We start from the raw sequence: 55,788 nt of genomic DNA, 5'->3' as shown, positions 1-55,788 counted from the left end.
CACACCCCCCACACGCTCGCCCTCCGGCAGCAACAGGTGGTATTTGACGTCGAGCAATCGCGCCGTGTTGTCGGCACGCTCAACGGTTTGCCCCAAGCGAATGAACCAGACGGTTTCGTTGCGGAGCATACGGGCGATCGCTCCCTCAAAGCCGCGGGTCTCGTTCTTCACCCCGTCGATCAGGGCCAGCATCTGCGTAGTGTCGCAGGGCTGGCTGTGCGGCTGCCCGAACAGGAGCCACGCGCGATTGATCGCCGCCCAGGCCTCCCGAGTGAGCGCGGTGCGGGTCGCGCGCGCGTTCAGCCTCGCTGCTTCAACGCAGCGCTTGATGGAGCCCGGGTGGCTCATGTCGATCGTCAGGAAACCTCCGACGGACTCCGACGACACAGCCTCACCGCGCGTCCCGAACGCGGCCTCCGTATCCGTCACGGCCAGGGCCGACGCCCAGGCCGCCTCGCCAGCCGGGCGCGACGACAGCATGTCCAGCCGCACCGTCGCCTCCACCAGCCTGGCGATGAAGTCCGCTCGCTCAAAATAGCGGCCGAGCCAATAGAGCGAGCTGGCAGTACGGCTCAGCATCAGTTCTGCTCCTGGCGCATACCGCCCATTGTCTGCGTCATTCCGCTGGGCCCCATGTTCTGGACCGGGCCGTCGGGGACGAGGACGAAGCTGTCCTTGGTACCCCCGCCCTGGCTGGAGTTCACCACCAGCGATCCTTCTTTCAGGGCAACGCGGGTCAGCCCGCCCGGCACCACCTGCACCCCGTTGGCGCCGGTCAGAACAAAGGGGCGAAAATCCACGTGGCGGGGGCTGACGCCAGTGTCAGTCAGCGTCGGCACCGTCGACAAGGCAAGGGTGGGCTGGGCAATGTAGCGATGAGGCTCCGCAATCAGCGCCGCGCGAAAGCGTTCGACCTCGTCACGGCTGGCTGTCGGGCCGACAAGCATCCCGTAGCCACCGGACCCGTCCACCAGCTTGACCACCAGTTCGCCCAGGTGATCGAGCGTGTAGCGCAGCGCTTCGGGCTCGCGGCACCGCCACGTTTCGACATTGGGCAGCTTGACCTCGCCACCTGAGTAAAAGCGCACTATCTCCGGCATGTAAGAGTAGATCGCCTTATCATCCGCGATGCCATTCCCGGGCGCATTGATGATCGCGACATTACCCGCGGCATATGCGGCAATCAGTCCCGGTACACCGAGCATCGAATCCGGCCTGAACACAAGCGGGTCGAGGTAATCGTCATCGACGCGGCGATAAATCACATCGACCCTGACGCGCCCGGCAACCGTGCGCATCCAGACGATGTCATCGTCCACCTCCAGGTCGGCCGCTTCCACCAGCTCGACCCCCATGGAATCTGCCAGGAAGCTGTGTTCGTAATAAGCGGAGTTGTAGTGCCCGGGCGTCAGCACCACGCAGACCGGGGTTCCCGTGCCCCTGGGCGCAACCGATTTCATGGTTTCGAGCAGCCGGTCGGGGTAGCTGTCGACCGCCTCAACCCGATAACTTCGGAACAGTTCGGGACACAGCCGCAGCATCGCCTCTCGGTTTTCCAGCATGTAACTGACGCCCGAGGGCGTGCGGGCATTGTCCTCCAGGACGAAGAAGTCGTCCGGACCGGTTCGCACCAGGTCGATGCCGCAAATGTGCGCCCAAACGCCGTGAGGCGGGCGCATGCCGGCGATTTCCGGCCGGAACTGCGGGTTGGTGAGCACCAGATCGGCTGGCAACACGCCCTCGCTCAGGATGCGCTGCTCGCCGTAAATGTCATCGAGAAAGGCGTTGATCGCCTCGACCCGCTGGACCAGTCCTTCGGACAGGCGAGTCCATTCCTCGTGCAGGAAGACGCGAGGCACGATGTCGAACGGAATGATGCGCTCAGCGGCTTCCGTCTCGCCATAAACGGCGAAGGTGATCCCGAGTTGGCGGAACGCGGCTTCCGCGCTCTCCTGGCGCCGGCGCAATTCATCGCCACTGGTGTTTTCGAGCCAACGGCCAAGCGCGGCGAGTTCGGGTCGGGGCGGCTTGTCGCCGGAAAGGCCCATGATCTCGTCGAACGCCGGTCTTGTCTCCATTCAGTCGCAATCCCTTTAAGGCGCGCCGGTTCCCCGATGCGACGGTGCTTTGCTCTCCGTTGATGCTTCTGGCCCGCTTTCGCTGGCTCTGTCTGGATCAATGCCCCGATGGAAGCGAGGCGAGGATGCCGGGAGTCAGTACCTGCGGCAAGACCCTGGCGTCTGTCCCCGGTGAATACCAAAGGTACAGCGGCACGCCGGCGCGGTTATGTTTCTCGATAAAGCGGCCGAGCGCAGGGTCGCCATCGGTCCAGTTGCCGACCAGAACGGCGACATTGCCCCGACGGAAAGCATCGGCTGCGGTGGTGGTCTCGATTGCGACCTTCTCGTTCACCTTGCACGTCAGACACCAGTCGGCAGTGAAATAGGCGAACACCGGCCGCCCACTCGCGCGCAACTGCGCCAGCCGAGCCTCACTGAAGCGCTCGGCGCCGAGCGGCACGGTCGCTCCGGCCGCCGCGACGGGCACGCTATGGGCAAAGGTGGCCGTTGCCACGGCTACCAAAGCTAATCCGACCATCGCCGATGTCCCGAACGCCTGCCCCTGCGCCTGCCGCCGGCCGCCCCACCACAGCACGGCGGCGGTGGCGCCAGCTGCCAGAAGTGCCAGCGGCCAGCCACTCGACCCCAGCTGCCGCGCCAGCAACCAGCCGAGCGCCGCGGCGGTCAGCCACATCGGTAAGGCGAGAAGCCGGCGCAGCGTCGTCATCCACGCCCCCGGCCGCGGCAGTCGCGCCCGCAGGGCGGGCACGAACCCGACCAGCAGGAACGGCAGGGCCAGCCCCAGGCCCAGTCCGCCAAACACCGCCAGCGCCGCCGGCCAGGGCAGCACCAGTGCCGCCCCCAGCGCCGCCGCCATGAACGGCCCGGTGCACGGCGTCGCCACAAAGGCCGCCAGCGCGCCCGTCGCGAACGCTCCGCCAGCACCGCTCTCGCCCGCGAAACGCGGCGTCGCGAACTCAAACGCGCCCGACAGGTTCAGCGCGATTGCGACGCACAGGATCAGCAGCACAGCGACGACCACGGGATCCTGCAACTGAAACGCCCACCCGACGGCCGATCCTCCCGCCCGGAGCGCCAGGATCGCCCCGCCCAGGCCCAGGCACACGACGACCACGCCCGCGGTATAGGCGAGCGCCTCTCCCCTTGCTTCGCGCGCCCCAACACCGCCCCGGGCGAGGCTCAAGGCCTTGAGGCTCAGGATGGGAAACACGCACGGCATCACGTTGAGCAGCAGCCCGCCCAGCACAGCGCCTGCGAACGCGATCAGCGCCGCACCCATCCAACCGCCACCGGATCCGCCACGCGCCGGGGACACCACGCCACGCGTCGCCGAGATGAGGAACCCCTGGCCGTCGCCAGTGGCAAGCACACCCACGACCTGACCGTTCTTCGGCTTGGGCGACGCCTGTGTATCGATGACGAGGCGGTCACCGTCCCGAACTACGCTTTGCGGCGCTGCATAGGCGATGGCACCTTCGGCAAGAGGATAGAACCAACCCTCCCCCAGTGCCGCGGCCTGGGGATACGGCACGGAAAGGCGGAAGCGGCCATTGTCGATCTGATAGGTGGCGGGTGAGCCGAGCGGCTTGGGCAAAGCGCGACGCCAATGGTCGAACGCAGCGCGCGTGCCCGCGTCGGGAACTGCCGTGCCGGTGGTGATCGTGGTTGAGACGTCCTGGTTCTCCGGCACGCATAGTTCACGCGTGCACACCAGGTAATCAAGGTGCACCCGAACCGCGACCGTTTGCCCGGCCGTCGCGCTTGCCGGCACCGACAGGTCGGCCAGCAAGGTGAAGGGCCGCTCATAAACGAAATTCATCAACCCGGCGACGACCAGCCGCTCTGGGACCGGGTAGCGGAGCGGCCCTGCCGACCATCCGGACGGAATCGCCCACTTCGCGGTCGTTTCGATGCCGGCATCGCCCGGGTTCTGCCAATAACCGTGCCAGCCCGGCGCCGGTCGCGCGTCGATCGCGAGCGTCACCGTGGCTCCGGGTCGTGCGCTCCCCTCTGCGACCAGTCGCATCGCGACGTGCTTTTCCTGCGCTGAGACCGGGGCCGCAGCGAGCATCAGCAACGTCATCAGGATGTAAGCCAACTGGCGCATCGCGCTCCTTGCCGGTGTCGTTCGGCGCATCCATAGCTCCGACGGACCGCTTCCCCAAGGACTCGCCATCGATGCCTCGCTCCGCTCGCCTGCTCGCCGCTGCTGCCCTGGCGCTGACTTCTCTGCCCGTGACCGCGCAGCAGGCGCCACCCCGGGCGGTCGTCAAGCCAAAGCTCATCGTAGCGATTTCCGTTGATCAATTCTCCGCCGACCTGTTCGCGCAATATCGCGGCCGCTTCACGGGCGGGCTCGCAAGGTTGCAAACGGGCGTGGTGTTTCCGTCGGGCTACCAGAGCCACGCCGCGACGGAGACTTGCCCCGGCCATTCGACCATCCTGACGGGCATGAGGCCGGCGCACACTGGCATCGTCGCCAACAACTGGACCGACCTGCACTCCGCGCGAGCGGACAAGGTGATCTACTGTGCCGAGGACGAGAGCGTGCCTGGCAGCACCTCTTCCAGCTACACCGTTTCCGACAAGCACCTGAAGGTGCCGACGCTTGGCGAGATGATGAAGGTTGCCGACCCGCGCACACGCGTCGTATCGGTCGCGGGCAAGGATCGCGCTGCGGTCATGATGGGCGGCCACAAGGTCGACGAGCTTTGGTGGTGGGACGGCAAGGCTTTCACCAGCTATGCCGGCCGCACGACACCTGCCGCCGTGACCCGCGCCAATACGGCGGTCGCCGCCCTGATCGCTCAGCCACAGGCAGCGCTGGAATTGCCCAGCTATTGCAAGCCGCTGGCGCTGCCCGTCGCTGCGGGTGGAATGACCATCGGCGCAGGGCGTCTTGAGCGCGCGGCGGGTGATGCCAAAGCGTTCCGCGCTTCACCCGCTTCCGACGCTGCCGTAGCCGCGTTGGCGATGGGGCTGATCCAGGACATGCAGCTTGGCCAGGGTCCCGCGACGGACCTGATCGCGATCGGCGAGTCAGCAACCGACTATGTCGGTCACACTTATGGCACCGAAGGCACGGAGATGTGCCTGCAGCTAACTCATCTCGATCGCACGCTCGGCAGCCTGTTCGAGCAGTTGGATGCGACCGGCATCGATTACGAAGTGGTGCTGACCGCGGACCACGGCGGCAACGATGCCCCGGAGCGGGAGCGCGAACACGCTGTTCCGGCTGCGTCTCGGGTCGACGCGAGCCTTGCGGCAAAAGCTGTCGGCTCCGCCGTTGCGGCGCAGTTGGGCCTGCCGGGCCAGCTCCTTTATGGTGAGGGCGGCAACGGAGACGTCTGGATCGATCCTGCGCTGCCCGCCGCCACCCGGGCACGCGTCGCTGCCGCGGCCACCGCGATCTATCAGCGCAATCCCCAGGTCGCAGCGGTTCTGTCCCGCGCCACCATTGCGGCAACGCCGATGCCGTCCGGCCCGCCCGAAACCTGGACGCTGGCCGAGAGAGCCCGCGCGTCCTTTGATCCGGCGCGGTCTGGCGATCTCCTGGTGCTGCTAAAGCCGCGGATCACCGCGATACCGCAATATGCGCGCGGCTATGCCGCAACCCATGGTAGCCCGTGGGACTACGATCGCCGCGTACCCATCCTGTTCTGGCGCCGCGGTATGACGGGCTTCGAGCAGCCTTTGTCGGTCGAAACAGTGGACATCGCGCCGACTCTTGCTGCCACAATCGGATTGCGGGTTGCGGGGCTGGACGGCCGCTGCCTGGATCTGGATGCAGGCCCGGCGAGCAGCTGTCCCAATTAAGCTACTTGCTGGCGAACGGCGTGATCCCGTCGGCCAGCTTGTTCGTCCCAAGCGTAAGCTGTTCCTTGCTCCAGTCCACCACGAAGCTGGGCTTGATCCGCTGCCCGGGTGCCAGGCTGGCGACGTTGTTCTCGATCCGCAGCCCTGCCGACGGGTAGGTTTCGAACTCTGCCCGAACGGCAATCATCTCCCAGGCGTTGTCCTTGTGCGCGCCTTGAACAAAGGTGTTGCCGGCAATCACGCCGGCCGCACCCTCGGGCAGGTCGATCATGCGGCTGGTGCTGGTGCCGCCGGTATCGTCGAAGCTGTTGTCGGTGATCGACACCGTTGGGGTTCGCAGCTTGATGTAATGGCCGCCACGCCCGTTCTCGAGCCGCGATCGCGTGATCGTCGCGGCACCCGTCCATAGATAGATGCTGTGCGAGCAATTGTCGGGCCGGCAGTGTCCCAATCCCGAAAAGGTCGAGTCCTGGATCGTGATGCGCTGGCTGACACGGCGTGGGCCGTCGGGCTGGCGTGCGCCGCCGATAATGCCCTGCTCGCTGTCGAGGAACATGGAATTCGTGACCAGCAGGTCCCCCTGCTCCGCCCGGATACCCGCGCCGTTGTGATCCTCCACGGCGTAATCGCGAAAGGTCAGCCCCTCGACACGGGCAGCGCGGCCCCGCAGCACCAGTCCGGCTTTGTCCTCGCACGCCCGCTTTTCGAAGATCACGGTTCCGGGCTGTGCCGACTTATAAGTGATCCGGCCGCGCTCCTGCACCGCGCACTGCCGGTACACGCCCGGCGCGATCTGGATCACGCCCTCTCCATCTCCGATCGCGTTCACGGCGTCCTGCAGCGATCCATACCCCCGCTCGCCTACCGTGAACGGCGACGATCCCGCCACTGCGGGACCGGCGACCAGGGCGAGCAGGATAGTGGTGTATCGCATGGCTCGACCTGGGTCGCCCCGGCGAGGTGGAGCAATCCAGAATGGTGGTTAAGGCTGCCCGATCGCCTCACGACCAGTTAGCCGCCGGCCCGCTCGTCCCAATTTGGCACGGCTAATCAGTCGAGATTGGGCCGCAGCCACCGGGTCGCCTGTTCCAGGTCGACGCCGCGACGTTCCGCGTAATCGCTGACCTGATCCTCCCCGATCCGAGCGACGCCGAAATACTCGGCCTGTGCATGTCCGAAGTAGAAGCCGGATACGGCAGCCGTCGGCAGCATCGCGAAACTGTCCGTCAGCGTCAGCCCAACACGCTCTTCAGCGCCCAGCAGATCGAACAGCGTGCGCTTCAGCGAGTGCTCGGGGCAGGCCGGATATCCCGGCGCCGGACGGATCCCGCGATATTGTTCGCGGATCAGTGCCTCGTTGGTCAGTTGCTCATCGGGTGAATAGCCCCACAAGACGGTGCGGACATGGTGGTGAAGCGCTTCGGCAAAGGCTTCAGCCAGACGATCAGCCAGCGCCTTCAGCAGGATATCGTTATAATCGTCATGCGCCGCCTTATAGGCCGCGATATGGGCGTCGATGCCGTGGATACCGACTGCGAAGCCGCCGATCCAGTCGCCCGCCGGATCGACGAAGTCGGCCAGGCACATATTCGCTCGACCTTCTCGCTTGGCGATCTGCTGGCGCAGGAACGGGAAGCGGACGCTCTTTTCGTCGCGACGATCGAGGTCGGGAATGCTGAAGCCTTCGGGTACGCTGCCGCCGTCAGCAGTGCGATAATGATGATGGTGCTCCGTCTGGACCCACACATCATCGCCGCTGCGATGGCACGGCCAGAGTGCGGCAACGCCCTTCGCGGTCAGCCACTTCTCCGACACGATGCGATCGAGCATTTCCTGCGCGTCGGCATACAGCCCCGATGCGCTTTCCCCCACGACCTCATCAGTAAGGATGGCCGGGAAGTTGCCTGCGAGCTCCCAGGCCCGGAAAAACGGCGTCCAATCGATGTACCGGCGCAGATCGGCCAGGTCCCAATCGTCGAACACGTGGATGCCGGGCTTGGCGGCCGGGGGCGCCTTCAGCACCATGTCCGCTGGAAAGGCACGCGCCCGTGCTTCGGCCAGCGGCAACAGCGCATTTTGCCCCTTTCCGCTCCGCGCGTCCCGGACCGCCTGATAATCAGCGGCAACGGTCGCAACATAGTTGTCGCGGATGGTGTCGCTGACCAGCGTCGTCGCGACGCCGACCGCGCGGCTGGCGTCGAGCACATGCACGACCGGGCCGTCATAGGCGGGCGAGATACGAAGGGCCGTGTGCACCTTTGACGTCGTCGCACCACCGATCAGCAGCGGCATCGTCATGCGCGCGCGCTTCATCTCTTCGGCGACAGTCACCATCTCGTCCAGGCTTGGGGTGATCAGACCAGACAGGCCGATCATGTCGGCATCATTCTCGTTCGCCGCTTCCAGGATGCGCGACCAGGGCACCATGACGCCGAGGTCCACCACTTCGAACCCGTTGCACTGCAGCACCACGCCGACGATGTTCTTGCCGATGTCGTGAACATCGCCCTTCACCGTCGCCATGATGATCTTGCCCTTGCCCTTGGCGCCGGGCTCCTTGGCTGCTTCGATAAAGGGCAGCAGATGGGCCACCGCCTTCTTCATCACACGGGCCGACTTGACCACTTGCGGCAGGAACATCTTGCCCAAACCGAACAGGTCGCCGACGACGTTCATGCCATCCATCAACGGCCCCTCGATCACCTCGATCGGACGGGCAAAGGCCTGCCGGCACTCTTCCGTGTCGTCGACGACATGCGCGTCGATCCCCTTCACCAGGGCATATTCCAGCCGCTTGGTGACCTCCAGCGAACGCCACTCGGCTGCCTGCTTCTCGGCAACCGCATCGGTGCCGCGGTACTTCTCTGCCAAGGCGACCAGTCGATCGCCCGCTTCCGGATCGCGATTGAGGATCACATCCTCGCAAGCAGTGCGCAGTTCGGCGTCGATCGTATCGTAGACGTCGAGCTGCCCCGCGTTGACGATCGCCATATCCATGCCCGCCGGGATCGCATGGTACAGGAAGACCGAGTGCATGGCCCGACGCACGGGTTCGTTGCCGCGGAACGAGAAAGACAGGTTTGACAGGCCGCCAGAGATATGGACGTGAGGGCAGCGCGCCTTGATCGCGCGCGTCGCCTCGATAAAATCGACGCCATAGTTGTTGTGCTCCTCGATCCCTGTCGCGACCGCGAACACGTTGGGATCAAAGATGATGTCCTCGGGCGGAAAGCCGATGCCCATCAGCAGGTCATAGGCGCGGGCGCAGATCTCGACCTTGCGCTCCTGCGTGTCGGCCTGCCCAACCTCGTCGAACGCCATCACGACCACCGCTGCGCCATAGTTCATGCATTTGCGGGCGGCAGCCAGGAACGGCTCCTCGCCTTCCTTCATGCTGATCGAGTTCACGATCGGCTTGCCGGAAACGCACTTCAGTCCGGCCTCGATCACGCTCCATCTGGAACTGTCGATCATCACGGGCACGCGCGCGATGTCCGGCTCGGCCGCGATCAGTTTCAGGAACGTCGTCATGGCGTGCTCGGCGTCGAGCAAGCCCTCGTCCATGTTGACGTCGACGACCTGCGCGCCGTTCTCCACCTGTTGGCGCGCAACCTCGACAGCGCGGGTGTAGTCCCCGGCCATGATCAGCTTCTTGAACGCGGCGGATCCGGTCACGTTGGTCCGCTCGCCGACATTGACGAAATTGGTGGATGAGGGGGTCGAGGTCATATGATCTTCTTCTTGTTCCCCGGCGGAGGCCGAGGCCCAGTCCTGTGGTAAAAGGCCGCGCGGCAGCGCGGGTCGACGCTAGGCGCCGAGTCTGGACCCCGGCCTTTGCCGGGGAACGACTATGCCGCCATCGAGAATGGCTCGAGCCCAGCAAGTCGAGTGCGGACCGGCGGGGTCGGGAGCTTGCGCGGCGCGAGATCCTTCACAGCCTCCGCGATTGCTGCGATGTGCGCCGGGGTCGATCCGCAGCAGCCGCCCAGCACGTTGACCTGCCCCGCCTGTGCCCACTCACCGACCAGCCCCGCCGTCGTCGAGGGAGCCTCATCATAGGCACCAAGCTCATTGGGGAGCCCAGCGTTGGGGTAGACCATGATGAACGTGTCGCAGATGTCCGACAGCGTTCGCACATGCGGCCGAAGCTGCTCCGCCCCGAACGAGCAATTGAGCCCGATGGTCAGTGGCCGTGCATGGCGGACCGCGTGCCAGAACGCTTCCACCGTGTGCCCTGACAGGTTGCGACCAGACAGGTCGGTCAGCGTCATCGACAGCATGATCGGCAGGTCACGACCCAGCGCCTCGCCAGCCTCGACCGCGGCCATGATGCCGGCCTTCGCATTCAGCGTATCGAACACCGTTTCAATCAGGATGAAGTCCGCACCGCCCTCGACCAGCGCATCGGTCTGCTCGCGATACACGCTCTTCAGGTAATCGAAATCGATCTCGCGGAAACCGGGGTCGTTGACGTCCGGAGACAGCGACAAAGTCTTGTTGGTCGGCCCGATAGCACCTGCAACGAACCGGGGCCGCCCGTCGCGCGCGGTGAACTCGTCCGCGACCCGCCGCGCCATGGCCGCGCTCTGTACGTTGATCTCGCGCACCAGGTGTTCGGCACCATAATCGGCCTGGCTGATCCGATTGGCGGAGAAGGTGTTCGTCTCCGCGATATCCGCGCCCGCTTCGAAATAAGCGCGGTGGATCGCCTCGGGCACCTCGGGCTTGGTCAGCGCCAGGATGTCGTTGTTGCCCTTCTGGTCATGCGACAGGCCTAGCGTGCCGGCATAGTCGGACTCCGACAGCTTCCAATTCTGAATCTCGGTACCGAACGCGCCATCGGTGATCAGGATACGTTCCGCGGCTTGCGCCATGAAGCTTTCACGCACGCTCATGCCGCCGCCTCCTGGCTGATCGACCGCGCCCTCACGCCCAGCAGATGACAGATGGCATAGGCCAGTTCGGCACGATTGAGCGTGTAGAAGTGAAACTGCCTGACCCCGCCCGCATAAAGCTTCCGGCACAACTCTGCGGTCACCGTGGCAGCGACCAACTGGCGCGCGCCGGGCAGATCGTCCAGCCCGTCAAACAGGCGCGCAAGCCATGCCGGCACGGCCGTCCCGCACATCGCCGCCATGCGCTGCACACTGGCGAAGTTGGTCACGGGCATGATGCCGGGCACGATGTCAGCCGTGATCCCCGCCGCCGCGGCTGCATCGCGGTACCGGAAAAAGGTCTCCGGCTCGAAGAAGAATTGGGTGATGGCGCGGGTTCCGCCCGCGTCGATCTTACGCTTCAGATTATCGAGGTCTGCCATGGCATCCGACGAATCCGGATGGCACTCGGGATACGCCGCCACCGAGATCTCGAACGGATGCAGCCGCTTCAGCCCCGCCACCAGCGCAGCCGCATTCTCATATCCGCCGGGATGCTGCGCATAGGGCACGCCCGGCGTCGGAGAGTCACCGCGCAGCGCCACGATGTGCCGAACGCCCGCTGCCCAATACTCGTCGGCGACCGCGTCGATCTCCTCGCGCGTCGCCTCGACACAGGTGAGATGTGCCGCCGCGGCAAGGCTCGTCTCGCGCTGGATGCGGGCTACGGTCGCGTGGGTCCGCTCACGCGTCGACCCGCCCGCGCCGTAGGTTACCGAGACAAAGCTCGGCCCGAGCGGCTCCAGCGTGCGGATGGCGCTCCATAATTGCTCGTCCATCTTCTCCGTCTTGGGCGGGAAGAACTCGAAGCTGACCTCCATGTCGCCTGCAACATCGGCATAAAGCGGAGCGTCGAGCGCCACGCGCGCCTCCGACAGCTGCGAAACTGAAATCGTCATGCCGCTACTCCCACCGCACGCAACCGCCTGCCTTGCTGACCCTGGCCGGAAGCCGCCTTGCGACCCATCCAGAGTTTCACCGTCAACTCGCCGCCCTTGAGCGTCTGATTGCCCGCGGGCACCAATCCCGCACCGGCGAACCATCCCTCGATCTGATCATCGGCAAAGCCCAAACGAACATGGGCGTCCTTTGTCCGCAGGTCCTCTCGGTCATGCGGCGCAAAGTCGGCGATCAGCAGCCGCCCGCCCCGGCCCAGCACCCGCCCCGCCTCCGCCAGCGCCAGTGCTGGCGCCTCGGCGAAGTGCAGCACGTGATGCAGGATCGCGACATCGGCAGCCCCGTCCGCCAGCGGCAGCGCATACAGGTCCGCCTGGCGCAACTCCGCGCGACCACCCAGCTTCGCACGCGCCAGCCGCAACATTTCGGAAGACCGGTCAATGCCGAACGCAGCGTCCGCGTGCCCACCGAACAGCTCCAGCATCCGCCCGGTCCCGGTACCGATATCGATCAAGGTTCCGACCGGGGCGTCACCGAGCATATCGGCCATCGCGGCCTCGACCTCACTTTCCGCAACATGAAGCGAGCGGATAGCATCCCAATTCTCGGCCCGCGCCTCGAACCATGCCGCAGCGTTGGCTTCCCGATCAGCGCGCACCGCGGCTAGCCGGGCAGCGTCCGCCACCGTCCAGTGGTCGCCACCCCATGCGTCCAGGCTGTCGGTTATCGGGCCAATCACGTGACGCGCGCCAAGAGCCACGAACACCCAACTGCCCTCACGCCGCCGCTGTACCAGGCCGGCGTCCTCGAGGATCTTCACGTGACGGCTGACCCTCGGCTGGCTTTGGCCCAGAACCTGAGCCAACTCACCGACCGAAAGCTCCATGGACCGAACCAGAGTCACGATCCGCAACCGCGTCGCGTCCGCCAACGCACGGAAGATGTCGAGAGCAGATGCCATGGCGGGGAGATATAAAGATATCTTTATATGAGGTCAACGTGAACCGAAGCGGATGAATTGCGTTTAGGCCCGGATCGGCTGTTCGATACGGCCGCGTAATTAAGGGAGAGACGCTGATGAAGAAGTTCCTTGCCCCCGCCCTGGCCCTGGTTGCCGCGACCGGTCTCGCTGCGTGCAGCCAGAAGACCCAGGATCAGGCTGCCGCCACTGCGGACAATGCCGCCGCCGACACCGCCGCGACCACGGACAATGCCACCGATGACGTCGGTGCCGCAACCGACAACGCGCTCGACTCGGCTGAGCAGTCCACGGATGAAGCAGGCCGTTCCGTTTCCAATGGCGTGAACAACGCGGGCCGTTCGATCGAGAACGGCGCCGACAAGGCCGGTGCGGCTATCGGCAACGCCGCGGACAAGGCTGCGGACGCAACGGGCGGCGCGCTCGAGAAGGCAGGCAAGGCACTGAAGGATTGAGGTTGATCGGCGCAGCGGCCGGCGTCAGGCTGGCCGCATGCGCCGCATTGCTTCCTTTCTGATCCTGCTTGTTGTTGCAGGTTGTTCGGCCGGATCTGATGATCCGGCCGCTGTCACATCGGACCAGAATCGCCAACTGAACCAGGCCGCGGCGGAACTCGACACCAACGCCGCCGCGCCCTGGTCCGCTGAAAGCCCCACGCCATGACGATCAAGCCTCGCACCATCGGCAGCACCGATCTGCGGATCGCGCCGCTCGTACTCGGCGGCAACGTATTCGGCTGGACGGCGGACAAGGCGACCAGCTTCGCGGTCCTGGACGCGTTTGTGGAGCGGGCCTCGGCGGACGGGGGCGCGGTTATGATCGACACGGCCGACGTGTACTCCGCCTGGGTGCCCGGCCACCGCGGCGGCGAGTCCGAGAGCGTGATTGGTGAGTGGCTCCGCATGTCGGGACAGCGCGATCGGGTGTTGATTGCCACCAAGGTCGGCATGCTGCCGGGCGATGGCGGCGAAAAGCTCGCCCCGGCCCGTATCGCTTCTGCCTGCGATGCTTCGCTTGTGCGGCTGGGAGTCGACCGGATCGACCTGTACTACGCTCATCAGGATGACGATGCGGTGCCGCAGGAGGACTATCTTTCCGCGTTCGGCCAGTTGGTTCAGGCCGGCAAGGTAGGTGTGGTTGGTGCCTCGAACTTCAACGCGGCCCGGCTCGCCACCGCAGTCGAACTGGCCCGCAGCAACGGTGCCCTGCCGCGTTTCCAGGTTCTCCAGCCCGAGTACAATCTGGTAAGTCGCGGCGCGTTTGAGGGCGAGTTGCAGGACCTGTGCGTTCGCGAGAACATCGGGGTCCTGCCCTATTACGGTCTCGCTTCGGGGTTCCTGACCGGAAAGTATCGATCTTCGGACGACTTGGGCAAGAGCGTGCGCGGCGGACGCATGCAGGCGCTGCTCGACGGCAAGGGACCTGCGGTTCTGGGTGCAATGGATCGCGTATCGGCAGGAACAGGCGCCACCCTGGCCCAGATTGCCCTCGCCTGGCTCATGGCGCAGGATGGCGTCACCGCTCCCATCGCAAGCGCGACGTCCGTCGCCCAATTGCAGGACTTGTTGCCCGCGTTGACGCTGGAACTTAGCCCCGATCAGCTGGGTCAACTCACCCGAGCCGGTGCCTGATGGTGGCGTGAGAAGGTTGCGCGGCAGGAACGGGAGCGACACTGACTCGTTCTCACACCGCAACGAGACGAAGCCGAACGGAAAAGGGGACCCATGAAGCTTACCATCTTCGGCCTGACGGTAAGCTCGTCCTGGGGGAATGGTCACGCAACACTGTGGCGCGGACTGATACGCGCTCTTCACGCTCAGGGGCACGAGGTGGTGTTCGTCGAGCGAGACGTGCCCTGGTACGCCGAACATCGCGACCTGCACGACCTGCCGGGTGGCCGCCTGCTGCTTTACCGTGACTGGCAGGACGTTCTCGACCAGCGCGACCAACTGCTCGACGCAGACGCCGTCATGGTCACCTCCTATTGCCCTGACGCGATCGCAGCTACCCAACTGATCGAGGCGGTTGCAGGCGGCACCCGCGTATTCTACGACCTCGACACGCCCGTGACCCTAGCCGCTTTGGCCGCTCAAGGCAGTGTCGACTATTACCCGTCCGAAGGTCTGGGCGGTTTCGACCTTGTGCTCAGCTATACGGGCGGACCGGCACTCGACCAATTGACCGCGTTGGGCGCCCGGCAGGTTGCGCCGCTTTACGGTCATGTCGATCCGGACGCTCACCGGCCGGTAGCGCCGGTCGATGTGTATCGCGGGGACCTTTCCTACCTCGGCACCTATGCGGCGGATCGACAGCCGACGCTCGACCGGCTGTTCCTGCAACCGGCTGCTCGCGCCCCCGATCGCCGCTTCGTGCTGGGCGGGTCCAGTTATCCCGCCGATTTCGGCTGGCAGCCGAACATCTGGTACATGAACCACGTTGCACCGCCCGATCATCCGGGGTTCTTCTGCTCCTCACGGCTGACACTCAACGTCACCCGCGCCGACATGGCGGCAATGGGATGGTGCCCGTCGGGGCGCTTGTTTGAGGCGGCGGCGTGCGGCGTGCCGATCGTATCTGACGAATGGCCGGGGCTCGACAGCTTCTTCGCACCCGAAGAGGAAATCCTGATCGCTCGCACGGCGGAGGACACGCTGGCCGCGCTGGAACGGTCGGACGAAGAGCTTTCCCGCATTGCCCGCCACGCGCGCGAACGCGTACTGGCCGAGCACAGCAGCGCCTCAAGGGCCCGTGATCTGGTCCGCCTGATCGAAAAGCCCGTCTCGCGTGCGAGCACCCCTATGACGGCTGCCGCTGCCTGATGTGGGGGATCATTCCGGCGGCGGGTAACGGTACCCGGATCCAGCCGCTCGCGTTTTCCAAAGAACTGCTTCCGGTCGGCAGCCGCATCGACGCTGACGGCTGCGAACGTCCCAAGGCAGTCAGCGAATATCTTGTCGAGCGCATGGTTGCAGGGGGCGCCACCCGGATCTGCTTCGTGATCAGTCCCACCAAGTCGGACATGCTGCGCTACTATGGCGGCGGTGTTGGCGGCGTGTGCACCGCGTTTGTCGTGCAGCCGGCGGCGGGCGGCCTGTGCGATGCCATCTTCCGCGCAGCACCGTTGATCGCGCCAGATGAGCCGGTGCTGGTAGGCCTTCCCGACACGGTCTGGTTTCCGGCCGACGGGCTTGCCCAATTGCCTGACGACGAACTCGGCTTTCTCCTGTTCCCGGTCGACAAGCCCGAGTTGTTCGACGCGGTCGTGCTGGACGGAGACGACCGGGTTCAGGAGATCCAGGTCAAGCAGGCAGGGGCCCGGTCAAATTGGGTCTGGGGCGCCTTCAAGATGCCCGGGCGTGTCTTTCACGAGCTTCATCAGCTGTGGCAAAAGCCTGATCGGCGGGACGAATATATCGGAACGCTGGTCAACGCATGGCTGGACCTCGGCAACAGCGCGCGCGGGGTGCGGGCCGGCACCAGCTATGTCGACGTCGGAACGCTTGGCGGATACCGATCCGCCATCGGCCTGCTCGCGTCCGACTGACGATGGCGTCGCCCACCGACGAGCAACTGCGCGAGTCGGCCAAGCACCGCGGCCTGAAGCTACTGAAGTCCCGCCGTCGAAAGCCCGGCGGCGACTTCGGCCTTTATGGCCTTGCCGATAGCCAGGGCACGCCTGTGTTCGGCTCCAGCGACGACGGCCTTACTGCCACAGCCGAAGACATCGCCGCCTGTCTGCGCCGAGGGGATGCCGCCACATGGGCGAGCTCGGTGGAAACGACGACCGACAGCATACGCCCGGCGAAGCGGCCCGCGACCGAGCCTGAAGATGACGTCGAGCCAGCGATAGGGCCGCGACCCCGGCGCCGACCCACAGGCGGTCCCGCGCCGGTTGCGAAGAGTCGACCCAAGGAGCGGCAAGAACCTGGACCGAAGCCGAGAGCACCCTCGTCTCCCGCCCGCGCCGATCCCGCTCCGTCACCTCCGCCGGCGCCGCCGCCCGCTCGCGCCCGACCGCCACTGGTGGTTCGTCCCGCCACTCGCGCAGATGCGGACGCGCTCTCTCGCCTTGTGCCCGGCACCGATGCCGCGGCGATCGCAGAACGTATCGCGACCGCGACGACGCTGGGCGAGCCCGTGTTCGTGGCCGACGAGGGCGGAGTGATCGGCTGCCTCGCCTGGCACGTCATGCCAACGCTCCAGCATGGCCCGATCGCCCGCGTCACGTTTCTCGCCGTCGCCAGCGATCAGCAGCGGCGCGGGATCGGACGCCGTCTGATCGATCACGTCGCTGATGTCGCGCAAACCCGCGACCTCGCAGCGATCGAAGTGATGAGTGACATAACCATCAGCAGCGCTCACGGCTTCTTCCGTCGCCTCGGCTTTGCGCAGACCAGCTATCGTTTCGCCCGGGCACCGCAAGCGGACCGATCAGTGACGCCGGACGTATAGGCAGGCACATGGCCGACATCATCAAGAACGTCCGCGAAAACATCGTCCTCTACGGCGCCCTCGCTGCCAATCTCGGCATCGGTGTCGCCAAGTTCGTGGCGGCCGGCATCACTGGGTCCTCGTCCATGCTGACCGAGGGCGTGCACAGCTGCGTCGACAGCGGCAACCAGATCCTGCTGCTCTATGGGCAAAAGCGCGCCAAGCGCCCGCCGGATGCCGCCCACCCCTTCGGTTACGGGCGCGAGTTGTACTTCTGGGCCTTTGTGGTCGCGATCCTCATCTTCGCAGTAGGTGCCGGCGTGTCGGTGTATGAAGGCATCGCCCACATCAACCAACCCGAGGAACTGAAAAGCGCCACGGTGAACTACGTCGTGCTGGGCATTTCCGCGCTTCTGGAGGGTTCAAGCTGGACAATAGCCGTGAGGGAGTTTGGCAAGAGCAAGGGCGACAGGGGCTGGTGGCAGTCGATCCATCGTTCGAAGGACCCGGCGGGGTTCATCGTGCTGTTCGAGGACTCGGCTGCCCTGGCGGGGCTGGCGATTGCGGCAGTCGGTGTCTGGGCCAGCCACCACTTCAACGACCCACGGATCGACGGTTATGCCTCCATCGCGATCGGAGCGGTGCTGGCGGCGGTGGCCGTGCTCCTCGCGCGAGAGGCGAAGGGCTTGCTGATCGGGGAGCGTGCCGATCCACAGGTCATCGAAACCGTCAGGGATCGGATCGCGGCCCATCCGGCAGTGACGGCCGTAAATCACGTTCGCACGATACACACCGCCCCCGACAGCATCTTCGTGGCCGTCAGCGCCGACTTCCGGGATGCCCTGACGATGGGTGAAGGCGAGGCGCTGATCGAGGAAATAGAGACGTCGCTGAAGGCGGAACTGCCGCAGCTAAGCTCGATCTACATCCGTCCTGAGAAGCGCGAGAACGCGACCAAGGTTGCTCCGTATGCCGCGCCTGCATGAACCGCGGGCGGGCGCTCCTCGGCCCTTCAAGGAAATCACGGCTTGCAGTATGAAACAGGCAATGCGTTCCCTCCTTCGTCTGGCTCTTGCCGCCCTGCTTTGCCTGGGCGTTGCTCTTCCGGCTCAGGCAGCGGTGACGATCACCTTCTGGAGCCATGAGCTCGGCAACAGCTTCCCGCACACTTTCTTCACGCTCCGTGGGACGCCCGACGCGGGTGGAGCGCCGGTTGACGTGAACTACGGGTTCACCGCAAAGTCGGTCAGTCCGGCATTGCTGTTCGGCACCGTGCCCGGCCGACTAGATATTGCCAAGCCGGGCTATATGCGAGGAAGCGATGCGCAGTTCTCGGTGACCCTGACGGATGCGCAGTACACGCAGATGCAGGCACTGATCGCGGCTTGGGACGACAAGACCGGGGACGGCCGTTACAACCTCAACAATCGCAACTGCATCCACTTCATCAAGGAAGCGGCACGGATCGCGGGGCTGACCGGACTCGACCAGCCAAAGCTGATGAAGAAGCCGCGTTCGTACCTTCAGGCAGTTGCAGAGGCGAACAAGGGCCGCGTTTTTCCGGTGAACCTGCACGGCGACAAGTATCTTCAGTCGCTGACGCCCGTTTCGGTGGCGCCGCAGGTCCAGACCGTAACGACAATCGCATCGGCACCGGGTCAGCCGGTCGAGGCCGCGTCGTCGCCAACGATCTCCACCACGTCCAGCACGGCGCCAAAGCCCGAATAGGGCAGCACCATTCGCCAACGGGCGGGCCCGATCCGCTCGACCAGCCCTGGCACATCGCGCCGCGCGTCCCGGCCATAGATCATCGGGCGCCGCTCGCCCGGGTAGGTCCAGGTTCCAAGAAACACTGCACGGGCGTCGGTGTCCGGGTAGATTGTCCCGTCCGGCCGCTGCCCTTCACCCGCGACGCTCAGGACCCCTCCCCCCCGCTCCGCGGGCGCGATCCGGCACCTTAGCCAAGCCTGCGCGACGGGCTCGCCGCGGTCGAACCGCCACCGTCGACACCGGAACAGCCCTGCCGGCGGAGTGGCGCCAGCAAGCGCCACGTCGGGGTTGAACAAGGGATCACTCCCGGGGCCGGGACTGACCATGGCCGCTGTCCAGGCCGCCCTCCATTGTCGCAAGCGGTCTCGATCCGTACGCGTCGCAACACGCCGCCAGTCTATCGCCTGTGAAACGGCCGGAGCCGCGGCGGCGAGCAGCAGCGCCAGCGCCGCTGTGCGGTCAGGCCGCAGTCCAGCCTCCATCCATCGACAGGTTGGCGCCGGTAATGGCCGCGGCCTCATCCCTGCACAGGAACAACGCCAGTGCGGCGACCTGCTCCGGCGTGACGAATGCCTTGGTGGGCTGCGCGGCGAGCAGCACATCGTTCATCACCTGCTCGCGAGTCAGGCCACGCGCACGCATCGTGTCAGGGATCTGGTTCTCGACCAGCTGCGTCCAGACATAGCCTGGGGAGATCAGATTGGCGGTGATGCCGTTCTGCGCCACCTCCAGCGCCACCGCCTTGGTCAGGCCCGCCAGGCCGTGCTTGGCCGCGACGTACGCGGACTTGTTCGGGCTCGCGACCAGCGAGTGCGCCGATCCAGTCGAGATAATACGTCCCCAGCCGCGCCGCTTCATCCCCGGTATGGCCGCGCGCATGACGTGAAAGGCGGAGCTCAGGTTGATCGCGATGATCGCGTCCCACTTGTCGGTCGGGAAGTCAGCCACCGGAGCGACATGCTGGATCCCCGCATTGTTGATCACGATGTCGACGCTGCCCAGCTCACGCTCCGCCCGATCGACCATCGCCGAAACCTCATCCGGGCGAGTCATGTCGGCCGGGTCGTACAGGGCGGAGGCGCCGCTCACGTCGGCAATCTCCGTGCGGATCCGCTCGATCGCGGCAGGATCGCCAAAGCCGTTCAGCACCACGGCAGCGCCCTCTCCGGCGAGCGCGCGGGCGTAGGCGAGGCCGATTCCGGACGTGGAGCCGGTGATCACCGCGGTGCGGCCCTTCAGTAACATGGCCTTCTCCTTTACCGATCCATGGCGTTGCGACCGAGCCGGTGCAACCGTCCTAGGTCGCCAAGCATTTCGCTTCCGTTCCTTTTCTGTAACGGGAGTGCCCGCCGATGCGGCTCGACGATTTTGATCCGAACATCGACGTTGGCGACCAGGGTAACCGCGGCGGTGGCGGCGGCTTTGGTTTCGGCGGCGGAGGTGGCGGCGGCGGGCTGTTGTTCAGCCTGTTGCCGCTGATCGGCAGCCGATTTGGCTGCGGCGGCATCGTGGTCGTCCTGCTCCTGCTCGCCGTTTTTGGCGGGTTGGGGAATCTGGGCGGCATGATCGGTGGCGGGGGCAGCGGCGTGCCCGTCACCCAATCGGCGCCACAGGATCGCGGCAGTGCCACCACGGTCTGCCGTGAAAACGCGGAACAGCTTGCCGCCTGCAACGCCTTCAGCTCGGCGCAAAAAACGTGGGCCGCGGTGTTCGCCAATCAGGGCCAGCGATTCCAGGCGCCTGGATTGCGGTTCTTCGACCAGAACGGCCAATCGGGATGTGGCGCTGCGCAGGCGGCGATGGGCCCATTCTATTGCCCTACAGACCAGCGCATCTACCTCGACACCAGCTTCTTCAACGAACTCGCCACCCGCTTTAGGGCCTCGGGCGATTTCGCGCAGGATTACGTGATCGCGCATGAGTTCGGGCACCACATCCAGAACCTGCTCGGCACGTCCGATCAGGTTCAGCGCATCCAGCGCTCCTCGTCGGAGCGTGAGGGCAACGCTGCCTCCGTGCGGCTGGAGCTTCAGGCGGACTGCTATGCTGGCGTTTGGGCGGCGCAAAACCGTGATCGACTCGACCCGGGCGACGTGCAGGAAGGCATGACCGCAGCCCAGGCAATCGGTGATGACACACTCCAGAAGCAGTCGAGCGGTCGCGTGATGCCCGACAGCTTCACACACGGTACCTCTGCTCAGCGACAGCACTGGCTGCAAGTGGGGCTCGAGACCGGCGACCCTGCCCGCTGCGACACGTTCAACAATCCGATCTGATCGAACACAGGAAGTGCGATAAAGGACTCGAGCGGCGACGTTCGGGCCCTTTCTAACTCTGTGCGCGAGCCGCCGCCTGATCGTGCTGACGCGAAGAAAATGGGGCCGAGCATCTCTGCCCGGCCCCGCCTTCCACATATCGAGTCAGAAGGTGCCGGAGAAGCTCCGGTTCAGGTCGGTGCGGCCCTCACCAGCCGTGCTCGACGCACTGGTCTGGCCCGATGGCTCACCCTGACCGGAATCCCTACCCTGACCGGATGAACTCGCCTGACTGGCAGATGCGGCCCGGCCGGCGCTATAGCCACCCTGCTGGTGACGGTCGCCGAGGATCGCACTGCTGTTCTCCTCGTCGCGCCAATGGTTCTTGGCCTCCTGCGCCGTCTTGGTCAGCGTGACCTTGTCATCGACGGAGGCGATCCAGCGCGACGGGACCGAATGGTGTCGACCACCTGCGTCCGCGTCGCTCTTGGTCAAAATCAAGCGGTCGTCGCGGTTCTTGTCCACCGTGCCGACATGCTCGCCGTCACTGCCGACCACCTCCATGTGCTCGGTTACCTTGCTCAGCAGGTCGCGTTGCCCCTGACGTGCGGTGCGCCACGCTGCGAACTCCGATTGAAAGCGCTGCCGGTTTTCCTCGCGATATTCCTGGTAATCGCGGTCGAACGCGTCAATCTGGCCGCGGCGCCACTCGTGATAATGGCTGTCCCCATCATCATTGAAGCGCTGTGACTGGCGTTGCTCATCCATGCGCGCATCGCGCTCACGCCGGCGCTCCGCTTCGTCGTCACCGAACCAGGAGCGAACCTCGTCACCGGCCCGGTTCAGGAACCCGCGCTCTTCATAATCATAGCCCTGCGGCTGGCGCCCATAGTCGTTACGCCCGCTCGTCTGACCGAGCCGGTGGTCGTCATCGTCGCGGTCACGATGCCGGCCGGCACTCTCGAACCGCCTGCCGTCGCCGGCATAGCTGCCGTAGTATTCGTTACCAGAGCGATCCTGCTGGTAGCCGCGGTCGCGACCATAGTCGGACCCGCCGCCGCCGCGCTGGCCGAAGCCTGCCTGGCCATAATTGCCCTGACCGCTATGGTCCTGGCGATAGCGGCCCTGCGTTGAACCGCGCTGGCCATAACGGTCGCCGCCCGCGTCGCGGTTGCGATCCGCATCCCGGCCGAGCTGGCCCGCAGCCTGATAGCTGCGCGCGCTGGAGTAGCTGTCGTGGCGCCCCGAGCCGTAATCGCGGGCATAGTCGCCGGCGTCATCACGGCCATGATAATCGTCCTGCGGACTGGTGCTTCGGGGGTAACGGTCGTCGCTCATAAGAACCTCCGTTGGTTGCTCCTGCGGGGCCCCGGCTCGTCACATGCAAGCTGGTTGCCTCAGATCAAAAAAGGTCTGGCATGGGCGATGGTTCCTGCCGCGCACTGGCCCGCAAGCAGCCTGTCGCAGCGCTGCTCCTTCTGGACTGAGAGCCAGGTATTTCGGTTGTTGCCAGTGCATGCATGCAGGGCTAAGGCATCGCTCCCGGCGATCGCCGGGCAGGGCGCGGGGCCGTAGCTCAGATGGGAGAGCGCTGCAATCGCACTGCAGAGGTCAGGGGTTCGATTCCCCTCGGCTCCACCACGCCCGCCGTTGACCACTGATCCATCGACCTTTCTGATCGTTCAGTCGTGGTGACAGCCACCGCCTCTCCCGCCATTCCTGCCGCAACGTTGATCATTCTGCGCGATGGCGTCGATGAAAGCGCGCCCGAACTGCTGATGTTGGAGCGCGCCCGCGCCATGGCGTTTGCGGGCGGCGCGCTTGTGTTTCCGGGCGGGCGTATCGATCCCGGTGACCGGAAACTGGCCGAGCTTGTGGCTCCGCATGATCCGGACGAAAGCGCCGCCCGCATTGCTGCGATCCGCGAAACCATCGAGGAGGCGGGACTGCCGATCGGCCTCTCACCCTCGCCCTCGCCCGAACAACTCAAGGTCCTGCGCGCGGCGCTGCACGCGGGAAAGCCCTTCGCCCGGGCACTGGCTATAGCCGGTTGCACCCTGGAGCTTGACGCAGTGGAGCCGTTCGCTCGGTGGCTGCCCGATCACCGGCCGGTCCGCATCTTCGACACACGCTTCTATCTCGCCCGCCTGCCCGCTTCGGCGCCCGTGGCCAGTGTCGATGCAACGGAGAACGTAACATTGTTCTGGGCCAGCGCTGCATCCGTGCTCGCCGACGCAGATGCGGGACGGGCCACGCTGATCTTCCCCACACGGCGCACGCTGGAGCGGCTGGCGCTCTATCCAGATTACGAAAGCGCTGTCGCAGATGCCCGCGCCCACCCGATCCGCACGATTACGCCCTGGATCGAAGAGCGGGACGGCGGGACCTTTCTTTGTATCCCCGATGACCTCGGCTTCCCGATCACTGCCGAGCGGCTGGACGCGGCGCAGCGCGGCTGATGCGCTGGATCCGACGTGTCGCCGGCTCGATCGTGTTTGGTGGAGCAGCGTTGGCGATCGTGCTTGCCCTTTTTGCCCTGGGACGAGCGCGGCCCCAGGATCTGCCCTGGACACCGCTCGACCTCTCTGTCCCGGTTGGATTGTTCACCGGACACAAGATTGCCGGGCTTTCCGACGACCTTTCCGCGTGTCGCGCCGTGCTGGACCGGGCCGGCGTGCGCTATCGGGTACTCCCATCCCGGCGCGACAGCGGTACCTGCGGCTATGACAACGCCGTGCGCTTTGGTGGGGGCGGGTCGCGGCGGATCGCTTACAGTCCGGCGACGGCGGGCGTGTCCTGCCCCGTTGCAGCCGGCCTGTCCGCATGGGAATGGAATGTCGTCCAGCCCGCCGCACAGCGCATCTTTGGCAAGAAAGTGGTCAGTGTAGAACACTTTGGAAGCTATAGCTGCCGCCGCCTATACGGGCGCGACCAGGGCGCGTGGAGCGAACATGCGAGCGCCAATGCAATCGACATAGCCGCCTTCCGCTTGGCCGGCGGGGAGCGGATCACCGTCGCCCGTGACTGGCGTGGCGGCGGGCACAAGGCAGCTTTCCTTCGCGCGGTTCGCGACGGGGCCTGTGACCTGTTCGCGACCGTGTTGTCGCCGGACTACAATGCCGCCCACCACGACCATCTTCACCTGGACCAGGCTGCGCGTGGCGCGGCCGTCTGGCGCGCCTGCCGCTAGTGAGGCAGCGCAGCGCCAGGTTCGACCTTCTCCACCCAATGGGGGAAAAAGGATGGCTGGCGGTTGGACCAGCCCGATGCCGTCGCGGCAGCCTCGCTGATCGACTGCAACAACCGCCGGCGCAGATCGGGGTGGAGGTGGGGCAAGGCCGCAGCCGCGCAGAACGCTGCCGGCAGCCAAGGGCGCACCTCTGCGCCGACTAGTCGCTCATACAGGAACCGTACCGCCGAAAAGGTGGTCAGTCGCCCCTGCCCAAGGTCGAAGGCCACCAGCGAGATCAGGGGCGCCAGGAACGGCTCAATCGCGCCAAGGCCGCTGTCGTCAGGGACTGCTTCGCGCAACTCGGGCAGGTGAACGTAAAGCTTCGCCTGTGCACGGATGCTTGCCGCTTCAACCACATCGCGCGACCAGCGCCGCATGGCATCGTCGCGGTCCAGCCCGATATCCAGGCTTCTGCGGATGTAGCGCTGGGTCGCTGCGGCAAAGCCAGCGAATTCCTTCATTTCGGCCAGCGTCATCACGCCTTCGGCCTGTTTCATCCTGGATCCCATGTCGCTCACCCCGCCCGGTTGACCGATGCCTGTGTACGCCAGGATGGTTAACGCCGCCCTTAACGTCTCGTCGTCTGCCTTTCAGGCATTGGGCCAGAAATGTGAGTGCAGCGCAACATTGTCGCCGACACAAAACACCCGGCGACCAACTTGGATCGCCGGGTGCGACACTTACGCAACAATGTGGCAGCGGTGTTTCAGGACAGGGCGTTAATCAGCGCTGTCGGAACGCTGCCGCTCAGCCTCTGCATCGTAGCCGGACGAAAGCGGCGGCTCGGAGCCGTGCGCCGGCTGGGTGGTGGACGGCGGATCACTAGCGTCCATGCTTTCATCCAGCGCATTGTCGAGCTGGGCGTCCGAATTTTCCGGGTTCTTTTCAAGACGCTTGGTGATCGAGCGGTCCTGGCCAGCATCCTGGCGCGGGTCACGTTCCTGATTACCCGCATTTGGCGCAACCGACATGCTGTCGAGTGCGCCCTGGTCGATGCTGTTGCCGTCATTGGCGGACATGGGTGAACTCCTTCGTTGCGGGAGGAGAACGGCCCGCAAGCTCACGCGTTCCGCACAAGCGAAAGGCCCGGCAGTCTCCCGCCGGGCCCCATTTGTCAGTCAGGTCGTCCCAATCAGTTGCGCTGCGAACCGAACAAACGCAGCACGAAAAGGAACATGTTGATGAAGTCGAGGTACAGGCTCAGCGCCGACATGATGACCACGCGCTTTTCGTCCTGCGTTCCGCGCACATGATCATACATGCTCTTGGTACGCTGGGTGTCGTAAGCGGTCAGGCCCGCGAACAACAGCACGCCGACGATCGAGATCACCGGGTTCAGCGCCGGCACCCAGATCGCGACGATGCTGGCCACCAGAATGCCGATAACACCAACCAGCAGGAAGGTTGCCAACGGCGACAGGTCACGCTTGGTGGTGTAGCCGTACAGGCTCAGCCCGGCGAACCCCGCGGCGGTCGCGAAGAACGCACCGGCGATCGACGCATCTGTATAACGAATGAAGATCGTCGACAGCGACAAGCCCATCAGGACCGCATAGGACCAGAACAGCGCCTGCAGCGTGCCGGTCTGCATCCGGCCCTGGCCAAAGCTCATCGCGAAAACGATGCCGATCGGCGCCAGCATCACTACCCAGCCGAGCAGGTTTGGGCCGCCCGTCGCCGGGTTGAACAGCACCGACATGTAGCCGCTGTTGGCAAAGCCGAGCGCGACGATACCCGTCAGCAGAACGGCCGATGCCATGTAGTTATAGACGGACAGCATGTAGGAACGAAGACCCGCATCGAACGCGGTGCTCCGCGCACGATCGGCCGTCGCGCCGAAGGGCGCGGAGGTCGGCCGAGGATCAGACCAATTAGCCATGGCGAACAAAGCTCCTTTTCCGGCATAGGGCCGGATAGGTCGAATATCGGTCTTTGGCCGACGTGTTTCAAGCGAATCCGGGGCCATGCCGGCCCAGCAACATTTGGTTACGAACATGCCCCGACTTTTTGTCGCCCTGCGTCCGCCTCCTGTGATCCGCGATCGGCTGGCCGACCTGGCGGAGGGTGTGGAGGATGCTCGCTGGCAGGATGACGAGCAACTGCACGTGACCCTTCGCTTCATTGGAGAAGTCGACAGGCCGGTCGCAGAGGATGTCGCCGCCTGCCTCGCCGCGGTGCACGCACCGGCACCGCTGGTCCGCCTGTCGGGCGTCGGGGCCTTTCGTGGGCGCGGGGCGGGCGCGCAGCTATGGGCGGGCCTGGCGCCTGCCGAACCCCTGCGCCACCTCCATGCGAAGGTGGAACAGGCCTGCGTCCGAGCAGGCCTTGCGCCCGAGCGGCGCACTTATCTGCCGCACATTACCGTTGCACGACTTCATCGGCGTGCAGCCGAAGCTCCTGCCGTGGACCAATGGCTCGTCGAGCATGCCGCGTTGTCGAGCGAGTCGTTTCCCTTCGCACACCTGATCCTGTACCAGAGCTTTCTTGGCCGTGAGGGCGCGCGCTATGAGCCGGTGGAGCGCTGGCCGTTGGCGTCGCCTGTCGGCAGCGAAGGGGAGTGATGTCGATGCCGACCAAGCCGTTTCTTGTTGCAGGGGCTATGCTGGCGATTGCCGGATGCGCTCACAAAGAGCCCGTGACCGGCACGTCGGTCGAAGGTGGCGCACGCGCGGTCGCCACTCTGGCCACTGCTACTGGCACCCCCGCCGGCCGCGCCACGGTGACGGAGGTTGCGGGCGGGTTGCGCTATACCATCGAGGTTGAAGGGCTGCCGGCCGGAACGCATGGCGCCCATGTTCACACCGTGGGCCGGTGTGACGCTCCGGATTTTGCCAGCGCGGGTGGCCACTGGAACCCGACCGCGGCCAAGCACGGCAGCATGAATCCCGCGGGTCCGCATGAAGGCGATCTGCCCAACCTGATCATCGGAACGGATGGCCGGGGCACGTTGGGCGCGACAGTGGCGGGCGGCACCTTGGCAGGCCTGCTAGATGTAGACGGCGCGGCCATGATGGTGCACGCCGGTGCGGATGACCTGATGACCGATCCGTCGGGCAACAGCGGCGGCAGAATCGCGTGTGGGGTGTTCCGCCCCGCCTGACGGATCAGCCGCGGACTGCGCGCCGCTGTGCGCCCTGTTCCAGTCGCCGGATCAATTGGTCGAGAGTCGGGCGGGAGAAGGTTCCTTCCGCCCGAACCGGCGCCTCACTTCCAAAGCGGACCACCGGGGTGAGTTCGAACGCGTCCATTCGCTCGCCCGGCGCCAAGCTAGGCGCGCCGGGAAGCGGCCTGATCGTCGCCGCGGGGATCGCGGCGGGGTCGAAGCTCGCCAGGGGCGTGTCGAGGTCCGCCGGTATCGTACGCTCGACCTGCGGTGCCGGACGCGGCTGTGCGGCAGCCACCTCCATCAATGGTGTGCCCAGGTCTGCGGCCGACATCGGCCGACGTGGCGGCGCGTCGGGATGAGCGTCCGCACGACGCACGACCGGGATATCGGTCAGGCGGTTGCCCCGAGGCGCCAGGAACCCTCCCGGTCCCCAGGCGAGGTACAGCGCCGCCCAGGATACCGCAGCTGCACCTGCTCCCCCGGCCAGCGCCAGGATCGCTCTCGCGGTGGTCGCAAGCGGCGGTTCGGCTGCGGGCACCAAAGCCGTTATTCCACTGGTCCAGACGAGGCTTTCCAGCAGGGCGTCGGGCATCAGGGCGAATGCACCCGCGCCGATGACGGCGGCGACGCCGGCACCTGTTGTCGGGATCGAGCCAGTCAGGCCCTGGAAACGGGGAAACGCGACCATGATACATCCGTGGCTGCAGCTCGAACGAGCCGTTGGTAAAGCGGTTCGTAACGTGAAACGTTGAACGACCAGTTACGTTCGAGATCAACAAAAGCGCGGGCGCGGGCCCGGCGCGGCTGCCATTCGCTCTTGTTCTCGAGCAGGTCCGCCAGGGCTGTGGCGATCGCCGCGGGATCGTCGGCGCGAAAAAGCGTGCCTGTCTCACCGTCGCGAACCAGTTCCCGATGACCACCAACGTCGGACGCAGCGACAAGCCGGCCCTGCGCCATGGCTTCCAACGGCTTCAGCGGCGTGACCAGGTCTGTTAGCCGCATCCGTTTGCGCGGATAGGCGAGCACATCAACCAAGCCGTAATAGCGCTCGACGCTGGCGTGCGGCACGCGCCCGCAGAAGTGGATCCGGCCGGCGACAGGAGAGGCCGCAGCCTGCTTTCTGAGCTCCACCTCCATCGGGCCACCACCCACCAGCAACAGCTGTGCCGCGGGACGCCTTGCGATCAGGGCGGGCATGGCGGCGATCAGATCGTCCAAACCTTCATAATCGTAGAAGCTGCCAATGAAGCCGATCACCTCGGCTTCGTCGAGTCCCAGCTTTGCGGCCAGTGCCTCGTCCCGCGGCGGCGGCGCCCCGAACAGGGTCATGTCCACGCCGTTGGGCGAGATCAGCACGGCATCGGGATTGATCCCGCGGGCAAGCAGATCAGTCCTCAACCCTTCACAGATAACCGCGACGCCATCGGCCCGCCGCACGGCCCAGCTCTCCAGCGCCCGCGTCGCGCGATAGCGTAGCGAGCCCTCCCGGCCGGTGCCGTTGCCAACGGCCGCGTCCTCCCAGAACGCGCGGATTTCGTACACGAGCGGCAATCCACGCCGCCGCGCTACCAACAGCGCGGCGAGCGCTCCCAGCACCGGCGAGTGGGCGTGCAGGATATCGGGCCGGAACTCTGCGACCGCCGCGTCGATGCGGCGAGCAAGGCGCGCGACACCGCCCAGCTCGCCGAGCGCACCCTTGGGCAGCGACCCTGGGGTGCGGTGAAAGGTGATGCCGTCGACGACCTCCGCAGCGGCACTGCTGGTCGGACCTGCCTCATTCTGCCGCGGGCCCGTGACGGCGGCGACCTGCCAGCCGCGCGCCTCTTGAGCCTTCAGGATCGCACGGGTGCGGAAGGTATAGCCGCTTTGAATAGGCAGGCCGTGGTCCAGGACATGAAGAATGCGCATCGCGAGGCGTGTCATGGCACCGCGGGCTTAACGGCGCGTCAACCGCCCTTCCCTATACGGCCACTCATGCCTTGGGTGCTCGCTCCCTCATGATCGACAACCTCACGATCCTGCTCACCCATGGGCTGATGCTGATCGCTGCCTGGCGGTTGCTGAAGCGCCCCGATCTGGACCGTGAGGGGCCGCCGATCAGGCGCGGCATCGATCGGGGCCGCCGCGATGCATGACCTGTTCCTGATCGGGTTTTTGTTCACGTTATTCGTGCTGGGGCTCGCGCGTCCGTTCCTGATGGTCTGCGCCTATGTCTACATCGATGTCGTTTCACCGCAGCAGCTGACCTATTGGCTACTCAACACGCTCTCGATCTCGATGATCGCCGGCGCCGGCGCGCTCGGGTTGTGGCTAGTTGCAGACGACAAGAAAGACGCCCGGGTCGCGCCGCGCCAAGTACTGATTATTCTCCTGATCGGCATCTGCGGATACACTACCGCGCATGCCGATTTCCCGGCCGAGGCAAAGGAAACCTGGGATTACATCTGGAAAGCGCTGATGTTCGCCGCCTTCCTGCCACTCACGCTCCGCACGAAGCTGCGGATCGAAACGCTCCTTCTGTTCATGGTGCTCTCGGCCGCCACGATCATCATCGTCGGCGGTGTGAAAACGGTGCTGTCGGGCGGCGGATATGGTGAGCTAAACCTAATGGTCACGAACAATTCGGGGTTGTACGAGGGAAGCACCATCTCCGCCGTCGCGATCGCGATCATCCCGGTGATCCTGTGGTTCACGCGATACGGCACGATCTTCCCACCCGACCGGCGTGTGAAGGCCTTTGCCTATGCGCTGTGTTTTGCCTGCGTGCTAATCCCGATCGGCACGTCGGCACGCACAGGGCTGCTGTGCATCGGCCTGCTCGGCATACTGATGTGGATCCGCTCACGCCACAAGCTGCTCTTCGCCGGCATGGCGGTTGCGCTCGGGCTTTCGGCCGTGCCCTTCCTGCCGACGGCGTACACGGAGCGGATGAACACCATAAAGACCTATGACGCCGACGAGTCCGCCTCGACCCGCCTCGCGGTTTGGGCCTGGACGCTAGATTACGCGAAGACCCATCCGATGGGCGGCGGCTTCCTGGCGTTCAAGCAGAACAAGCTGCGGATGCTGATCAGCGACGGTGCTGGCGGTACCCGGGTCAGCACGGATGAGGCACGCGCCTGGCACAGCGCGTACTTCCAGATGTTGGGCGAACAGGGCTATCTCGGCCTTCTTGTCTGGCTGGCGATCAACCTGGGCGGCCTGTGGCGCATGGAGGTGCTTCGGCGCCGATACCGCGATCCGGAAAGCGCCAACGCCTGGGCAGGATCGCTGGCCCTTGCCTTGCAGACCGCGCACCTCGTCTACCTGCTCGGCGCGGCATTCGTCGGCATCGCGCTGCAACCGTTCGTGTTCATGCTGATCGGGGCGCAGATCGGACTGGACACCTATCTTGCGCGCAAGGCGGAGGAACAGACAGGTAATCTGGGCGTCACGCGAAAGCCCCGCCCCGCCCTCGCCTGATAGGCCCGGCCTTTAGCGTTTCAGATTGCTGCCAAGCTTTGCCGCCAGATACTCAAGGCACGCAATCCGCCGCCACAGGCCGCCGTCGTTGATACGCGCCACGTCGAAATAGTCCCGCATCACCGGGAAGTTCAGGTCGATGACCCGACCCATATACTCGGGCGACAGCAGCCCGCCATGTTCATCCATCATGCGCCCGCGCCGCCGCTTCACCAGGTAGGTGCGCTCACGAACCCAAGCCGGCCGGTAGCGGGTGGCGGCTTCCTCCAATCGGTAGCGCCAGCCCGGCGCGCCGTCGAACGCGTGACCATAGCCCGATTTGTGCCGTGCCAGTGCCGGGTCGATCGCGTCGATCAGCATCGCCTGGAACCGGCCGTCATATTTCAGCGCAATGGGAATTCGCATCGCCTCTGCCACCAGTCCGGGATCGGCAAAGGTCAACCCATAGGGCCCGTGGCGCGCTTCGGCGGTCATCTCCCACCGGAACAGCGCAGGAATGCGCACGCGCATGAACGCTTGCTCGATCCGGCTCCGCGCCAATGGCTCGTCCCGATCATCGGAACCAAGCCCGGCGGCGAACTTGTCGGCGATCCGACGCCGATACGCGCCAGCGTCGAACGGCGGCAGAGCGTCACTCGGCAGGAAGCGCGAGGAAAAGGCGCGGGCCAGTGTCCATGCCGACATGGGCCGGTTCGGCAGCATGAAGAAGTCGCGAAATATCTCGCCGCCGCCGCCTGACACCGCCAGGGAGCCGCGCGCGTGTCGCGCATCGCGGGCCGCGGCATTGACGCCATTGTCGAACAGGTTCCCGAAGTTTGGAAGTCCGTCCAGATCGTTGAAATTGAACTCGACCTGCTCTGCGAAGGCATCGGGCGCGATCGGGTCCGACTGCTTGTCCGTCCACTCGACGGCAAAGCCTTCTGCCGCGCCGATCGCTTGCGCCACCCGCACGTCAGCACCGCCGCGCGGGCCATAGACATAGACGCGCGGCTTGGCCCCGGCCGCCCGCAGCGCGGCAAGCATCAGTCGCGAGTCGAAGCCCGCCGACAACGGGCAATTTATGTCATCGCCGAATCTCCTGCCGAAGCTGTCCGCCACGCGCATGACCTGATCGCGGCTACGCCGGATCAGCTCCGCAGCCGGCAGTTCCTCACCCCGAGGTTCGATCAGGTCTTTGCGAAGAGCGTGCGACTCCACGCCGGTCGGCGTCAGCTCGACGCACCGATCGGGCCCGAGCATCTTGAGCTGGGCAAAGGCAGTGTCGGTGCCCATCGTGCAAACGCCAAAGGCCCACTCGTACAGTCCCTGCGGGTCGAAGGTGACCCGCGGCAGCGCACGTAGTGCCGACAGCAGTGAGGTGGAAAAGACACGGTCGTCAACATCATGAAACAGCTGAAAGACGCCGAAATAATCGCCAAGGATGAAGGTGCGTCCAGCCCGCCGGACAAGCGCCACGAACTGCCCGCCGACCCGGCTCCAGTCTGGCGCAGGCGTCATGCCCGGTTCCAGCAAACGCTCCAGCGCCGCCTGCCCGATCAGTCCGTCGACGATCGGCATGCCCGCAACGGCGGCCAGGTCATCGCCCCGGCGCAGCAGGGTGTCGGGTCCTCCCAACCGTGGACGACCATGCAGCGCCTGCCACCCGTCCATATCGATGGCATCGACTACTGAATGGCCGTGCGCGGCGAACTGCTGGCGCGCCTCTGCAATCGCGGCTTCCGCAAAGCCTGGATCGCGCGTGGAAACAACGAACAACGACATGGCGTGAACATGCGCCCTTCGCCGTTAAGATTTCGCCCGGTGCCTTGCCGGAACGAACTCACGCGCCTGTGCATTGCTCCCGTCATGGCCACCAAGATCGTGTATTCGGACGACTCAAAGCCCGGGATCACCCGTAAAAAGGTGCGCAATGGCTGGGGTTACTGGTCCCCCAAGGGCGAGCGGATCACCGATCGGGAGGAGATCGAGCGCTTGAACGCGATCGGCCTGCCGCCCGCTTACACGAACGCCTGGTTCAACCCCAAGCCGAACGGGCACATCCAGGCTGTCGGATGGGATGAGAAAGGTCGCAAGCAATACCGCTACCATGCCGGCTTTCGAGAAGCACAAGAGGCCGCAAAATACGAGAAGTGCGCCGCGTTCGGGCATGCGCTTCCCAAGATCAGGAAGCAGGTCGAGGAAGACCTCGCCAAGCGCACCCTCGATAAGGATCACGCGGTGGCAGCGGTGATCCGCCTGCTCGACATCGGCCACCTTCGCGTCGGCAACGAAGCGTATGTCGAAGCGAACCAGAGCTACGGCGCGACCACCTTGCGCGAAGAACATGCGCAGGTACGCGGCGACACGCTGCGGCTGCGCTTCAAGGGAAAGTCCGGCAAGGAGCGTGACTGCAAAGTCGTCGATAAGTCTCTCGCCCGTACGGTCAAGAAAATGTACGATCTGGATGAGGAGCACCTGTTCTCCTGGGTCGACGAGCAGGGGGAAGCGCACCCGGTCAGCTCTTCCGACGTCAACGAATACATTCACCGCGTGGCGGGCGAGGAGTTCAGCGCCAAGCACTTCCGGACCTGGGGGGCGAGCGTCACCGCATTTGAGGCATTGGCCACAGCGGAAAAGGACCTGAACATGAAGGCGCTGTTGGTGCCGGTCACTGAACGGCTCGGCAACACGCCCGCGATCGCGCGCAAGAGCTATGTTCACCCCTCCCTGCTCGAGTTGGTCAAGAAGGGTCAGTCCGCCTTTCGCGCCGCGCTGCGCCTGCCGCGGTCGGCACGTTACCTCAGCCGAGAGGAGCGCGGCCTGATCGCGTTTCTCGAAAGCCTGGCGCCGTCCGAGGCACCTGTCCTGGAGCAAGTCGCCAAGGCGGCGTGAGAACCTTCGTACATGTCCACCAAAAACGTTACCGCTCCGCGTGAACCGCTGATCAAACCGGACGGCATCCAGCAACAACTCTCCAGCCTGACGCACGAAAGCGTACAATGGCTGCGCTTTCACTGGCTGCAGATCCTGATCGCCTTTGCCGTGGGGGCCGCCATCGTGCTGGCGCTTCATGCAGCCCGGCGCCTGGGGGCGCGGCTGTGCCGGCGGGACAAGAGCGGCACGGGGTGGCTGACCATCGTGGGCCGGGCGATTTCGCGCACCAACACCTTCTTCATGGTGATGCTCGCGGCCAAGCTGGTGGTCGGCTATGCGGGCGCGCCGGAACAGGTTTCGAAGACTGTCAATTTCCTCTGGATCGTTGCATCGGTCTTTCAGTTCGCAACCTGGGCGCGCGAGGTGATCCTGGGCGCGATCGAACACCGGACCCAGTCAGAACATTACGCGGGCGAGGCGTTGCTCAGCGCCATGGGCCTGATCCGCCTGCTGGTGACATTCGCCCTGTTCGCGATCGCCTTCGTGGTCGTGCTCGACAATCTGGGCGTCAACGTCACCGGCCTGGTCGCGGGATTGGGCGTCGGCGGCATCGCGATCGGTCTCGCCGCACAGGGCATTTTTGCCGACCTGTTCGCAGCGCTGGCCATCATCTTCGACAGGCCGTTCCGGCGAGGCGACAGCGTCACATATGACACCGCGTCGGGAACGGTCGAGAATATTGGCCTGAAATCGACCCGCATCCGGGGCATCGACGGCGAAGAGCGGATCATCTCGAACAAGAACCTGCTCGACAAGGAAATCCTGAACAACACGCTGCGCAACCATCGCCGCGCGCGCTTCGCGATCGGCGTGGCTTACGAGACCCCGCAGGAGTCGCTGGAAAGTCTTCCGGCTCTGCTGAAGGAGATCGTCGAGGGCGAAAAGCTGACGTTTGTGCGGGCGGGCTTCACCGGGTTTGGCGCATCAACGCTCGATTTTGAGGTGCAGTTCGACTCCGACGGTCCCGATTACGCCAGCTTCTATAACGGCCGAACCCGGGTGGGCATGGCGATCCTGCGCCGTTTCAACGAACAGGGCATCAACCTGCCCTTCCCGATCCAGACCAACTACACCGCCGCCCCCGATGGCAAGCTGGTGATGCCCTATCCCGCCGAAACGCCGGCGCTGGGCGCAACGGCTGGTAGCTCAACCGAGCCGGCACGCCAGGCCTGAGCCGGGGTTCAGGGCGGATCAACCGCCGTCCTGAACCCCGCGATCAGCCCCGGTCAGATGCCGCCTTCATTCAGGCTCAGCAACGACGCGTTGCCGCCTGCGCTGGTCGTGTCGACCGACACGGCACGCTCGGCAACGAAGCGGTACAGATAGTGCGGACCACCCGCTTTGGGACCCGTCCCTGACAGCCCCTCGCCCCCAAAAGGCTGGCTACCGACCACCGCACCGATCATCGACCGGTTCACATACAGATTGCCGACCCGCGCCTCAGCCTCGACCACTTCGCCGGCGCGGGCGATGCGGCTGTGCAGCCCCATGGTGAGGCCGAACCCCTTGGCGTTGACGCGGCGCACCGTCTCACTGAGCTCACCCGCCTTCCACGTTGCGACATGGAGCAGAGGGCCGAACCATTCCTGCTTCAGGTCGTCGATGCCGCCAAGACGGATCAGCGTCGGCGGCACGAACAACCCCTCTGCCGGGACGTCGACCGTCTTGACCCAGCGATCCCGCACGCTTTCGCGAAAGGTCATCAGCCGATCATAGGCGGCCCGATCAACGACTGGCCCCACATCGTTGGCGGGATCACCCGGATCGCCGACACGCAGCGTGTCCATCGCGCCCGCCAACATCGCCAGGACGCCCTCAGCGACATCCTCCTGCACCAGCAACAATCGCAACGCCGAACAGCGCTGCCCGGCAGATCGGAACGCGCTGGTGATCACGTCCGCCACGACCTGTTCGGGCAGAGCGGTGGAGTCGACGATCATGGCGTTGATCCCGCCCGTCTCCGCGATCAATGGCACGATCGGACGCTCGTCATCGGCCAGCAACGTCCGCGCGATCCGCTTGGCCGTGCCGGTGGAGCCGGTGAAGGCAACGCCGGCAATTCGGACATCTTCCATCAGCGCCTGTCCGATCTCCGGCCCGCCCGGCACCAGCACCAGCGCGTCACTCGGCACGCCGGCCTTGTGTGCCAGCTCGACTGCGCGGGCCGCGATGGCCGGGGTTTGTGGCGCGGGCTTCGCAACCACGGTGTTACCGGTCACCAGCGCAGCAACGGTCTGGCCCAGAAAAATCGCGAGCGGGAAGTTCCAAGGCGCAATCGTCGCCCAGACGCCGCGTCCGTCAAGGTGCAGCGTGTTACGTTCCCCGGTCGGGCCTGGTAGCTCTATCGGCTGAAGGCCCTGCCGCGCCTGGCGCGCGTAATAGCGACAGAAATCGGCAGCCTCGCGCACTTCGCCGATCGCGTCCGGGATCGACTTGCGCGCTTCCTGGACGCAGATCGCCATCAGGCGGTCGCGGTCCTCCTCCAGCAGGTCGGCCAGCCGCTCAATCGTGGCGGCACGCTCATCGACGGGCGTTGCGGCCCAGGCCGGAAGAGCCGCCCGTGTGCGCGACACCGCTTCGCCCACAATTTGCCGGTCCGTCTTGTCGGTTCGCCTCCCTGCCGTGCCCGGGTCAGCACCGGGTCGCACATCTAAAGGTGCGTTCACCACCGCCACGGTTCGGGCCAGCACGCCCCGGTCGCTCAGGTCCAGACCCTCGCTGTTACGGTGGCCGTCCGGTCCGAACAGGTCGCGCGGAAGCGGAATGGAGGGGTGACGCGCGCCGCCGACCGCTGCGATCTTCGCGACCGGATCGGCAAGGATGTCCTTCTCGCTCAGCCGTTCGTCCGCCAACTGATGCACAAAGCTGGAGTTGGCGCCATTCTCCAGCAGGCGCCGCACCAAATACGCCAGCAGGTCGCGGTGCCCACCTACCGGGGCGTACACGCGGCAGTGATAGCCGTGATCCTGCACCAGCCGTTCGTACAGACCGTCGCCCATACCGTGCAGCCGCTGGAACTCGAAGTCGCGACGGTTGCCTGCCCATTCGACGATCGTCGCCACCGTCAACGCGTTATGGCTGGCAAAGGCAGGGCGGATGTTCGGCGCGTCCAGCATGTCTCGCGACACCGCAAGATAGCTTACGTCCGTTGCCGCCTTTCGCGTGAACAACGGGTAGTCGGGCAGACCCTCTACCTGGGTGCGCTTGATCTCGCTGTCCCAATAGGCGCCCTTGACCAGCCGCACGTTCATGACCCGGCCAAGCTCGCTCGCCCAGGCAACCACCGGCCGCGCTCGCTTTCCATAGGCCTGCACCGCCATGCCGAACCCATCCCAGCCCTTCAGGCTGGGCAGCGCGGCGACGCTGCCGATGATGTCCAGGCTCATCTCCAGCCGCTCGGATTCCTCTGCGTCGACCGTCAGCGGAATGTTCTTCGCCGCCGCTCGGATCGCCAGCGCCTCCAGCATTTCCGTCAGGGCCGGCACGCACTCGTTCCAGCGTGCGACCTCATAACGCGGGTGCAGCGCCGAAAGCTTCACCGATACCGAATGGCCCGCAGCGGCGTCGCTGCCCACCGCATCGATCGCGCCCTCATAGGCCCGGAAGTAGCGCTCGGCATCTTCCTGCGTCCGCGCCGCTTCGCCCAGCATGTCGAAGCTGGCAGTGAAGCCGCGATGCTCGGGCCGCTTCATACGGCGCATCGCCTCGTCGATTGTGCGGCCCATGACGAAGATCTCGCCCATCATCTTCATTGCCGCACCGACCGTCGAACGCACGAACGGCTCGCCGGCACGCTGGATCAGGCGCTTCAATGGCCCGGAAGGCCCCTCGCCGACCAGCACGCGTCCGATCACCAGGCCCCAGGTCGCGGTGTTGACCAGCTTGGAATTGGACTGGCCGGCATGGGCCCGCCAATCGGCCTCCCCCAGCTTGTCGGCGATCAACAGATCAGCGGTCTCAGGGTCCGGCACCCGCAGGAACGCTTCCGCCAGGCTGAGCAGCGCGACCCCTTCCGACGAGTTCAGCCGATACTCCTGCAGGAATTGGTTCACCCAACCCTTGCCCTGCGCGGCGCGGAGTTCGCCGAGCAGGCCGGACGCGGTACCCAGCACCCGGTCACGCGAATCGCGGCTTAGCGCGGCACGATCCAAAAGCGGCTTTAGAACGTCGGGTTCGCTCGCGCGGTACAGGCGAGCCATGGTTTCGCGAGGGTTGGACGCTACGGCGGTGGCCATCTTTGATCTTTCGGTCGGTGACAGGCTTGCGATGTTGGTGAGCCCGTGCTCTGAAAACCAGAGGCGCTTACCCGCAAAGCGGGGCGGAGGGGAATGGCGTGGCGAGCTTGACGGCTGAAGAGATGAGGGGGCGGATCGGCACGGAGTCGGTCAGCGACTGGGTCGAGGTCGGCCAGGCCATGATCAATCGCTTCGCCGATGCCACCGGCGACCATCAATTCATCCACACCGATCCCGTTCGCGCTGCATTGACCCCCTTCGGCGGCACGGTCGCGCATGGCTTCCTGACGCTGTCGCTAATGCCTCTCCTCCAGGCCCGGATTGAGGACGCGCCACGGCTGGAGGGCGCGCGGATGGGCGTGAACTACGGTGGCAACAAAGTTCGCTTCGTTGCCCCGGTTCGTTCGGGTAGCCGCGTACGGGGCCGCTTCCGCCTGCTCGCCTTTGACGAAAAGAAGCCCGGCCAGTTCCAGCAAACAACCGAGTTCACCGTCGAGATCGAAGGGCAGGAAAAGCCAGCCCTGGTCGCCGAATGGATCAGCCAGCTATTCACCTGAGCCTCCATTTTCCCAGTTCACCTCCTGTCTGGAGCAAGCCTCATGCGTTCCGCCGTTATCGTCTCCACAGCCCGCACTCCGATCGGCCGTGCCTATCGCGGTGCGTTCAACAACCTTCCTTCTCCCACACTCGCATCGCACGCGATCAAGGCTGCGGTGGCGCGTGCTGGCATTGCTGGCGCTGAGGTCGAAGACGTGGTCATCGGCGCGGCGCTGCAGCAGGGGCATCAGGCCGGCAACATTGCCCGCAATGCGGCGCTCCGGGCCGCGCTGCCCACGTCAGTACCGGGCATGTCGCTCGATCGGCAGTGCGCGTCGGGGCTTATGGCGATCGCAACCGCGGCCAAGCAGATCGTGGTAGACGGCGTGGATGTCGCGATCGGCGGCGGCGTGGAGAGCATCAGCTTGGTGCAGACGCCCAAGATGAACATCGCACCCGATCCCGAGCTCGTTGCCATGCACAAGGACATCTACTTGCCCATGCTGCAAACGGCGGAGGTGGTCGCCAAGCGCTACGGCATCAGCCGCGAGGCGCAGGATCAATATGCGCTCCAGTCGCAGCAGCGCACCGCCGCCGCCCAAGCTGCGGGCCGCTTCAACGACGAAATCGTGCCCGTCACTGCGACCATGGCCATCGTCAACAAGGAAACCAAGGAAGTCACGCACAAGGAAGTGACCCTGTCCCAGGACGAAGGCAATCGCGCCGACACCACGCTCGCCGGGTTGGAGAAGCTTGTGCCGGTGCTTGGGCCCAGCCTCAACATCACGGCCGGCAATGCGTCCCAGCTGTCGGATGGCGCTTCGGCGAGCGTGCTAATGGAGGAGTCGGTAGCGCGCCAGAAGGGCCTGACGCCGCTCGGCCGTTATGTGGGCATGGCAGTCGCGGGCACGGAGCCTGATGAGATGGGCATCGGCCCGGTGTTCGCGATCCCCAAGCTGCTCGAGCGCAACGGGCTTAAGATGAGCGACATTGGCTTGTGGGAGCTCAACGAGGCGTTCGCGGTGCAGGTGCTCTATTGCCGGGACAAGCTCGGCATCCCCGACGAGCTGCTCAACGTCAACGGCGGTGCGATCTCGATCGGCCACCCTTACGGCATGTCGGGCGCACGGATGACCGGCCATGCCCTGATCGAGGGCAAACGCCGCGGCGCCAAATATGTCGTGGTCACCATGTGCGTCGGCGGCGGCATGGGAGCGGCCGGACTGTTCGAGGTGCTGTAAGCCCTCAAGCGGCGGGGGAACGCTCCCCCGTCGCGCTCGTTCTCCGGCCAACCTCAATCAGGAGAAGCACTATGGCCGAGAACAAGGACAGCCCTCAGGAGATCGCAGCCAAGTTCCTGGCCAAGCTGGAGGAGAGCCCGTTCATCATGATCGGGCTGATGGACGGCAACCATTCGGAGCCAATGAACGTCAAGATAGACGAGAGCCAGCCAAACACGCTGTTCGTCTTCTCAGGCAAGGACAACCGCATCGCCAAGGGCGGTCAGGCAATGGCCCAGTTCGTCGGCAAAGGGCACGACTTCTTCGCGTGCCTGATGGGCGCCGTCAGCGAGGAAACCGACCGGGCGACCTTTGACCGGCTGTGGGATAATCGCGTCGAGGCGTGGTTCCCGAATGGCAAGCAGGACGCACGGCTGAACCGGTTCGACATCGATTCGGCCGAGTTGTGGGAAACGGATGTGTCCGTGTCCGGCCGGGTAAAGATGCTGTTCGGCGGCACGATCCAGCCGCAGGAATCGTCCAGCCACGCGGTCGTCGACCAAATCGGCTGAACTGGATGCGGCGAGCGGCAGGTCAGCCGTTCGCCGCGATCCATTCCTCAACCATTGGCGCAATCTTGTCACGCCAGCGCGATCCGTTGAAAATACCATAGTGCCCGGCGCCTTCAGCCATCATGTAGCGCTTTTTCTCGTGCGGCAGATTGGTCGCGAGCGTTAGAGCGGCGCGGGTCTGGCCCAGCCCCGAAATATCGTCGCGTTCGCCTTCGATCGCGAGCAGCCCGACATCGGTGATCGCGCCCGGGTCCACTCGCTGGCCGCGATGGAACATCTCACCGCGCGGCAGGGCGTGAGTCTGGAAGACGATGTCCACCGTTTGCAGGTAAAACTCGGCCGTCATGTCGCACACGGACCGGTATTCGTCGTAGAACGCCTTGGTAGCGTCCGCGCCTTCGCCATCGCCCTGCACCAGATGCTTGAACATCTCCCAGTGGCTGATCATGTGATTGCCAAGGTTCATCGACATAAAGCCGGCGAGTTGCAGGAAGCCAGGGTAAACGCGACGGCCCGCGCCCGGATATCCCTGCGGCACCGTAGCGATCGCATTCTGTTCGAACCAGGCACGCGGACGTTCGGTGGCGAGCGTGTTGACGGCAGTCGGCGCCTCTCGCGTGTCGACCGGCCCACCCATCAAGGTGAGCGTGCGTGGGCGGCACGGGTTACCTTGCGCGCTCATGACGGCTGTTGCGGCATAACAGGGTACCGACGGCTGACACACGGCAAGCATGTGTGCGCCACGCCCGCCTTCATCCGGACCGATCGCCTCGAGAAAGCCGATCACATAATCGATATAGTCGTCCAGATCGAAAGGACCGTCCGACAACGGGACGAGCTTCGCGTCCCGCCAGTCGGTGATGTAGACGTCCGCGACCGGCAGCATCCGCTCCACTGTGCCACGCAGCAGCGTCGCGAAATGACCGGACATGGGCGCAACGATCAGCAGGCGCGGCCCGCCCTCGATCCCGACCCTGCGAAACCGTTTCAACTGACCAAAGGCGCGCCGGTCGACGATCTCCTCGGCTACCTCGACCTGCTGTCCGTCAACGGTCGTGTGTGTCAGCCCGAACGCCGGCTTTCCCCGCGGCGCGGCGGCATGAGCGAATACCTCCAGCGCAGAGCCCATGACCGTGCTGCCGCCCAGACGCGAAAGGGGGTTCGCGGGGTCCTGCCACCAGTCGGCACCCCAGCTTGCCATCGCACTGGCGCCGGCGAGCATGCGCCGCTGCATCTCATAAGCATCGTAAAGCATGGAAAGTCCGTACGGGAGATCTGGTAGTCATTCCGTATAGCAAAGCGCGTCCATGGCAATCTCGGGCGCGTTGAGCGGAAGGCCCGGCGCTGCTAACCCCGCGCCCATGCCCCTGCCCGATCCTGCGCCCGCGCGTCCCAAGCTCGTCCCGACCCGCCGCGGGCTGGGCAGCCTCCGCATGGTTTGGCGTACTGCCTCGCGCTATCCCGTGCAGATCGTCATCGCGCTGCTCGCGCTGCTCACCTCGGCAGGCGCGACTCTGTTCATTCCGCGCACCTTCCAGCGCGTGGTGGACCACGGCTTCGCCAAGGGGGTGTCCCCATCGACCATCGCGCCTTACTTCCAGGGCCTTTTCGCCGTGGTGATTGTGCTGGCCCTGGCGACGGCCGTGCGCTTCTACTTCGTGTCCTGGCTTGGCGAGCGAACCGTGGCGGACATCCGGATCGCGGTGCAGGCGAACCTGCTTCGTCTCGCCCCACGCTACTTCGAGGAGAACCGCCCTTCGGAGATCGCGTCGCGCCTGACCGCGGACACAACCATCATCGAACAGGTAGTCGGTTCCACCGTGTCGGTGGCACTCCGCAACGCCGTCGTCGGGCTGGGTGGCCTGATCTACCTGTTCACGCTCGCACCCAAGCTGGCCGGCATGTTGGTGGTCGGCATCCCCGTGCTGATCCTCCCGATCGTGCTGCTTGGCACCCGCGTGCGGCGCTATTCCAAGAACAGCCAGGATCGACTTGCCGAAGTGGGTGCCAGGGCCGTCGAGACCCTGGGAGCGATGAAGATCGTCCAGGCATTCGGCCAGCAACGCCGCGAGGGCGAGCGCTTCCAGGAAGCTGTCGAGGATAGCTTCGCGACCGCCAAGCGCCGCTTCGGCCTCCGCGCAGTCATGACGGCGGTGGTGATCGGCCTGCTGTTCGGTTCGGTGAGCCTGATCCTATGGGAAGCGGTGCAGGACGTTGCCTCGGGCCGCCTGTCCGGCGGTTCGCTGACCGCATTCGTGCTGACGGCCGGAATCGTCACCGGCGCTGCCGGCGCGCTAACGGAAGTGTGGGGAGACATTCTGCGCGCATCGGGCGCGGCAGAGCGCCTGGCGTCGTTGATGAGCGAAGAGCCCGAGATTGCCGCGCCGGCAGCCCCCCGTTCGCTCCCGACACCCGCAAATGGCGCCTTGTCGTTCGAACAGGTGCTGTTCCGCTATCCGACCAGGCCAGAGGTGTCGGCGCTGGACATCTTGACCTTGCGGATCGAGCCGGGTGAGACGGTGGCCGTGGTCGGCCCCTCTGGCGCGGGCAAGTCAACCCTGTTCCAGCTTGCAGAGCGCTTCTACGATCCCGAGGGTGGGCGCGTGACGCTGGACGGCGTCGACCTGCGCGATGCTGATCCCGCTGAAATCCGCCGTCGGATCGCCCTGGTGCCGCAGGAAACGGTGATCTTCGGAGCCTCTGCCCGCGACAATCTTCGATACGGCGCGTGGGAAGCGACCGACGATCAGCTCTGGGCCGCGGCGGAGGCAGCCAATGCCGCGGAGTTCCTGCACAAGCTTCCCGACAGGCTCGACACCTTTCTGGGCGAGGGTGGCGCTCGCTTGTCGGGCGGTCAGCGCCAGCGGGTCACCATCGCCCGCGCGCTGCTGCGCGACGCTCCGCTATTGCTGCTGGACGAGGCGACCAGCGCGCTGGACGCTGACAGCGAACGACTGGTGCAGGAAGCGCTCGAACGGCTGATGGATAGCCGCACGACCCTGGTCATCGCTCATCGTCTGGCCACCGTTCGTCGTGCCGGGCGCATCATCGTCATGGACGGCGGCCGAATCGTGGAGGAAGGTACCCACGCCAGCCTGGTCGAGCGCAGCGGCCTTTACGCCCGCCTCGCCCGACTGCAATTTAGCGACGCTGCCTGACGGAGAGTCGTATGGACCGCGAGTTTGACATCGTCATCTATGGCGCGACCGGGTTCACCGGCCAGCTCGTTGTCGAGTACATGGCCAGCGCGTGCCCCGACGGGGTGAGTTGGGCCATCGCGGGCCGGTCACCTGAAAAGCTGGCGCAGGTACGCGACGCTGTTGGCGCCCCAGCCGACCTGCCGCTGGTAATCGCGGATGCAGCGAGGCCAGAGACTCTCACCACCCTCGCCGCCCGCGCGCGGGTCGTGGTCAGCACCGTTGGCCCCTATCAGCTCTATGGCAGCGAACTCATCGCCGCCTGTGCGCAGGCAGGCACTGCCTATGTCGACCTGTGCGGAGAGCCGCTGTGGATGCGCGAGATGATCGACGCGCATGAGGCGACGGCGAAGCGCACCGGGGCCCGCATCGTCTTCTCCTGCGGGTCTGACTCCATCCCCTTCGATCTCGGTGTCTGGACCCTGCAGGAAGCGGCAAAGGCGCGCTTCGGCATACCGGCGCCGCGAGTGAAAGGGCGTGTGCGCCACATGAAGGGCAGCGCGTCAGGTGGCACTGTCGCCAGCCTGAAGGCGACCCTTGCGGCGATAACCCGCGATCCGAAGCTGGGCCTGTTGCTCGCGAGCCCCTTCGCCCTCACTCCGGGGTTCAAGGGGCCGCACCAGCCAACCGGCTTGCTGCCCGAATATGATGGCACGATCGGCTGCTGGGTGGCGCCGTTCATCATGGCGCCGATCAACACCAAGAACGTCCACCGCACCAACCTGCTCGCCGGCCACCCGTACGGAACGGACTTCGTTTACGACGAGATGATCGTTGCGCCGGGCCTGGGCGACATGGGACGCGTCGCCGCAGAGGCACTTGCCAAGATGAACCCACTCGGCGGCGACAAGGGACCGAAGCCTGGTGAGGGCCCGAGCCGGCAGGAGCGGGAGAGCGGTTGCTATGACCTGCTGTTCGTCGGGCTGATGCCGGACGGCACCCGTCTAGACGCGGTGGTTACCGGCGACCGGGATCCCGGCTATGGTTCCACCAGCCGAATGATCGCAGAGGCCGCCCTGTGCCTTCTCCTCGACGTCGGCGGCGGCGGCGGGATCTGGACGCCGGGCGCGCTGATGGCGACGCCGCTGCGACGCCGGTTGCAGGCCGGCGCCGGGCTCACCTTTACCGCAGGCTAACCGGCGACCGCCATCGCGCCAGCCACTGCGAACCCCGCAATTGCCAGGATGCCGAGCACGCGCGCGAGCCGTTCCTTGCGGAAGTCGGCATAACGCTTCTCGTCCAGCCAGTAATTGCCCGTGTCGGCCTCCTGCAGTGCGCCGAACTGCACCATGGAGGTGAACATCCGCCGATCCAGGCGGCGGTCACGCGGTGTAAACGCGACCGCGCGCTCCCTTGTCGTCGCGTCCGCTTCCAGGAAGTGGTGGACGATACGCTGGCGTGCCTTGGCAACGAGAACGGCTACGGCGGCTCCAGACATGTTACTTCCTCCCCTGATGACGAATGTTAGCCGGACGACCACGCCGCTTCAGCACGCGCGGGCGGCCGGTCGGGGGCGGGGCGCTGACACCAGCGGTCGCCTGGGGCAACTCAAAGCGGAGCGCGCCTGATACCGGGTTCGCCTCTGCCAGGCGAAGCCGAAGCCTCTGTCCAAGCGAATATTCATCGCCCGAATGCTCGCCGACCAGCTTGCGCGCGGCCTCGTCGAAGCGGAAATATTCGCCGCCCAGGTCACGCACGCCGACCAGCCCGTCGCCACCCACGCCCTCGACCGTGGCGAAAAACCCAAAGTTCGCAACGCCCGTGATCCGGGCCTCGACCGTTTCGCCGACCCGTTCGGACAGGAACGCGGCGACATAGCGGTCGATCGTGTCGCGCTCTGCCTCCATGGCCCGCCTCTCGAGCGTGGAGATGCTCTCCCCGATCCGCTCCATGCCCGCGCCCTCGTCCGCCGTCAGGCAACCCGGACCAAGCTTGTAGGCCGCCACCAGCGACCGATGCACCAGCAGGTCGGCATAGCGGCGGATGGGCGAAGTGAAGTGGGCATAGCTGCCGAGCGAAAGCCCGAAATGGCCTTGGTTCACTGGCGCATAATAGGCCTGGGTCTGCGTCCGCAGCACCTGTTCCATCACCTGCGGGCGGAAATCCGCCTGTCCCACCCGCTCCAGGATACGGTTAAAGGTCGCGGGCCGGATAACCTGGCCGAGCGTGAAGGCAACGCCGTAAGTTTCCAGGTAATCCTTGAGCGCCGCCAGCTTTTCCCGCGCAGGCGGTTCATGGACGCGATACATGACCGGCGCCTTCTTTATCTCCAGCGCCTTGGCTGCCGCGACGTTCGCCGCGATCATGTAGTCCTCGATAAGTCGGTGTGCATCGAGCCGCTCGCGCGGAGCAACCGACAGGATGCGCCCCATCTCGTCCAGCAGCACTCGCCGTTCGGGCAGGTCGAGGTCGAGCGGCTCCCGGGCCTCCCGCCCCTTCAGCAGCGCACGCCAGCAGTCCCAGAGCGGCTTCAGCGCCCTCTCAGTCAGCGGGTGGTCCAGCGTGCCGTCGATGGCGGCCTGAGCTTCTTCATAGGCTATGTTCGCCGCGATCCGGACGCGGGCGCGCGTAAACCGCCAGGACTTAAGCGCGCCGGAGGGCGTCACCTGGATGTGGCAGGCGAGCGCCGCGCGATCCTCGCCTTCCTTCAGCGAACAAACCTCCGCCGACAGGATCTCGGGCAGCATCGGCACGACCCGGTCGGGGAAGTAGACACTGTTGCCGCGCCGGCGTGCATCACGGTCGATTGGCGAACCAGGACGGACGTAGAAGGACACGTCGGCAATTGCGATGATCGCCTTCCAACCACCATCATTGCCGGGATCGTCGTCGGGCGTTGCCCACACCGCGTCGTCATGGTCGCGTGCATCGGCCGGGTCGATTGCGACGATCGGCAGGTGGGTCAGGTCCTCGCGATCATCCCCCAGCGGCTGCTTAGACACACGCTCCGCTTCGGCCAGCGTATCGTCGGTAAACTGGTCGGGGATCTCGAATTTGTGAATAGCGATAAGGGAGAAACTGCGGGGCTGGAACGGATCACCCAGCCGCTCGACCACGCGCGCCGTGATCCGTGGCGGACGGCCCGCCTTTTCCGCCATGACCAGGTCTCCCGGTCCCGCATCGCCCGCGTCCGACACCGGGTACTCGCGCCGGTCCTTCTTTTCCACGCCGGTCAGCCACAGCCGGTCGCCCTCGCCGCGCAGCACGCCCAGCATCTGCTCGGCCGAACGCGGCAGCGTCTTCATGGGATGGGCGATCCAGCCCGAACCCGCTTCTTCCGTTCGCGCCAGCACGCGTTCACCCACGCCCAGGCTGCCCCGCTTGCGTTCGCGCACACGCAATCGCGGGGATGGCGTCTCAGCCTCCCAGCGATCGGGCACCGCCCAGACGTTGGCGCCATCATCGACATCGACGATGCGAAGCACGGTCACCTTCGGCAGCCCGCCCATCTTGTGGAACGCACGCCCGGGAGCGGAGTCGATCAGCCCCTCGTCAGCCATGTCCTTTAGCAACGCCTTGAGCCCGATCTTCTCCTGCGCTGACAGGGCGAAGGCGCGTGCGATCTCCCGCTTTCCGGCGGGCACGTCAGAGCTGGCGATGAAATCGAGGATCTGCTGGCGGGTGGGCAGGCCGGGCGGCGGGCGCTTGGGCATCAGGTTTCCGAGGTGAGGTGAAAAAGTGGAAAGCTGAACGCATGGTTCCACTTCGGGGTGCAACAAAGGTGGCGACGACGAGACGGGAAGGCAAGCGACAGGCCGGTCAGCCGTGTAGTCCGCTATTCAGCACAGACCCGATCAGAGCGCCTGCCCTGCCGCGACACCGCTCGCCCAAGCCCATTGAAAGTTATACCCGCCAAGCCATCCGGTCACGTCCACCGCCTCGCCAATTACGTGCAGGCCGGGAACGCGCTTGGCCTCCAGCGTTCGCTGGTCGAGGTCGGCGGTACTGACCCCTCCTACGGTGACCTCCGCCTTGGCGAAGCCCTCGGTGCCGGTGGGCGTCACGGTCCAGGCGGAGAGCAGTCTTTCCGCTGACTCGAGTGCGCGGTCGGGCGTGTTGGCCAGTTCTGTCGTGATCGCGATACGGTCCGCCAATGCTTCCGCCAAACGGTCAGGCAACTGCCGGCCGAGCGCACGTCGCAGTGTCGCGCGGGGCTGCTCTCGCTTCGCAGCGCGAAGCCATCCGCCCTGCTGGTCCGGGAGCAGGTTCAGCGCCACGCTGTCACCATGACGCCAGTAGCTCGACACCTGCAGGATCGCCGGGCCTGACAGCCCCCGATGGGTGAACAGCGCTGCCTCCCGGAACCGCCCGGCGCCAGCGCTTGCCACCACCTCGGTCGCGACCCCGGAAAGGGTGCGGAACAACGCCTCCTCCGCTCCCAAGGTCAGCGGCACCAGCGCGGGTCGCGGCTCCACGATCTTGAGGCCGAACCGGCGAGCGAGATCATAGGCGAAGCTGGTTGCCCCGAGCTTTGGAATGGACGGCCCGCCGGTTGCGACCACCAGGCGAGGCGCCGTCACCACTCGGCTGCCCAGCGTAACTCGAAAAAGGCCATCGGCCTGATCGACGGCTGAAACCGGCACACCCAACGCCTGCTCCACCCCGCCGCGATCGCACTCCGCTATCAGCATCGCGACGATCTGGCGTGCCGAACCGTCACAAAACAACTGGCCCAAGGTCTTCTCGTGCCACGCGATCCCATGCGCCTCGACCAGCGCCAGAAAGTCAGCCGGCGTGTACCGCCCGAGCGCCGAACGAGCGAAGTGAGGATTGGCCGACACGAACCGGTCGGGCGCGGTCCCGATATTCGTGAAGTTGCACCGCCCGCCGCCGGAGATCAGGATCTTGGCCCCGGGCGCCGGATTATGATCGACCAGCAGTATTCGCCGGCCACGCTGCCCCGCCGCGCCAGCGCACATCAGGCCGGCCGCACCGGCTCCCAGAACAATGGCATCGTGAGTGGCGGTCAATAGGAGCGCCCGATCAGCACCCGCTCCACGGCCGGCGCGCCGGTGAAGATGCAGGCCGCGCCAGCATGGCCGGTCTGCCCCTCGGGCGCGTTCCGGATGGTGAGTTTCAGCGCCTTCAATCGCTCCACCACGGAGTCGAGCTCGGCGCCAGTCGGCTTGGACCAGGCGACATCGGCCCAGCCAGGGTTGCGCGCGTCCTCGCCGAACATCGCCTGGATCGCCGCCCAATCCTCCACCGGCGCGATCCGGGAGCGGAGCGCCAGCGTTGATTGTTCGTACAAAGCGTGCTGGATCGATTCCAGCAGGGAGCCTGCTTGGCCCACGAAGTCGGCGCGCGGCAGGATGGCAGCGTGGAGCTTGCCGTCATCACGATACAGCGAATCACGCCGAACGACCGACACGTTGCCGCCCTCGACGTCCCGACCGCCAACCTCGACGATGATCGGCGCCCCCTTCTTCACCCAGCCCCAACGCTTGGCGGTGGACTTGGCTGGCTTGAGATCGAGTAGAGCCCGGATCGGCTCGCCAAGAGCAGAGCCTGAAGCAAGATCGGCCTGCAACTGCCTGCAATAGCTGACGATCGCCTCATCTTCCGGCTTGTCGCGCAGCATGGGAACGATCACCACCTGCCACGGGGCGATCTTGGGCGGACAACGCAGACCGTCGTCGTCGCCATGGACCATGATCACGCCGCCGATCATGCGCGTCGACACGCCCCAACTGGTCGTGTTGGCCAACTCAAGCTGACCTTCAGCGTTCTGGAAGCGAATGTTCTGTGCCGACGCGAAGTTGGTGCCGAGGAAATGGCTGGTTCCGGCCTGCAGCGCCTTGCCGTCGGCCATCATCGCCTCGATCGACCAGGTTTCAACAGCGCCCGGAAAGCGCTCGTTCTCCGGCTTTTCGCCTGCAACGACGTGAAGCGCCAGGCAGTCCTCCGCGAAGGAACGGTATACTTCCAGCATCTTGCGCGTCTCTTCTCGCGCTTCCTGTGCGGTCGCGTGGGCCGTATGCCCCTCCTGCCACAGGAACTCGCTGGTGCGCAGGAACATGCGTGTGCGCATCTCCCAACGTACGACGTTCGCCCATTGGTTGATGAGAACTGGCAGATCGCGCCAAGACTGGACCCAGCGAGAAAAGGCGGAGCCGATCACCGTTTCCGACGTCGGGCGGACGACCAGCGGCTCTTCCAGCTTCGCCTCGGGATCGGGGACCAGCCCGCCCTTCCTGTCCGAGACGAGGCGATGGTGGGTGACTACCGCCATCTCCTTGGCGAAACCCTCGACGTGCTCCGCCTCCTTCTCGAAATAGGACAGCGGAATGAAGAGCGGGAAATAGCAGTTTTCGTGCCCTGTGGCCTTGATGCGGTCATCGAGCAGGCGCTGGATCCGTTCCCAAATGCCATAGCCCCAGGGACGGATCACCATGCATCCGCGCACGCCGGACTCTTCGGCCAGATCACCTTCCGCGATGACGGCCTGGTACCAGGCGGAAAAGTCCGCCTCTCGAGTGACGGGGAGTGCATGCTTGATCATAGGCGGGCGGATAGCGAAGCCCGGCGGCACTTGCCAGCGCGTACCGGCGAAGGGTTCACATGGCGAGAAGTTCGGGTGGGCTTTGCGGCACGTCCAGCACGCCGTCACGCACGATCCCGCGGTAGTAACGAACAGCTGAGCGGACCGGAATGCCTGAATCATACGGCAGCCAGCCAAGATCACGCTCCACCCCGATCAACGCCGAGTACGGCTGGATAGGCTGGCCGGTGGGCATCAGGTTGAACGTCGCCGCACATTCAGGAAGGCCGAGAAACGGACGCATCTTGCTTTCGCCCCCAAGCACAGCCTGGGTGAAAAGGGCTGCATGGTGCTCCAGGTCGCCCTCATCTGTCGCGTCTAACGCAGCCATCCGCGCGGCGATCCCATAGCGCGGCTGCTGGATCAGCCACGCCGGGCCGCCCTCCCGCCCGCCTCTTGCGGCCAAGTCGCCCCAGCCCAGTTTGATCTCCGCAGCAATTGTGATCTGGTCGACCAACCACCCGATGCCGGCTGCCGAGTAGAGCAACGACAAGAAGCGGCTGGCCGCCGCTGGTGGCATGACGTCATAGCTGATCAGGTCGCGCTTGAACTCGGGCCGCCGGAAGCATGCACGCTCGCCTTTGACCTCCAGGTGAAACCGCATGATCCAGATCCGTACCGCCTATGTTCGACGGGCGTTCTAAGTCAGGAAAGGACGCCGTTGCGGGCTGACAGGTCCATATTGGAGTGAGTTGCGGGTGCTGCGATTGTGGGCAGGAGTAAGGCGGGCTGTCGCCATTCGGGCGACGGAGGCTACCTCATGAACACAAGTCTAAGCGCAACCTACTCGGTCACAACGCCTGACGGCACGCAGATCAAGCTCAGCCTGGAGCGGAAGATTAGCAAGCCGCCTCAATCGTCACCACGCCAGAAAGCGCCGTTGCGCCGCTAATCACTCCGGGTCTGGCGTTCCGCGCAAGGTGTCGTAAGTCGCGGCGGGTGAGCGCCAGCCCTTCTTCTGTCGACAGCATCCTCCCCGCCATCGGCCTGCGGCTGCTTTCCGTCGCGCTGTTCGCGTGCATGAACACCGGGATCAAGTTAGCTGAACAGGGCGGGGCCGCGCTGGGGGAGATCCTGTTTTTTCGCCAGCTTGGGGCATCGGTGCTCGTCAGCGCCGTTGTCCTGACCGGGCCGGGGCTAGGCTCACTACGATCGCAGCGGATGGGCGCTCATGTCAGCCGGGCGACGGTAGGGCTGATCTCGATGGCGTTCACCTTTGCCGCGCTGCTCGCGCTTCCGCTGGCCGAGGCGACTACGATCGGCTTTTCGATGCCCATCTTTGCAACGGTGCTGGGCGCGGTGCTGTTGGGCGAGCCGACCGGGTGGCGACGCTGGGCCGCGGTGCTGGCCGGGTTCATCGGCGTGTTGATCGTGACACAGCCGGGCATGGGCGGACGCTTTCCGCTTTGGGGTGGGCTCTGTGGCCTCACGGCCGCGTTCCTGACGGCGGTGGTCTCGATCCTGCTGCGCCAGCTCGGGCAGACTGAGCGGCCGCTGACAACGGTGTTCTGGTTTTCGACGTTGTCGCTGGTCCCGCTCGGGCTCGTATATGCAGCGACGGCGCGGGCACATCCGGCCCACGTCTGGTTGATCCTGGGCGGGCTTGGTCTGTTCGGGGGTGCGGCACAGCTTGCGATGACCGGCAGCCTGGCGCGGGGTGCGGTCAGTGTCGTCGTGCCGATGGACTATACGGCGCTGATCTGGGCAACTGGCTTCGGTTGGCTGGTGTTCGGTACGTTGCCAGGCAACACTACCTGGATCGGTGCGCCAGTGATCGTCGCTTCCGGCCTGTACATCGTCTGGCGCGAGCATGTCCGCCGGCGAGAGGAGACCCGTCAGGCTGCAGCCCAGGGTATCGCCTGACGAGCCTAGGTGGCAACCGAGCTGATCCTGGATTGCGCGCGCGCCTGATCCAGCAGGCGCCGGGCCCGCAGGAACATTTCAATCCGCTGTGCCGTAAACAGGCCCAGTGCCAGCGCAACGAGCATGTCGGTCACGGCAAAGGCGTTCAGGTGCAGGAAGTTGTCACCTTCAAGGGCATAGCGCGCGCCCGACCGCACCGCGATGATCGCCAGGATGAACAGCATGGCAGCAGGAGAGCCGGTCTGGTTGAGTGCATGTGTTTCGGGATCAACGGTGATCCGCATCAGCTTGCCACGCTGCCAGCCCAGTGCCGCCCCAATCAGCAAGGCAGCCGCGCAGAACAGCCAAGCGAGACCCACCGGCGGTCGGGTCGCCAGCAGGGCAACTGCAACGACCGCGTAGAAGGTTGGAAAGATCCACAGGCGCTCCAGCCGAAGTGGCGTGACCCGGCTCATCCGGCGCCAGCGTAACGCGACCACGATGGCGAGGACGCCCGCGGTCATCGCGTACTGGATCCAACTGGCTGGCTGTGCGGCGTGCGGCTGCATTGATGCTCCCCCCGTTTCGTAGGCCTGCAGGTTAGCAGCGCAGCGGGCGACCGCCAGTCTGGCCGCACCCCTTCTCAGCAGGCGTTCAGGGGGGACACGTCACACGTACCTGCGAAGGAGTCGACCTATGCTGATGCTGTTTGCTGCCGCTGCCGCCGTTCCCGCCTGCACGGGCCGGGATCTCTCCTTGTCCACGGACGCGCGAAATGGAGACTTCAACGGCATGTCGCATTGTGGCACTTACCTGGTGCTACGCAACAGGAGCAGGCGCGCGTGTCAGTTGCCTGGACTACCCACCGTCACGTTGCGCGATGCTGCTGGTCGGGTCCTGCCGCTTTCTCGCCGCGCACCGGCAGGAATGCATCCTGGACCAGTGACAAGGCCGGTGGTCGTTCCGGTGGGTGGCCAAGTCGCGACCGGGCTGCGCTGGGTTTCGGGGCCGGTTTATGACCACAGCCGCAAGCTCAACGTGCGAACCGCGAAAATCGCGATTGCGGGTCGAACACTTACAACACAGCTTCGCGCGACGATCTATGCGCAGGCGGGGCAGCCAGCCTCGTTCGACCAGCCGCCCCTCGAAACTTTCCGCTGACGCCTACTCGGCCGCTTGGGCGGTCGGGGTGCGCTCCTTCCAAACCAGCACGGGCTTGCGTGCCGCCGCCGTCTCGTCGAGGCGCGCACGCGGCGCGAAGTGTGGTGCGGTTTTCAAGCTCGCGTCCGCCGCCTTGGCCCGCTCCGCCACCGAGCGCAGGGCCGCGATGAATTGGTCCAGCGCCGCCTTGGACTCCGTCTCGGTCGGCTCGACCAGCATTGCGCCATGGACGACGAGCGGGAAGTACACCGTCATCGGGTGGAAGCCCTCGTCGATCAGCCCCTTGGCGATGTCGAGCGTAGAGAATCCGTCCGGCAGGCCGTCGTCGGAAAACAGCGCTTCGTGCATGCACGGGCCGGAGTGGGCGAACGGCGCATCAAGCGTGCCCTCAAGCGAGCGCAGCACGTAGTTCGCGTTGAGCACCGCATCCTCCGCGACCTGGCGCAGACCGTCGGCACCGTGGCTAAGGATATAGGTCAGCGCACGCGTGAACATGCCCATCTGGCCATGAAACGCCGTCATCCGGCCGAAGCTGTCCGGGTGATCCTCACCCGCGGTCTCTTCCTCGATCAGGCCGATATGGCCGTCCTGATAGCGCGCCGTAAAGGGCAACGGCCCGAACGGGCTGAGCGCCTCGGACAACACGGTTGGCCCCGAACCTGGACCGCCGCCACCGTGAGGCGTCGAGAAGGTCTTGTGCAGGTTAATGTGCATCGCGTCGATGCCCAGGTCACCCGGACGCACGCGGCCGACGATCGCGTTGAAGTTAGCGCCGTCGCAGTAAACGTAACCGCCCACCGCGTGCACCGCGTCCGAAATACGCTTCATGTCGCGCTCGAACAGGCCGCAGGTGTTCGGGTTGGTGATCATCACGCCTGCGACATCCGGCCCAAGCCGAGCCTCTAGCGCATCCGTGTCGACGCGCCCTTCTGTCGTCGCCGGGATGTTTTCCACCGTGAAGCCCGCAAAAGCCGCGGTAGCGGGATTTGTCCCGTGCGCCGACTCGGGTACCAGGATCACCTTGCGCTGGCCCTCTCCACGCTTCTCCAACGCGGCCTTGATGCACAGAATGCCGCACAGCTCACCATGCGCGCCCGCCTTGGGGCTCATCGCGACGCCATGCATGCCGGTGAGCTCCATCAGCCAGAAGGCAAGTTCGTTGATCACGCCCAGGGCACCCTGAACCGTATCGACGGGCTGGAGCGGGTGAACGTCGGCAAAGCCCGGCAGCCGCGCCATGCGCTCGTTCAGGCGCGGATTGTGCTTCATGGTGCACGAACCGAGCGGGAAAAGGCCGAGATCGATCGCGTAGTTCTGACGGCTCAGGCGGGTGTAGTGGCGTACCGTCTCTGGCTCGGACAGGCCGGGAAGCCCGATCGGCGCGGAACGGGCAAGTCCGCCCAAGCGCGACGCGGCACCCGTCGTCTGGGCCGACAGATCCACGCCCGTCGTTGTCTCGTCACCGATCTCGAAAATCAATGGCTCTTCCAGCATCAAAGCCTTGTTGCCGGTCGATGTTGCGGGTGCCTGGCTTTGGGCGCCGGTCATCTCGGGGCGCCAGCCGCTTTGGTTGATCGTCATGCCAGCACCTCCTCAAGCGCAGTGGCGAACGCCTCGACATCCTCGGGCGTGGTAGTTTCAGTAACCGCAACGACGAGACCTTGCGACAGCGTCTCCTCGCCCGGGTAGAGGCGGCCGAGCGATACACCGGCCAGAATGCCGCGGTCGGCCAGGGTGCGCGCGATCGGCCGCGCTTCGCGTCCGAGGTCGATGGTGAACTCGTTGAAGAAGCTATCGTTGATTACTGTGACACCCGGCACCTTCGCCAGCCGATCGGCAGCGGCGCAGGCAGACTGATGGTTGATCTCCGCCAGCCCGCGTAGCCCGGCCTCTCCCAGCAGCGTCATGTGGATGGAGAAAGCCAGCGCGCAAAGCCCTGAGTTCGTGCAGATATTGGACGTCGCCTTCTCGCGGCGAATATGCTGCTCGCGTGTCGACAGGGTCAGCACAAACCCGCGCTTGCCGTTCGCGTCCACCGTCTCCCCGCACAAACGGCCGGGCATCTGGCGGACATATTTCTCCTTGCACCCGAAAAGCCCGACATAGGGGCCGCCAAACTGCAGGCCGACGCCGATCGACTGGCCCTCTCCCACGACGATATCGGCGTCCATCTCTCCCGGGCTGCGAAGCGCGCCTAGCGCGACCGGCTCGGTCACCACCGCGATCAGCAGCGCCTTGTTGGCGTGGCAGGCGTCCGCCAGCGGGGTCAGGTCCGCGACCCGGCCAAGGATGTCGGGATATTGCACCACAACACAGCTCGTGTCGGCATCGATGCGACCGATCAGCGTCTCGATGTCGGTGTCGGCGGTGAACGTCGGGGTGGAGGTCTCCAGCTGATCGCCGGTGTACTTCGCCATGGTCTTGGCGACCGAAACGTAATGAGGGTGAAGCCCCGACGACAGGATTGCCTTGCCCCGCCGCGTGATTCGCCGCGCCATGCCGATCGCTTCCCAGCACGCGGTCGAGCCGTCATACATCGATGCATTGGCAACATCGGTTCCGAGCAGGCGCGCGACCTGCGTCTGGAACTCGAACAGCATCTGCAGC

Annotated in this window: 52 protein-coding genes and 1 tRNA gene (2 of these 53 only partly in view); 26 read left to right on the top strand and 27 right to left on the bottom strand. The window is 65.4% G+C overall.

The window, feature by feature from the left end; translation table 11 throughout:
* From FHS94_RS13830 to FHS94_RS13820, 3 genes are all read right to left on the bottom strand, one after another.
* Positions 1–579: the 5' portion of an alpha-E domain-containing protein gene (locus FHS94_RS13830; RefSeq protein ID WP_184058834.1), read on the bottom strand. Its footprint begins 360 nt before the window's first position; 579 of the gene's 939 nt are visible here — the first part of the coding sequence; it begins with the start codon at positions 577–579; the stop codon falls past the left edge of the window.
* The gene (locus tag FHS94_RS13825) at positions 579–2,078 is read right to left on the bottom strand and encodes a circularly permuted type 2 ATP-grasp protein (protein WP_184058832.1); all 1,500 of its coding nucleotides are present in this window, start codon (positions 2,076–2,078) and stop codon (positions 579–581) included. The genes FHS94_RS13830 and FHS94_RS13825 overlap by 1 nt, the downstream gene beginning before the upstream one ends.
* Before the next feature lie 97 nt (positions 2,079–2,175).
* Complete coding sequence (locus FHS94_RS13820; protein ID WP_184058830.1) at positions 2,176–4,188, bottom strand: protein-disulfide reductase DsbD family protein; 2,013 nt, start codon at positions 4,186–4,188, stop codon at positions 2,176–2,178.
* 71 nt (positions 4,189–4,259) lie between these two features.
* Between FHS94_RS13820 and FHS94_RS13815 the strand changes: the two genes are divergently transcribed.
* Positions 4,260–5,897 carry an alkaline phosphatase family protein gene (locus FHS94_RS13815; RefSeq protein ID WP_184058827.1) on the top strand — a complete coding sequence of 546 codons (1,638 nt, stop codon included), beginning with the start codon at positions 4,260–4,262 and terminating at the stop codon, positions 5,895–5,897.
* A 1-nt stretch (position 5,898) separates the two neighbouring features.
* On the opposite strand, the gene FHS94_RS13810 is transcribed toward FHS94_RS13815, so the two are convergent.
* From FHS94_RS13810 to FHS94_RS13790, 5 genes are all read right to left on the bottom strand, one after another.
* On the bottom strand, positions 5,899–6,831 hold the full coding sequence (locus FHS94_RS13810) for a right-handed parallel beta-helix repeat-containing protein (RefSeq protein ID WP_184058825.1): 933 nt from the start codon (positions 6,829–6,831) through the stop codon (positions 5,899–5,901).
* 116 nt (positions 6,832–6,947) lie between these two features.
* A complete protein-coding gene (gene metH / locus FHS94_RS13805) occupies positions 6,948–9,626 on the bottom strand; it encodes a methionine synthase (RefSeq protein WP_184058823.1) in 2,679 nt (892 codons plus the stop codon).
* A 119-nt stretch (positions 9,627–9,745) separates the two neighbouring features.
* Positions 9,746–10,792, bottom strand: a complete 1,047-nt coding sequence (locus FHS94_RS13800) for a homocysteine S-methyltransferase family protein (protein ID WP_184058821.1) — start codon at positions 10,790–10,792, stop codon at positions 9,746–9,748.
* Positions 10,789–11,730 carry a methylenetetrahydrofolate reductase [NAD(P)H] gene (metF, locus tag FHS94_RS13795; protein ID WP_184058819.1) on the bottom strand — a complete coding sequence of 314 codons (942 nt, stop codon included), beginning with the start codon at positions 11,728–11,730 and terminating at the stop codon, positions 10,789–10,791. Before metF ends, FHS94_RS13800 begins: the two co-directional genes overlap by 4 nt.
* Positions 11,727–12,689 carry an ArsR/SmtB family transcription factor gene (locus FHS94_RS13790; RefSeq protein ID WP_184058817.1) on the bottom strand — a complete coding sequence of 321 codons (963 nt, stop codon included), beginning with the start codon at positions 12,687–12,689 and terminating at the stop codon, positions 11,727–11,729. The genes metF and FHS94_RS13790 overlap by 4 nt, the downstream gene beginning before the upstream one ends.
* Before the next feature lie 116 nt (positions 12,690–12,805).
* Between FHS94_RS13790 and FHS94_RS13785 the strand changes: the two genes are divergently transcribed.
* The 8 genes from FHS94_RS13785 to FHS94_RS13750 all read left to right on the top strand — a co-directional run bounded on the left by FHS94_RS13785 (position 12,806) and on the right by FHS94_RS13750 (position 18,866).
* Positions 12,806–13,162, top strand: a complete 357-nt coding sequence (locus tag FHS94_RS13785) for a hypothetical protein (protein WP_184058816.1) — start codon at positions 12,806–12,808, stop codon at positions 13,160–13,162.
* Positions 13,163–13,199: 37 nt separating this feature from the next.
* Complete coding sequence (locus FHS94_RS13780; protein WP_184058813.1) at positions 13,200–13,370, top strand: hypothetical protein; 171 nt, start codon at positions 13,200–13,202, stop codon at positions 13,368–13,370.
* Positions 13,367–14,338, top strand: coding sequence for an aldo/keto reductase (locus FHS94_RS13775; RefSeq protein WP_184058811.1), 972 nt, complete (start codon positions 13,367–13,369; stop codon positions 14,336–14,338). The genes FHS94_RS13780 and FHS94_RS13775 overlap by 4 nt, the downstream gene beginning before the upstream one ends.
* 93 nt (positions 14,339–14,431) lie before the next feature.
* A complete protein-coding gene (locus tag FHS94_RS13770; RefSeq protein WP_184058808.1) occupies positions 14,432–15,526 on the top strand; it encodes a CgeB family protein in 1,095 nt (364 codons plus the stop codon).
* A complete protein-coding gene (locus FHS94_RS13765) occupies positions 15,526–16,251 on the top strand; it encodes a sugar phosphate nucleotidyltransferase (RefSeq protein WP_184058806.1) in 726 nt (241 codons plus the stop codon). Before FHS94_RS13770 ends, FHS94_RS13765 begins: the two co-directional genes overlap by 1 nt.
* Positions 16,252–16,730: 479 nt before the next feature.
* Entirely contained in the window at positions 16,731–17,159 is a 429-nt protein-coding gene (locus FHS94_RS19805; protein ID WP_184058804.1) for a GNAT family N-acetyltransferase, read from the top strand.
* An 8-nt stretch (positions 17,160–17,167) separates the two neighbouring features.
* Positions 17,168–18,124: a cation diffusion facilitator family transporter gene (locus FHS94_RS13755; RefSeq protein WP_184058802.1), complete on the top strand. Its 957-nt coding sequence runs from the start codon at positions 17,168–17,170 to the stop codon at positions 18,122–18,124.
* A gap of 61 nt (positions 18,125–18,185) precedes the next feature.
* Entirely contained in the window at positions 18,186–18,866 is a 681-nt protein-coding gene (locus FHS94_RS13750; RefSeq protein WP_184058800.1) for a hypothetical protein, read from the top strand.
* Here the strand turns inward: FHS94_RS13750 and FHS94_RS13745 are convergent.
* On the bottom strand, positions 18,797–19,390 hold the full coding sequence (locus FHS94_RS13745; protein WP_184058796.1) for a DUF4893 domain-containing protein: 594 nt from the start codon (positions 19,388–19,390) through the stop codon (positions 18,797–18,799). The two genes, FHS94_RS13750 and FHS94_RS13745, sit on opposite strands and share 70 nt — an antisense overlap.
* The gene (locus FHS94_RS13740) at positions 19,368–20,153 is read right to left on the bottom strand and encodes a 3-hydroxybutyrate dehydrogenase (RefSeq protein ID WP_184058794.1); all 786 of its coding nucleotides are present in this window, start codon (positions 20,151–20,153) and stop codon (positions 19,368–19,370) included. The genes FHS94_RS13745 and FHS94_RS13740 overlap by 23 nt, the downstream gene beginning before the upstream one ends.
* Before the next feature lie 107 nt (positions 20,154–20,260).
* On the opposite strand from FHS94_RS13740, the gene ypfJ reads away from it, so the two are divergent.
* Complete coding sequence (gene ypfJ / locus FHS94_RS13735) at positions 20,261–21,184, top strand: KPN_02809 family neutral zinc metallopeptidase (protein WP_184058792.1); 924 nt, start codon at positions 20,261–20,263, stop codon at positions 21,182–21,184.
* A gap of 144 nt (positions 21,185–21,328) precedes the next feature.
* Here the strand turns inward: ypfJ and FHS94_RS13730 are convergent, their stop codons facing one another.
* Positions 21,329–22,501, bottom strand: a complete 1,173-nt coding sequence (locus FHS94_RS13730) for a DUF2171 domain-containing protein (protein ID WP_184058790.1) — start codon at positions 22,499–22,501, stop codon at positions 21,329–21,331.
* Between the two features lie 227 nt (positions 22,502–22,728).
* On the opposite strand from FHS94_RS13730, the gene FHS94_RS13725 reads away from it, so the two are divergent.
* The 3 genes from FHS94_RS13725 (at position 22,729) to FHS94_RS13715 (ending at position 24,353) form a co-directional block, all read left to right on the top strand.
* Positions 22,729–22,804: transfer RNA gene (locus FHS94_RS13725), tRNA-Ala, on the top strand.
* A gap of 50 nt (positions 22,805–22,854) precedes the next feature.
* Positions 22,855–23,622 (top strand): NUDIX hydrolase, encoded by a 768-nt coding sequence (locus FHS94_RS13720; RefSeq protein WP_184058788.1) that lies wholly within the window; start codon positions 22,855–22,857, stop codon positions 23,620–23,622.
* Positions 23,622–24,353, top strand: coding sequence for an extensin-like domain-containing protein (locus tag FHS94_RS13715; protein WP_184058786.1), 732 nt, complete (start codon positions 23,622–23,624; stop codon positions 24,351–24,353). The genes FHS94_RS13720 and FHS94_RS13715 overlap by 1 nt, the downstream gene beginning before the upstream one ends.
* On the opposite strand, the gene FHS94_RS13710 is transcribed toward FHS94_RS13715, so the two are convergent.
* The 3 genes from FHS94_RS13710 to FHS94_RS13700 all read right to left on the bottom strand — a co-directional run bounded on the left by FHS94_RS13710 (position 24,350) and on the right by FHS94_RS13700 (position 26,274).
* The gene (locus tag FHS94_RS13710) at positions 24,350–24,892 is read right to left on the bottom strand and encodes a hypothetical protein (protein ID WP_425506187.1); all 543 of its coding nucleotides are present in this window, start codon (positions 24,890–24,892) and stop codon (positions 24,350–24,352) included. The two genes, FHS94_RS13715 and FHS94_RS13710, sit on opposite strands and share 4 nt — an antisense overlap.
* A 222-nt stretch (positions 24,893–25,114) precedes the next feature.
* Positions 25,115–25,414, bottom strand: a complete 300-nt coding sequence (locus tag FHS94_RS13705; RefSeq protein WP_184058781.1) for a hypothetical protein — start codon at positions 25,412–25,414, stop codon at positions 25,115–25,117.
* 113 nt (positions 25,415–25,527) lie between these two features.
* Positions 25,528–26,274 carry a Bax inhibitor-1/YccA family protein gene (locus tag FHS94_RS13700; RefSeq protein WP_184058779.1) on the bottom strand — a complete coding sequence of 249 codons (747 nt, stop codon included), beginning with the start codon at positions 26,272–26,274 and terminating at the stop codon, positions 25,528–25,530.
* Positions 26,275–26,389: 115 nt separating this feature from the next.
* Here FHS94_RS13700 and thpR point away from each other — a divergent pair, with 115 nt between their 5' ends.
* Positions 26,390–26,956 (top strand): RNA 2',3'-cyclic phosphodiesterase, encoded by a 567-nt coding sequence (gene thpR, locus FHS94_RS13695; RefSeq protein ID WP_184058777.1) that lies wholly within the window; start codon positions 26,390–26,392, stop codon positions 26,954–26,956.
* A gap of 5 nt (positions 26,957–26,961) precedes the next feature.
* Positions 26,962–27,495 (top strand): superoxide dismutase family protein, encoded by a 534-nt coding sequence (locus FHS94_RS13690; RefSeq protein ID WP_184058776.1) that lies wholly within the window; start codon positions 26,962–26,964, stop codon positions 27,493–27,495.
* A 4-nt stretch (positions 27,496–27,499) separates the two neighbouring features.
* On the opposite strand, the gene FHS94_RS13685 is transcribed toward FHS94_RS13690, so the two are convergent.
* Complete coding sequence (locus FHS94_RS13685) at positions 27,500–28,189, bottom strand: hypothetical protein (RefSeq protein ID WP_184058775.1); 690 nt, start codon at positions 28,187–28,189, stop codon at positions 27,500–27,502.
* Positions 28,159–29,409 carry a TIGR04063 family PEP-CTERM/XrtA system glycosyltransferase gene (locus tag FHS94_RS13680; RefSeq protein WP_184058965.1) on the bottom strand — a complete coding sequence of 417 codons (1,251 nt, stop codon included), beginning with the start codon at positions 29,407–29,409 and terminating at the stop codon, positions 28,159–28,161. Before FHS94_RS13680 ends, FHS94_RS13685 begins: the two co-directional genes overlap by 31 nt.
* An 89-nt stretch (positions 29,410–29,498) precedes the next feature.
* On the opposite strand from FHS94_RS13680, the gene FHS94_RS13675 reads away from it, so the two are divergent.
* Positions 29,499–29,636 (top strand): hypothetical protein, encoded by a 138-nt coding sequence (locus tag FHS94_RS13675; RefSeq protein WP_184058774.1) that lies wholly within the window; start codon positions 29,499–29,501, stop codon positions 29,634–29,636.
* A complete protein-coding gene (locus FHS94_RS13670) occupies positions 29,629–30,963 on the top strand; it encodes a putative O-glycosylation ligase, exosortase A system-associated (RefSeq protein ID WP_184058773.1) in 1,335 nt (444 codons plus the stop codon). The genes FHS94_RS13675 and FHS94_RS13670 overlap by 8 nt, the downstream gene beginning before the upstream one ends.
* A 12-nt stretch (positions 30,964–30,975) precedes the next feature.
* On the opposite strand, the gene FHS94_RS13665 is transcribed toward FHS94_RS13670, so the two are convergent.
* Positions 30,976–32,724 carry a hypothetical protein gene (locus FHS94_RS13665; protein WP_184058772.1) on the bottom strand — a complete coding sequence of 583 codons (1,749 nt, stop codon included), beginning with the start codon at positions 32,722–32,724 and terminating at the stop codon, positions 30,976–30,978.
* 84 nt (positions 32,725–32,808) lie between these two features.
* Between FHS94_RS13665 and FHS94_RS13660 the strand changes: the two genes are divergently transcribed.
* The gene (locus tag FHS94_RS13660; RefSeq protein WP_184058771.1) at positions 32,809–33,834 is read left to right on the top strand and encodes a DNA topoisomerase IB; all 1,026 of its coding nucleotides are present in this window, start codon (positions 32,809–32,811) and stop codon (positions 33,832–33,834) included.
* Between the two features lie 12 nt (positions 33,835–33,846).
* Positions 33,847–35,049 (top strand): mechanosensitive ion channel family protein, encoded by a 1,203-nt coding sequence (locus FHS94_RS13655; protein WP_184058770.1) that lies wholly within the window; start codon positions 33,847–33,849, stop codon positions 35,047–35,049.
* Positions 35,050–35,102: 53 nt separating this feature from the next.
* On the opposite strand, the gene putA is transcribed toward FHS94_RS13655, so the two are convergent.
* Positions 35,103–38,111: a bifunctional proline dehydrogenase/L-glutamate gamma-semialdehyde dehydrogenase PutA gene (gene putA / locus FHS94_RS13650; protein ID WP_184058769.1), complete on the bottom strand. Its 3,009-nt coding sequence runs from the start codon at positions 38,109–38,111 to the stop codon at positions 35,103–35,105.
* Between the two features lie 122 nt (positions 38,112–38,233).
* Between putA and FHS94_RS13645 the strand changes: the two genes are divergently transcribed.
* From FHS94_RS13645 to FHS94_RS13635, 3 genes are all read left to right on the top strand, one after another.
* Positions 38,234–38,668, top strand: a complete 435-nt coding sequence (locus tag FHS94_RS13645; protein WP_184058963.1) for a MaoC family dehydratase — start codon at positions 38,234–38,236, stop codon at positions 38,666–38,668.
* Positions 38,669–38,710: 42 nt separating this feature from the next.
* Positions 38,711–39,889: an acetyl-CoA C-acyltransferase gene (locus FHS94_RS13640; protein WP_184058768.1), complete on the top strand. Its 1,179-nt coding sequence runs from the start codon at positions 38,711–38,713 to the stop codon at positions 39,887–39,889.
* Positions 39,890–39,960: 71 nt separating this feature from the next.
* Positions 39,961–40,440 carry a pyridoxamine 5'-phosphate oxidase family protein gene (locus tag FHS94_RS13635; protein WP_184058767.1) on the top strand — a complete coding sequence of 160 codons (480 nt, stop codon included), beginning with the start codon at positions 39,961–39,963 and terminating at the stop codon, positions 40,438–40,440.
* Between the two features lie 22 nt (positions 40,441–40,462).
* Here FHS94_RS13635 and FHS94_RS13630 read toward each other — a convergent pair whose 3' ends face one another.
* Positions 40,463–41,695, bottom strand: a complete 1,233-nt coding sequence (locus FHS94_RS13630; protein ID WP_184058766.1) for a polyhydroxyalkanoate depolymerase — start codon at positions 41,693–41,695, stop codon at positions 40,463–40,465.
* A 106-nt stretch (positions 41,696–41,801) separates the two neighbouring features.
* Between FHS94_RS13630 and FHS94_RS13625 the strand changes: the two genes are divergently transcribed.
* Positions 41,802–43,598 carry an ABC transporter transmembrane domain-containing protein gene (locus FHS94_RS13625; protein ID WP_184058961.1) on the top strand — a complete coding sequence of 599 codons (1,797 nt, stop codon included), beginning with the start codon at positions 41,802–41,804 and terminating at the stop codon, positions 43,596–43,598.
* An 11-nt stretch (positions 43,599–43,609) separates the two neighbouring features.
* A complete protein-coding gene (locus FHS94_RS13620; RefSeq protein WP_184058765.1) occupies positions 43,610–44,773 on the top strand; it encodes a saccharopine dehydrogenase family protein in 1,164 nt (387 codons plus the stop codon).
* Here FHS94_RS13620 and FHS94_RS13615 read toward each other — a convergent pair.
* The 5 genes from FHS94_RS13615 to cas5 all read right to left on the bottom strand — a co-directional run bounded on the left by FHS94_RS13615 (position 44,770) and on the right by cas5 (position 50,782).
* Positions 44,770–45,075: a hypothetical protein gene (locus FHS94_RS13615; RefSeq protein WP_184058764.1), complete on the bottom strand. Its 306-nt coding sequence runs from the start codon at positions 45,073–45,075 to the stop codon at positions 44,770–44,772. The genes FHS94_RS13620 and FHS94_RS13615 overlap by 4 nt on opposite strands.
* A gap of 1 nt (position 45,076) precedes the next feature.
* Positions 45,077–47,290: a ribonuclease R family protein gene (locus FHS94_RS13610; protein ID WP_184058763.1), complete on the bottom strand. Its 2,214-nt coding sequence runs from the start codon at positions 47,288–47,290 to the stop codon at positions 45,077–45,079.
* A gap of 141 nt (positions 47,291–47,431) precedes the next feature.
* Positions 47,432–48,607: a BaiN/RdsA family NAD(P)/FAD-dependent oxidoreductase gene (locus tag FHS94_RS13605; RefSeq protein WP_184058762.1), complete on the bottom strand. Its 1,176-nt coding sequence runs from the start codon at positions 48,605–48,607 to the stop codon at positions 47,432–47,434.
* A complete protein-coding gene (locus FHS94_RS13600) occupies positions 48,604–50,139 on the bottom strand; it encodes an aminoacyl--tRNA ligase-related protein (protein ID WP_184058761.1) in 1,536 nt (511 codons plus the stop codon). The genes FHS94_RS13605 and FHS94_RS13600 overlap by 4 nt, the downstream gene beginning before the upstream one ends.
* A gap of 55 nt (positions 50,140–50,194) precedes the next feature.
* Positions 50,195–50,782 (bottom strand): CRISPR-associated protein Cas5, encoded by a 588-nt coding sequence (gene cas5 / locus FHS94_RS13595; RefSeq protein ID WP_184058759.1) that lies wholly within the window; start codon positions 50,780–50,782, stop codon positions 50,195–50,197.
* Positions 50,783–51,117: 335 nt separating this feature from the next.
* On the opposite strand from cas5, the gene FHS94_RS13590 reads away from it, so the two are divergent.
* The gene (locus FHS94_RS13590) at positions 51,118–52,041 is read left to right on the top strand and encodes a DMT family transporter (RefSeq protein WP_343055290.1); all 924 of its coding nucleotides are present in this window, start codon (positions 51,118–51,120) and stop codon (positions 52,039–52,041) included.
* Positions 52,042–52,046: 5 nt separating this feature from the next.
* Here the strand turns inward: FHS94_RS13590 and FHS94_RS13585 are convergent, their stop codons facing one another.
* On the bottom strand, positions 52,047–52,589 hold the full coding sequence (locus FHS94_RS13585; protein WP_184058757.1) for a CcdC protein domain-containing protein: 543 nt from the start codon (positions 52,587–52,589) through the stop codon (positions 52,047–52,049).
* 127 nt (positions 52,590–52,716) lie between these two features.
* On the opposite strand from FHS94_RS13585, the gene FHS94_RS19930 reads away from it, so the two are divergent.
* The gene (locus FHS94_RS19930) at positions 52,717–53,181 is read left to right on the top strand and encodes a DUF4232 domain-containing protein (RefSeq protein WP_184058755.1); all 465 of its coding nucleotides are present in this window, start codon (positions 52,717–52,719) and stop codon (positions 53,179–53,181) included.
* Between the two features lie 3 nt (positions 53,182–53,184).
* Here the strand turns inward: FHS94_RS19930 and gcvPB are convergent, their stop codons facing one another.
* Positions 53,185–54,762 carry an aminomethyl-transferring glycine dehydrogenase subunit GcvPB gene (gcvPB, locus tag FHS94_RS13575; protein ID WP_184058753.1) on the bottom strand — a complete coding sequence of 526 codons (1,578 nt, stop codon included), beginning with the start codon at positions 54,760–54,762 and terminating at the stop codon, positions 53,185–53,187.
* On the bottom strand, positions 54,759–55,788 hold the 3' portion of the coding sequence (gcvPA, locus tag FHS94_RS13570) for an aminomethyl-transferring glycine dehydrogenase subunit GcvPA (RefSeq protein ID WP_184058957.1). The gene runs 329 nt beyond the window's last position; 1,030 of the gene's 1,359 nt are visible here — the last part of the coding sequence; the start codon falls outside the window, past its right edge; its stop codon occupies positions 54,759–54,761. Before gcvPA ends, gcvPB begins: the two co-directional genes overlap by 4 nt.

It is taken from the genome of Sphingomonas aerophila (assembly GCF_014199305.1).
Lineage (GTDB): Bacteria > Pseudomonadota > Alphaproteobacteria > Sphingomonadales > Sphingomonadaceae > Sphingomonas > Sphingomonas aerophila.
This window is presented reverse-complemented; position numbering and strand designations above follow the sequence as displayed.

Bases quoted from the DNA above. Each gene is read 5' to 3' on its own strand.
- FHS94_RS13825 (WP_184058832.1), bottom strand. From the start codon at position 2,078: ATGGAGACAAGACCGGCGTTCGACGAGATCATGGGCCTTTCCGGCGAC.
- FHS94_RS13820 (WP_184058830.1), bottom strand. From the start codon at position 4,188: ATGCGCCAGTTGGCTTACATCCTGATGACGTTGCTGATGCTCGCTGCG.
- FHS94_RS13815 (WP_184058827.1), top strand. From the start codon at position 4,260: ATGCCTCGCTCCGCTCGCCTGCTCGCCGCTGCTGCCCTGGCGCTGACT.
- FHS94_RS13810 (WP_184058825.1), bottom strand. From the start codon at position 6,831: ATGCGATACACCACTATCCTGCTCGCCCTGGTCGCCGGTCCCGCAGTG.
- metH (WP_184058823.1), bottom strand. From the start codon at position 9,626: ATGACCTCGACCCCCTCATCCACCAATTTCGTCAATGTCGGCGAGCGG.
- FHS94_RS13800 (WP_184058821.1), bottom strand. From the start codon at position 10,792: ATGAGCGTGCGTGAAAGCTTCATGGCGCAAGCCGCGGAACGTATCCTG.
- metF (WP_184058819.1), bottom strand. From the start codon at position 11,730: ATGACGATTTCAGTTTCGCAGCTGTCGGAGGCGCGCGTGGCGCTCGAC.
- FHS94_RS13790 (WP_184058817.1), bottom strand. From the start codon at position 12,689: ATGGCATCTGCTCTCGACATCTTCCGTGCGTTGGCGGACGCGACGCGG.
- FHS94_RS13785 (WP_184058816.1), top strand. From the start codon at position 12,806: ATGAAGAAGTTCCTTGCCCCCGCCCTGGCCCTGGTTGCCGCGACCGGT.
- FHS94_RS13780 (WP_184058813.1), top strand. From the start codon at position 13,200: ATGCGCCGCATTGCTTCCTTTCTGATCCTGCTTGTTGTTGCAGGTTGT.
- FHS94_RS13775 (WP_184058811.1), top strand. From the start codon at position 13,367: ATGACGATCAAGCCTCGCACCATCGGCAGCACCGATCTGCGGATCGCG.
- FHS94_RS13770 (WP_184058808.1), top strand. From the start codon at position 14,432: ATGAAGCTTACCATCTTCGGCCTGACGGTAAGCTCGTCCTGGGGGAAT.
- FHS94_RS13765 (WP_184058806.1), top strand. From the start codon at position 15,526: ATGTGGGGGATCATTCCGGCGGCGGGTAACGGTACCCGGATCCAGCCG.
- FHS94_RS13755 (WP_184058802.1), top strand. From the start codon at position 17,168: ATGGCCGACATCATCAAGAACGTCCGCGAAAACATCGTCCTCTACGGC.
- FHS94_RS13750 (WP_184058800.1), top strand. From the start codon at position 18,186: ATGCGTTCCCTCCTTCGTCTGGCTCTTGCCGCCCTGCTTTGCCTGGGC.
- FHS94_RS13745 (WP_184058796.1), bottom strand. From the start codon at position 19,390: ATGGAGGCTGGACTGCGGCCTGACCGCACAGCGGCGCTGGCGCTGCTG.
- FHS94_RS13740 (WP_184058794.1), bottom strand. From the start codon at position 20,153: ATGTTACTGAAGGGCCGCACCGCGGTGATCACCGGCTCCACGTCCGGA.
- ypfJ (WP_184058792.1), top strand. From the start codon at position 20,261: ATGCGGCTCGACGATTTTGATCCGAACATCGACGTTGGCGACCAGGGT.
- FHS94_RS13730 (WP_184058790.1), bottom strand. From the start codon at position 22,501: ATGAGCGACGACCGTTACCCCCGAAGCACCAGTCCGCAGGACGATTAT.
- FHS94_RS13715 (WP_184058786.1), top strand. From the start codon at position 23,622: ATGCGCTGGATCCGACGTGTCGCCGGCTCGATCGTGTTTGGTGGAGCA.
- FHS94_RS13710 (WP_425506187.1), bottom strand. From the start codon at position 24,892: ATGAAACAGGCCGAAGGCGTGATGACGCTGGCCGAAATGAAGGAATTC.
- FHS94_RS13705 (WP_184058781.1), bottom strand. From the start codon at position 25,414: ATGTCCGCCAATGACGGCAACAGCATCGACCAGGGCGCACTCGACAGC.
- FHS94_RS13700 (WP_184058779.1), bottom strand. From the start codon at position 26,274: ATGGCTAATTGGTCTGATCCTCGGCCGACCTCCGCGCCCTTCGGCGCG.
- thpR (WP_184058777.1), top strand. From the start codon at position 26,390: ATGCCCCGACTTTTTGTCGCCCTGCGTCCGCCTCCTGTGATCCGCGAT.
- FHS94_RS13690 (WP_184058776.1), top strand. From the start codon at position 26,962: ATGCCGACCAAGCCGTTTCTTGTTGCAGGGGCTATGCTGGCGATTGCC.
- FHS94_RS13685 (WP_184058775.1), bottom strand. From the start codon at position 28,189: ATGGTCGCGTTTCCCCGTTTCCAGGGCCTGACTGGCTCGATCCCGACA.
- FHS94_RS13680 (WP_184058965.1), bottom strand. From the start codon at position 29,409: ATGCGCATTCTTCATGTCCTGGACCACGGCCTGCCTATTCAAAGCGGC.
- FHS94_RS13675 (WP_184058774.1), top strand. From the start codon at position 29,499: ATGATCGACAACCTCACGATCCTGCTCACCCATGGGCTGATGCTGATC.
- FHS94_RS13670 (WP_184058773.1), top strand. From the start codon at position 29,629: ATGCATGACCTGTTCCTGATCGGGTTTTTGTTCACGTTATTCGTGCTG.
- FHS94_RS13665 (WP_184058772.1), bottom strand. From the start codon at position 32,724: ATGTCGTTGTTCGTTGTTTCCACGCGCGATCCAGGCTTTGCGGAAGCC.
- FHS94_RS13660 (WP_184058771.1), top strand. From the start codon at position 32,809: ATGGCCACCAAGATCGTGTATTCGGACGACTCAAAGCCCGGGATCACC.
- FHS94_RS13655 (WP_184058770.1), top strand. From the start codon at position 33,847: ATGTCCACCAAAAACGTTACCGCTCCGCGTGAACCGCTGATCAAACCG.
- putA (WP_184058769.1), bottom strand. From the start codon at position 38,111: ATGGCCACCGCCGTAGCGTCCAACCCTCGCGAAACCATGGCTCGCCTG.
- FHS94_RS13645 (WP_184058963.1), top strand. From the start codon at position 38,234: ATGAGGGGGCGGATCGGCACGGAGTCGGTCAGCGACTGGGTCGAGGTC.
- FHS94_RS13640 (WP_184058768.1), top strand. From the start codon at position 38,711: ATGCGTTCCGCCGTTATCGTCTCCACAGCCCGCACTCCGATCGGCCGT.
- FHS94_RS13635 (WP_184058767.1), top strand. From the start codon at position 39,961: ATGGCCGAGAACAAGGACAGCCCTCAGGAGATCGCAGCCAAGTTCCTG.
- FHS94_RS13630 (WP_184058766.1), bottom strand. From the start codon at position 41,695: ATGCTTTACGATGCTTATGAGATGCAGCGGCGCATGCTCGCCGGCGCC.
- FHS94_RS13625 (WP_184058961.1), top strand. From the start codon at position 41,802: ATGCCCCTGCCCGATCCTGCGCCCGCGCGTCCCAAGCTCGTCCCGACC.
- FHS94_RS13620 (WP_184058765.1), top strand. From the start codon at position 43,610: ATGGACCGCGAGTTTGACATCGTCATCTATGGCGCGACCGGGTTCACC.
- FHS94_RS13615 (WP_184058764.1), bottom strand. From the start codon at position 45,075: ATGTCTGGAGCCGCCGTAGCCGTTCTCGTTGCCAAGGCACGCCAGCGT.
- FHS94_RS13610 (WP_184058763.1), bottom strand. From the start codon at position 47,290: ATGCCCAAGCGCCCGCCGCCCGGCCTGCCCACCCGCCAGCAGATCCTC.
- FHS94_RS13600 (WP_184058761.1), bottom strand. From the start codon at position 50,139: ATGATCAAGCATGCACTCCCCGTCACTCGAGAGGCGGACTTTTCCGCC.
- cas5 (WP_184058759.1), bottom strand. From the start codon at position 50,782: ATGCGGTTTCACCTGGAGGTCAAAGGCGAGCGTGCATGCTTCCGGCGG.
- FHS94_RS13585 (WP_184058757.1), bottom strand. From the start codon at position 52,589: ATGCAGCCGCACGCCGCACAGCCAGCCAGTTGGATCCAGTACGCGATG.
- FHS94_RS19930 (WP_184058755.1), top strand. From the start codon at position 52,717: ATGCTGATGCTGTTTGCTGCCGCTGCCGCCGTTCCCGCCTGCACGGGC.
- gcvPB (WP_184058753.1), bottom strand. From the start codon at position 54,762: ATGACGATCAACCAAAGCGGCTGGCGCCCCGAGATGACCGGCGCCCAA.